55 protein-coding genes (2 of these 55 running past the window's edge) are annotated in these 56,533 nt (G+C 66.6%); 32 read left to right on the forward strand and 23 right to left on the reverse strand.

Features of this window, described 5'->3' with window-relative positions; genetic code table 11:
- From TV39_RS02230 to TV39_RS02275, 10 genes are all read left to right on the forward strand, one after another.
- Positions 1–732, forward strand: the 3' portion of a protein-coding gene (locus TV39_RS02230; RefSeq protein WP_043477723.1) for an ATP-binding cassette domain-containing protein. It extends 153 nt beyond the left edge of the window; 732 of the gene's 885 nt are visible here — the last part of the coding sequence; its start codon lies off the left edge, out of view; its stop codon occupies positions 730–732.
- Positions 733–811: 79 nt separating this feature from the next.
- Complete coding sequence (locus tag TV39_RS02235) at positions 812–1,672, forward strand: sugar phosphate isomerase/epimerase family protein (RefSeq protein WP_235347248.1); 861 nt, start codon at positions 812–814, stop codon at positions 1,670–1,672.
- A 31-nt stretch (positions 1,673–1,703) separates the two neighbouring features.
- A complete protein-coding gene (locus tag TV39_RS02240; RefSeq protein ID WP_043477729.1) occupies positions 1,704–2,870 on the forward strand; it encodes a Gfo/Idh/MocA family protein in 1,167 nt (388 codons plus the stop codon).
- A 137-nt stretch (positions 2,871–3,007) separates the two neighbouring features.
- A complete protein-coding gene (locus TV39_RS02245) occupies positions 3,008–4,069 on the forward strand; it encodes a LacI family DNA-binding transcriptional regulator (RefSeq protein WP_052500464.1) in 1,062 nt (353 codons plus the stop codon).
- Between the two features lie 162 nt (positions 4,070–4,231).
- Positions 4,232–5,638, forward strand: coding sequence for a glucuronate isomerase (gene uxaC / locus TV39_RS02250; RefSeq protein ID WP_043477732.1), 1,407 nt, complete (start codon positions 4,232–4,234; stop codon positions 5,636–5,638).
- Positions 5,635–7,065 (forward strand): mannitol dehydrogenase family protein, encoded by a 1,431-nt coding sequence (locus tag TV39_RS02255; RefSeq protein ID WP_235347249.1) that lies wholly within the window; start codon positions 5,635–5,637, stop codon positions 7,063–7,065. The genes uxaC and TV39_RS02255 overlap by 4 nt, the downstream gene beginning before the upstream one ends.
- Positions 7,066–7,318: 253 nt before the next feature.
- Entirely contained in the window at positions 7,319–8,782 is a 1,464-nt protein-coding gene (uidB, locus tag TV39_RS02260; RefSeq protein WP_043477734.1) for a glucuronide transporter, read from the forward strand.
- A 33-nt stretch (positions 8,783–8,815) separates the two neighbouring features.
- Positions 8,816–10,045, forward strand: coding sequence for a D-mannonate dehydratase ManD (manD, locus tag TV39_RS02265; protein ID WP_043477737.1), 1,230 nt, complete (start codon positions 8,816–8,818; stop codon positions 10,043–10,045).
- Between the two features lie 46 nt (positions 10,046–10,091).
- Positions 10,092–12,377, forward strand: a complete 2,286-nt coding sequence (locus TV39_RS02270) for a gluconokinase, GntK/IdnK-type (RefSeq protein WP_235347258.1) — start codon at positions 10,092–10,094, stop codon at positions 12,375–12,377.
- A gap of 133 nt (positions 12,378–12,510) precedes the next feature.
- Positions 12,511–13,785 (forward strand): FAD-dependent oxidoreductase, encoded by a 1,275-nt coding sequence (locus TV39_RS02275; RefSeq protein ID WP_043477743.1) that lies wholly within the window; start codon positions 12,511–12,513, stop codon positions 13,783–13,785.
- Here TV39_RS02275 and TV39_RS02280 read toward each other — a convergent pair.
- Genes TV39_RS02280 through acsA form a run of 6 tightly spaced genes read right to left on the reverse strand, consistent with a single transcriptional unit; the run spans position 13,764 to position 19,255 of the window.
- The gene (locus TV39_RS02280; protein WP_043477746.1) at positions 13,764–14,006 is read right to left on the reverse strand and encodes an acyl carrier protein; all 243 of its coding nucleotides are present in this window, start codon (positions 14,004–14,006) and stop codon (positions 13,764–13,766) included. The two genes, TV39_RS02275 and TV39_RS02280, sit on opposite strands and share 22 nt — an antisense overlap.
- Entirely contained in the window at positions 14,003–14,893 is an 891-nt protein-coding gene (locus tag TV39_RS22445; RefSeq protein WP_326941409.1) for a dihydrolipoamide acetyltransferase family protein, read from the reverse strand. The genes TV39_RS02280 and TV39_RS22445 overlap by 4 nt, the downstream gene beginning before the upstream one ends.
- The gene (locus TV39_RS22450; RefSeq protein ID WP_235347251.1) at positions 14,793–15,464 is read right to left on the reverse strand and encodes a biotin/lipoyl-containing protein; all 672 of its coding nucleotides are present in this window, start codon (positions 15,462–15,464) and stop codon (positions 14,793–14,795) included. Before TV39_RS22450 ends, TV39_RS22445 begins: the two co-directional genes overlap by 101 nt.
- Complete coding sequence (locus TV39_RS02290; protein WP_043477749.1) at positions 15,457–16,437, reverse strand: alpha-ketoacid dehydrogenase subunit beta; 981 nt, start codon at positions 16,435–16,437, stop codon at positions 15,457–15,459. Before TV39_RS02290 ends, TV39_RS22450 begins: the two co-directional genes overlap by 8 nt.
- On the reverse strand, positions 16,434–17,435 hold the full coding sequence (gene pdhA, locus TV39_RS02295; protein ID WP_200890929.1) for a pyruvate dehydrogenase (acetyl-transferring) E1 component subunit alpha: 1,002 nt from the start codon (positions 17,433–17,435) through the stop codon (positions 16,434–16,436). The genes TV39_RS02290 and pdhA overlap by 4 nt, the downstream gene beginning before the upstream one ends.
- On the reverse strand, positions 17,432–19,255 hold the full coding sequence (gene acsA / locus TV39_RS02300; RefSeq protein WP_043477752.1) for an acetate--CoA ligase: 1,824 nt from the start codon (positions 19,253–19,255) through the stop codon (positions 17,432–17,434). The genes pdhA and acsA overlap by 4 nt, the downstream gene beginning before the upstream one ends.
- A 136-nt stretch (positions 19,256–19,391) precedes the next feature.
- Between acsA and pyrE the strand changes: the two genes are divergently transcribed.
- From pyrE to TV39_RS02320, 4 genes are all read left to right on the forward strand, one after another.
- Positions 19,392–19,976 (forward strand): orotate phosphoribosyltransferase, encoded by a 585-nt coding sequence (gene pyrE, locus TV39_RS02305; protein ID WP_043477755.1) that lies wholly within the window; start codon positions 19,392–19,394, stop codon positions 19,974–19,976.
- Positions 19,977–20,107: 131 nt separating this feature from the next.
- Positions 20,108–20,926: a GAF and ANTAR domain-containing protein gene (locus TV39_RS02310; protein WP_043477758.1), complete on the forward strand. Its 819-nt coding sequence runs from the start codon at positions 20,108–20,110 to the stop codon at positions 20,924–20,926.
- 91 nt (positions 20,927–21,017) lie between these two features.
- Entirely contained in the window at positions 21,018–21,611 is a 594-nt protein-coding gene (locus TV39_RS02315; RefSeq protein WP_043477760.1) for a hypothetical protein, read from the forward strand.
- 50 nt (positions 21,612–21,661) lie between these two features.
- Positions 21,662–22,705 carry a thioesterase domain-containing protein gene (locus tag TV39_RS02320; protein WP_043477763.1) on the forward strand — a complete coding sequence of 348 codons (1,044 nt, stop codon included), beginning with the start codon at positions 21,662–21,664 and terminating at the stop codon, positions 22,703–22,705.
- A gap of 9 nt (positions 22,706–22,714) precedes the next feature.
- On the opposite strand, the gene TV39_RS02325 is transcribed toward TV39_RS02320, so the two are convergent.
- Positions 22,715–23,545 carry an HAD-IIA family hydrolase gene (locus TV39_RS02325; protein ID WP_011690383.1) on the reverse strand — a complete coding sequence of 277 codons (831 nt, stop codon included), beginning with the start codon at positions 23,543–23,545 and terminating at the stop codon, positions 22,715–22,717.
- Positions 23,546–23,814: 269 nt separating this feature from the next.
- On the opposite strand from TV39_RS02325, the gene TV39_RS02330 reads away from it, so the two are divergent.
- From TV39_RS02330 to TV39_RS02350, 5 genes are all read left to right on the forward strand, one after another.
- Positions 23,815–24,864 (forward strand): hypothetical protein, encoded by a 1,050-nt coding sequence (locus TV39_RS02330; protein WP_235347252.1) that lies wholly within the window; start codon positions 23,815–23,817, stop codon positions 24,862–24,864.
- Positions 24,865–24,873: 9 nt separating this feature from the next.
- Positions 24,874–25,545 (forward strand): TrmH family RNA methyltransferase, encoded by a 672-nt coding sequence (locus tag TV39_RS02335; RefSeq protein ID WP_043477769.1) that lies wholly within the window; start codon positions 24,874–24,876, stop codon positions 25,543–25,545.
- A gap of 134 nt (positions 25,546–25,679) precedes the next feature.
- The gene (locus TV39_RS02340; RefSeq protein ID WP_043477772.1) at positions 25,680–26,612 is read left to right on the forward strand and encodes a hypothetical protein; all 933 of its coding nucleotides are present in this window, start codon (positions 25,680–25,682) and stop codon (positions 26,610–26,612) included.
- A gap of 190 nt (positions 26,613–26,802) precedes the next feature.
- The gene (fbaA, locus tag TV39_RS02345) at positions 26,803–27,822 is read left to right on the forward strand and encodes a class II fructose-bisphosphate aldolase (protein WP_043477775.1); all 1,020 of its coding nucleotides are present in this window, start codon (positions 26,803–26,805) and stop codon (positions 27,820–27,822) included.
- A gap of 2 nt (positions 27,823–27,824) precedes the next feature.
- Entirely contained in the window at positions 27,825–28,247 is a 423-nt protein-coding gene (locus TV39_RS02350) for a DUF3151 domain-containing protein (RefSeq protein ID WP_043477778.1), read from the forward strand.
- 67 nt (positions 28,248–28,314) lie between these two features.
- On the opposite strand, the gene TV39_RS02355 is transcribed toward TV39_RS02350, so the two are convergent.
- Positions 28,315–28,947 (reverse strand): uracil-DNA glycosylase, encoded by a 633-nt coding sequence (locus tag TV39_RS02355; RefSeq protein ID WP_043477781.1) that lies wholly within the window; start codon positions 28,945–28,947, stop codon positions 28,315–28,317.
- A 220-nt stretch (positions 28,948–29,167) separates the two neighbouring features.
- The gene (locus tag TV39_RS02360) at positions 29,168–30,376 is read right to left on the reverse strand and encodes a cobalamin-independent methionine synthase II family protein (protein ID WP_043477962.1); all 1,209 of its coding nucleotides are present in this window, start codon (positions 30,374–30,376) and stop codon (positions 29,168–29,170) included.
- Between the two features lie 313 nt (positions 30,377–30,689).
- Here TV39_RS02360 and TV39_RS02365 point away from each other — a divergent pair, with 313 nt between their 5' ends.
- Positions 30,690–31,979: an adenylosuccinate synthase gene (locus tag TV39_RS02365; protein WP_043477785.1), complete on the forward strand. Its 1,290-nt coding sequence runs from the start codon at positions 30,690–30,692 to the stop codon at positions 31,977–31,979.
- Positions 31,980–32,067: 88 nt separating this feature from the next.
- Here the strand turns inward: TV39_RS02365 and TV39_RS02370 are convergent, their stop codons facing one another.
- Positions 32,068–32,259, reverse strand: coding sequence for a hypothetical protein (locus TV39_RS02370; RefSeq protein ID WP_043477787.1), 192 nt, complete (start codon positions 32,257–32,259; stop codon positions 32,068–32,070).
- Between the two features lie 256 nt (positions 32,260–32,515).
- On the opposite strand from TV39_RS02370, the gene TV39_RS02375 reads away from it, so the two are divergent.
- Positions 32,516–32,977, forward strand: a complete 462-nt coding sequence (locus tag TV39_RS02375; protein ID WP_160292476.1) for an Hpt domain-containing protein — start codon at positions 32,516–32,518, stop codon at positions 32,975–32,977.
- A 61-nt stretch (positions 32,978–33,038) separates the two neighbouring features.
- Here TV39_RS02375 and TV39_RS02380 read toward each other — a convergent pair whose 3' ends face one another.
- Genes TV39_RS02380 through TV39_RS02390 form a run of 3 tightly spaced genes read right to left on the reverse strand, consistent with a single transcriptional unit; the run spans position 33,039 to position 36,510 of the window.
- Complete coding sequence (locus TV39_RS02380) at positions 33,039–35,273, reverse strand: FtsX-like permease family protein (protein WP_043477794.1); 2,235 nt, start codon at positions 35,271–35,273, stop codon at positions 33,039–33,041.
- Positions 35,270–35,986: an ABC transporter ATP-binding protein gene (locus TV39_RS02385; RefSeq protein WP_043477797.1), complete on the reverse strand. Its 717-nt coding sequence runs from the start codon at positions 35,984–35,986 to the stop codon at positions 35,270–35,272. Before TV39_RS02385 ends, TV39_RS02380 begins: the two co-directional genes overlap by 4 nt.
- Positions 35,983–36,510, reverse strand: coding sequence for a PadR family transcriptional regulator (locus TV39_RS02390; protein WP_043477800.1), 528 nt, complete (start codon positions 36,508–36,510; stop codon positions 35,983–35,985). Before TV39_RS02390 ends, TV39_RS02385 begins: the two co-directional genes overlap by 4 nt.
- A gap of 443 nt (positions 36,511–36,953) precedes the next feature.
- On the opposite strand from TV39_RS02390, the gene TV39_RS02395 reads away from it, so the two are divergent.
- Complete coding sequence (locus TV39_RS02395) at positions 36,954–37,508, forward strand: RNA polymerase sigma factor (protein ID WP_011690396.1); 555 nt, start codon at positions 36,954–36,956, stop codon at positions 37,506–37,508.
- Complete coding sequence (locus TV39_RS21290; RefSeq protein WP_052500465.1) at positions 37,505–38,347, forward strand: hypothetical protein; 843 nt, start codon at positions 37,505–37,507, stop codon at positions 38,345–38,347. Before TV39_RS02395 ends, TV39_RS21290 begins: the two co-directional genes overlap by 4 nt.
- An 88-nt stretch (positions 38,348–38,435) precedes the next feature.
- On the opposite strand, the gene TV39_RS02405 is transcribed toward TV39_RS21290, so the two are convergent.
- The 4 genes from TV39_RS02405 to acs are packed head-to-tail and all read right to left on the reverse strand — an operon-like array spanning position 38,436 to position 43,690.
- Positions 38,436–38,933, reverse strand: coding sequence for a CoA-binding protein (locus tag TV39_RS02405; RefSeq protein ID WP_043477803.1), 498 nt, complete (start codon positions 38,931–38,933; stop codon positions 38,436–38,438).
- Positions 38,930–40,276, reverse strand: coding sequence for an O-acetylhomoserine aminocarboxypropyltransferase/cysteine synthase family protein (locus tag TV39_RS02410; RefSeq protein WP_043477805.1), 1,347 nt, complete (start codon positions 40,274–40,276; stop codon positions 38,930–38,932). The genes TV39_RS02405 and TV39_RS02410 overlap by 4 nt, the downstream gene beginning before the upstream one ends.
- On the reverse strand, positions 40,276–41,508 hold the full coding sequence (sfnG, locus tag TV39_RS02415; protein ID WP_043477808.1) for a dimethylsulfone monooxygenase SfnG: 1,233 nt from the start codon (positions 41,506–41,508) through the stop codon (positions 40,276–40,278). Before sfnG ends, TV39_RS02410 begins: the two co-directional genes overlap by 1 nt.
- Positions 41,509–41,518: 10 nt before the next feature.
- On the reverse strand, positions 41,519–43,690 hold the full coding sequence (acs, locus tag TV39_RS02420; protein WP_235347253.1) for an acetate--CoA ligase: 2,172 nt from the start codon (positions 43,688–43,690) through the stop codon (positions 41,519–41,521).
- A gap of 294 nt (positions 43,691–43,984) precedes the next feature.
- Here acs and TV39_RS02425 point away from each other — a divergent pair, with 294 nt between their 5' ends.
- The 7 genes from TV39_RS02425 to TV39_RS02455 all read left to right on the forward strand — a co-directional run bounded on the left by TV39_RS02425 (position 43,985) and on the right by TV39_RS02455 (position 47,833).
- Positions 43,985–44,410 (forward strand): CoA-binding protein, encoded by a 426-nt coding sequence (locus TV39_RS02425; RefSeq protein WP_043477811.1) that lies wholly within the window; start codon positions 43,985–43,987, stop codon positions 44,408–44,410.
- Positions 44,411–44,448: 38 nt separating this feature from the next.
- On the forward strand, positions 44,449–44,859 hold the full coding sequence (locus tag TV39_RS02430; protein WP_043477814.1) for an MmcQ/YjbR family DNA-binding protein: 411 nt from the start codon (positions 44,449–44,451) through the stop codon (positions 44,857–44,859).
- On the forward strand, positions 44,856–45,407 hold the full coding sequence (locus tag TV39_RS02435; RefSeq protein WP_043477817.1) for a DUF1990 family protein: 552 nt from the start codon (positions 44,856–44,858) through the stop codon (positions 45,405–45,407). The genes TV39_RS02430 and TV39_RS02435 overlap by 4 nt, the downstream gene beginning before the upstream one ends.
- Positions 45,408–45,421: 14 nt before the next feature.
- Entirely contained in the window at positions 45,422–46,072 is a 651-nt protein-coding gene (locus TV39_RS02440) for a hypothetical protein (RefSeq protein WP_043477820.1), read from the forward strand.
- A 4-nt stretch (positions 46,073–46,076) separates the two neighbouring features.
- Entirely contained in the window at positions 46,077–46,394 is a 318-nt protein-coding gene (locus TV39_RS02445) for a putative quinol monooxygenase (protein WP_043477823.1), read from the forward strand.
- An 86-nt stretch (positions 46,395–46,480) separates the two neighbouring features.
- On the forward strand, positions 46,481–46,774 hold the full coding sequence (locus TV39_RS02450; RefSeq protein ID WP_043477826.1) for a DUF503 domain-containing protein: 294 nt from the start codon (positions 46,481–46,483) through the stop codon (positions 46,772–46,774).
- A 117-nt stretch (positions 46,775–46,891) separates the two neighbouring features.
- Entirely contained in the window at positions 46,892–47,833 is a 942-nt protein-coding gene (locus tag TV39_RS02455; RefSeq protein WP_043477829.1) for a type IV toxin-antitoxin system AbiEi family antitoxin domain-containing protein, read from the forward strand.
- 69 nt (positions 47,834–47,902) lie between these two features.
- Here TV39_RS02455 and purL read toward each other — a convergent pair whose 3' ends face one another.
- From purL to purS, 3 genes are read right to left on the reverse strand one after another with little or no spacing between them, the layout of a single operon-like run.
- The gene (gene purL / locus TV39_RS02460) at positions 47,903–50,221 is read right to left on the reverse strand and encodes a phosphoribosylformylglycinamidine synthase subunit PurL (RefSeq protein WP_043477832.1); all 2,319 of its coding nucleotides are present in this window, start codon (positions 50,219–50,221) and stop codon (positions 47,903–47,905) included.
- On the reverse strand, positions 50,218–51,003 hold the full coding sequence (gene purQ, locus TV39_RS02465; protein WP_043477835.1) for a phosphoribosylformylglycinamidine synthase subunit PurQ: 786 nt from the start codon (positions 51,001–51,003) through the stop codon (positions 50,218–50,220). Before purQ ends, purL begins: the two co-directional genes overlap by 4 nt.
- A gap of 1 nt (position 51,004) precedes the next feature.
- Positions 51,005–51,256, reverse strand: a complete 252-nt coding sequence (purS, locus tag TV39_RS02470; protein ID WP_011690410.1) for a phosphoribosylformylglycinamidine synthase subunit PurS — start codon at positions 51,254–51,256, stop codon at positions 51,005–51,007.
- Between the two features lie 264 nt (positions 51,257–51,520).
- Between purS and TV39_RS21530 the strand changes: the two genes are divergently transcribed.
- Together TV39_RS21530 and TV39_RS02475 are read left to right on the forward strand one after the other, a co-directional pair.
- Complete coding sequence (locus tag TV39_RS21530; RefSeq protein ID WP_082049428.1) at positions 51,521–51,706, forward strand: hypothetical protein; 186 nt, start codon at positions 51,521–51,523, stop codon at positions 51,704–51,706.
- A 278-nt stretch (positions 51,707–51,984) separates the two neighbouring features.
- The gene (locus TV39_RS02475) at positions 51,985–55,119 is read left to right on the forward strand and encodes a S8 family serine peptidase (protein WP_052500466.1); all 3,135 of its coding nucleotides are present in this window, start codon (positions 51,985–51,987) and stop codon (positions 55,117–55,119) included.
- 92 nt (positions 55,120–55,211) lie between these two features.
- Here the strand turns inward: TV39_RS02475 and TV39_RS02480 are convergent, their stop codons facing one another.
- The 3 genes in view from TV39_RS02480 to TV39_RS02490 are tightly spaced (at most 4 nt apart) and all read right to left on the reverse strand, a layout consistent with a single transcriptional unit that may run on beyond the window.
- A complete protein-coding gene (locus TV39_RS02480) occupies positions 55,212–55,583 on the reverse strand; it encodes a hypothetical protein (RefSeq protein ID WP_043477842.1) in 372 nt (123 codons plus the stop codon).
- The gene (locus TV39_RS02485) at positions 55,583–56,521 is read right to left on the reverse strand and encodes a hypothetical protein (RefSeq protein WP_043477843.1); all 939 of its coding nucleotides are present in this window, start codon (positions 56,519–56,521) and stop codon (positions 55,583–55,585) included. The genes TV39_RS02480 and TV39_RS02485 overlap by 1 nt, the downstream gene beginning before the upstream one ends.
- Before the next feature lie 4 nt (positions 56,522–56,525).
- A protein-coding gene (locus tag TV39_RS02490; protein WP_043477844.1) for an SSI family serine proteinase inhibitor crosses the window boundary here: on the reverse strand, positions 56,526–56,533 show its 3' portion. 544 nt of this gene lie beyond the right edge of the window; 8 of the gene's 552 nt are visible here — the last part of the coding sequence; its start codon lies off the right edge, out of view — the gene reads right to left on this strand; it ends in the stop codon at positions 56,526–56,528.

A 56,533-nucleotide genomic window follows, 5' to 3' on the forward strand; every position in this document is an offset into this window, starting at 1 on the left:
GGGGAGTCCGGTTCCGGAAAGACCACGCTGGGGCGGGCCGTACTGGGCCTGGCCCCGGTGACCGGCGGCAAGATCATCTTCGAAGGCCAGGACATCAGCCACGCCACGCGCAAGCAGCGGCGGACCTTGAGCAGGGACCTCCAGGTGGTCTTCCAGGACCCGTATACCTCGCTCAACCCTGCACTGGAGATCGGCGATATCCTCGCCGAACCCCTCGGCGTGCAGGGCATGGAACAGGCGGCGGCGAAGAAACGGGTCAAGGAACTGCTCGACCAGGTGGGGCTGCCCTCGGACGCCATCCACCGCCTGCCGCGGGAGTTCAGCGGCGGCCAGCGCCAGCGCGTGGCGATCGCCCGGGCCCTTGCCCTCTCGCCCAAGCTGATCGTCTGCGACGAACCCGTCAGCGCACTGGATCTGTCCACCCAGGCGCGCGTCCTGGACCTGTTCCTGCAGATCCAGAAGGACACCGGAGTTTCCTACCTGTTCGTCTCCCACGACCTGGACGTCGTCCGGCACATCAGTCACCGCGTGGCCGTGATGTACCACGGCGAGATTGTGGAGCAGGGGCCGGCGGAGATCGTCACCCGGGACCCGGAACACCCCTACACCCAGCGTCTGCTGCTGGCGTCCCCGGTGCCCGATCCGGACCGGCAGGAGCAACGCCGCGCGGACCGCCACCGGCTCCTGGAGATCCAGCGGCAACAGACAGAACAGGCCGGCGCCCTCGCCTGACACCGGGCGTCGGCAAAGGTAACAGCAGCAAACCGGCAAAGCGGCCCCTCGAGGGGCCGGAACATTACGGAGGAACACAGTGGCCAAAATAGGCGTACAGGCGATGATGCTGAAAGGCAGCTTCAGCGAACTCGGGGCGTTTGAGACGCTCCGCAAGGTCAGCGCGATCGGTTACAACGCCGTCGAGATCTCCCAGATTCCGATGACTCCGGAGAACGTTGCGGAGCTGGACCGGTCCCGCAGTGAACTGGGCATGGACATTGCGGCGCTGTCCGTGGCGATGGAAACCCCCAAGGGCATGCCGGCCGATTCGCTCAAGGACCATTTCGACAAGGTCGTGGATGACGCCCGGCGGCTGGACACGAAGCTCCTGCGGATCGGCATGCTCCCGTTCCCTGCCATGAAATCGATCCACGCCCTGGTGGACTTCGCCAAGCAGGCCAACGAGTACGCCGAGCGGCTGCAGGAGCAGGGCATCGGTCTGTACTACCACAACCATCACATCGAGTTCGCGAAGTTCGACGGCAAGTACATGCTGGACGTCATCGCGGAGAACTCCCCGGCCATGGGCATGGAAATCGACGTCCACTGGGTGCAGCGCGGCGGCCTTGATCCGGTCCGGACGCTGGAGAAGTATGCAGGGCGCACGGCCATGGTCCACCTGAAGGACTACCGGATCGGCCAGATGCCGGAATCGTCCTTCACCCTCCTGGAATCGGGTGACTTCGCTGGCTTTATGGCGGAGTTCAGGAATGTGGTCCAGTTTGCCGAAGTGGGCGAAGGAAACCTGGACTTCCCCGCCATCATCCCGGCTGCGGAGGCCGCCGGCGCTCAGTACCTGCTGGTGGAGCAGGACGAACTCTACGGCCGCACGGTGTGGGACGCGCTACAGACGTCCTACGACAACCTGGCCGCCATGGGCCACTCGAACCTTTTCTAGACCACACCGACTGACTACGGAGAATCACCGCATGAGCAAGAAAGTACGCCTCGGCATCATCGGCCTGGGCCAGCAGGGCGGCGCCTACGCCAGGTTCATCACGGAGGGCATGGTCCCCAACATGGTGGTCGGCGCCATCTGTGACACCGACCCCGCGAAGAAGGAACTGGCCGCTTCCCAGTACCCGGACGCACCCTTCTACGACGACTACATCACCATGCTCGAAAGCGGCGATGTGGACGCGGTCGTCACCTGCGTGCCGCACTTCCTGCACCCCGAAATGGGCATTGAAACGCTCAAGCGCAACATCCACGCCCTGGTGGAGAAGCCGGCCGGCGTGTACACCAAGCAGGTCAGGGAGCTCAACGAGTTTGCCGCGGGCAAGCCGGAACTGTCCTTCGCCATCATGTTCAACCAGCGCAACAACCCGCTGTACCGGAAGCTGAAGGAGATCGTCGAGAACGGCGAAATCGGCGCCATCCGCCGCACCAACTGGATCATCACCAACTGGTGGCGCCCGCAGGGGTACTACAACTCCAGCGAATGGCGCGCCACGTGGGGCGGCGAGGGCGGCGGCGTGCTGGTCAACCAGGCACCGCACCAACTGGACCTGTGGCAGTGGATCTGCGGCGTGCCCAAGTCCGTCTACTCCAAGGTTGCCTACGGCTTCCGCCGCGACATCGCCGTGGAAGACGAGGTCACCGCCGTCGTCGACTATGGAAACGGTGCCACCGGCGTCTTCGTCACCGCCACGCACGACCTCGTGGGAACCGACCGCTTCGAAATCCTGGGAGACCAGGGCAAGATCGTCGTCGAAAATTCCAAGACCGCCACGGTGACCCGCCTGAAGAAGCCCGAGCGCGAACTCAGCGACGCCATGGACATGGACGATGTCCGCAAGCTCTTTATGGGCGAGCTGAACCCGGAGCAGTACTACAGCACCGAGGTCATCGAGTTCGAGTCCGTCTGGGGCGGGCAGCATGCCGGCGTCCTGGAGAACTTCGCAGCCAACATCCTGGACGGCACCCCGTTGCTGGCCCCGGGATCGGACGGCATCAACGGCGTCCGCCTGGCCAACGCCATCCACCTCTCCAGCTGGACCGGCACGGAAGTGGGCCTGGACTTCGACGAGGACGTGTTCCTGGCCGAGCTGAACAAGCGCATCGCGGACGAGGGCAAGTTCCCCGAGCGCTCCTAGCCCGAGCCTGCTGGCGGCCCGTTCCCGGCAACCGCTGGCCAACTCAGCCCAACCGGCTCGCAGTTAATGTCGTAATGAGCACTTTTCACGACATTAACTGCGACCCAGTTGGGTTCTTACCTCGTTAGGATGGGGCGGTGACTGAACCCAAGACGCCGGACGCTGCCGCACCGACAGGCCCGGCCAAGAAGCACCCCCGGGACGGAAAACCCCACGCCACCATTTACGACATTGCCAGGGTTGCCGGCGTCAATCCCTCCACGGTGTCCCGCGCGCTCAGCAAGCCGGGCCGGGTCAGCGCCAAGACGCAGAAGCTCATCGAGGACGCCGCCGCCGAGCTGAACTACCAGGTCAACCCGTTCGCCCGCGCCCTGCCCACAGGCCGCACCAACACCTTCGGCCTGATCGTCGCGGACATCACCAACCCCACCTTTTTCGACATCATCCGCGGGGCGCAGACCACCGCCACCGTGCGGGACTACACGCTGGTGCTGGCCGAGTCCGCAGAGTCCGGCGCCACCGAACTGACGGCAGCCCGCCGGATGATGGCCACCGTGGACGGCCTCATCCTGGCCAGCCCGCGGATGGACGACGACGACATCAGGGTCCTGGCCCGGGACAAGCCTGTGGTGGTCATCAACCGCGAAGTGGACGGCGTGCCCTGCGTGGTCCCGGACGTGCACAAGGGCATCAGCGAGGCGGTCCGCAGCCTGGCCGCCAACGGGCACACGAAAGTTGCCTTTGTTGCCGGGCCTCAGCAGTCCTGGATGTCCGCCCGCCGCTGGGAAGGCGTGCAGGCAGCCTGCGAATGGTCCCGGCTTGAGGCTGTGCGGCTGGAATCAACCAAACCCACGGTCGACGGCGGCAGGCAGGTGGCGCGCGACGTCCGCGCCAGCGGCGCCACGGCCGTGCTGACGTACAACGACCTCCTGGCCATCGGACTCATGCAGGAACTCCAGGCCGCGGGCATGGTGGTGCCGGACCAGATCAGCATCGTGGGCTTCGACGACATCTTCGGCGCCGACTTCACCACACCTCCGCTCACCACCGTCCGCTCGCCGCTGGGGGAGTGCGGCTCGGGCGCCGCCACCCTGCTGCTCGACCTGCTGCACGGCACGGGGGACCCGGCGGCTACGCTGCGCGTCGAAACGGAGCTGGTGCTGCGGGGCTCGAGCGGAAGGCTGCTGCCCGCCGGCTAGGTCCCGGGACGCAGAATCGGTCCGGGGACACCCGGATTCGCGCGTCCCCGGACCGAAACGGTGTCCTCAGCCTAAATCTAGGCCCCTAGCCACCCCGCAACCGGAGTGGCAATTTTTGGCAACCGGTTGACAAACGCCCACGGCAGGCCGGACCATTGATCTATGTCACAGTCGATTGCCGCCAACCCAGACCGGCTCCTGCCCGCGGATCCCGGAACGCGCAGCATTGCGCGCGACCTCCTGCAGCGCGTCCAGGACCTCCCCATCATTTCCCCGCACGGGCACGTTGACGCCGCAGTCATCGAGCACAACACACCCTTCCCGGACCCGGCAGCGCTGCTGGTCAGCCCGGACCACTACGTCACCCGCCTGATCCACGCCAGCGGCGTCCCGCTGGACCGGCTGCGCGGCTCCAACACCTCGGAGCCTGACTCCCGCGCCGTGTGGCACGAGTTCTGCAAGGCCTGGCCCCTGTTCGAAGGCACCGCTTCCGGCTACTGGCTCCGCACCCAGTTCGACAGCGTGTTCGGCCTCCGGCAGGAGATCAGCGCCGAAACCGCCGACGCCAGCTACGACGCGATTTCCGCCAAGCTGCTGGAGCCCGGTTTCCGGCCCCGCCAGCTCTTCAAGGACTTCAACATCGAGGTCCTGGCCACCACGGACGATCCCCTGGATACCTTGGCCAGCCACAAGGCAATTGCCCAGGACCCCACCTTCCACGGGCGCGTGCTGCCCACGTTCCGCCCGGACGCCTACCTCAACATCGCCCACCCCGCGTGGTCCGCGAACGTTGACCGGCTCATCGCGGCAGCGGGCGACGGCGCCACCGGCTATGCCGGGTACATCACCGCGCTGGAGAACCGGCGTCGTTATTTCGTGGAACACGGCGCCGTTTCCGCCGACCACGGAGTCCGCACTCCCGCCACGCTCAAGCTCGACGCCGGCGACGCGGCCAAGCTGTTCGACCGCGCCCGTTCGGGCCAGGCCACGGCGCAGGACCGCGAAGACTTCGAAGCCCACATGATGTACCAGATGGCCCGGATGTCCGTGGAGGACGGCCTGGTCATGACCATCCACCCGGGGTCCTACCGCAACCACCACGAGCCCACGTTCAACGCGTACGGCGCGGACACCGGCCACGACATCCCGTTCGCCGTGAACTACACCGAGGCCATCCGCCCGCTGCTGCAGGACTTCGGCACCGCCGAGGACTTCCACCTGGTGCTGTTCACCCTGGATGAGACCGTCTTCTCCCGTGAACTGGCGCCGCTGGCGGGCTTCTACCCGTCCGTGTACCTCGGCGCCCCGTGGTGGTTCCTCGACGCGCCGGACGCCATGCTGCGCTTCCGCTCCGCGGTCACCGAGACCGCCGGCTTCTCGCGCTCGTCCGGATTCATCGACGACACCCGCGCGTTCTGCTCCATCCCCGCGCGCCACGACGCCTCCCGCCGGATCGAGGCCTCCTTCCTGGCGCGCCTCGTCGCCGAGCACCGCGTCAGCGAGGACCGCGCACACGAACTGATCGTCGATATCGTGGACGGCTCGCCCCGGCGGGTGTTCAAGCTGTGAGCATCGAACTGCAACCGACGGCGGAACCGGCAGCGCACCTTCCGCGGCTGAGCCGCAGCCTGCGCCCGTCCGCCAAGGCGCCGGTAAGGATCGTCCACCTGGGGCTGGGCGCGTTCCACCGCTCACACCAGGCCTGGTACACCCAGCAGGCGGGCGACTCCGCGGACTGGGGAATCGCCGCCTTCACCGGCCGGCGCCCCGACGCAGCGTTGGCCCTGGCGGAACAGGACGGGCTGTACACCGTCGTGGAACGCGCCGACGCCGGCGACTCCTTCACGGTGGTGAGCAGCATCGTGGAGGCCGTGGATGGCGCGGACGTGCAGCGGCTGGCGGAGCTCCTTGCGGCTCCCGCCACCGCCGTCGTCACCCTGACCATCACCGAAGCCGCCTACCGGCTCGGCTCCGACGGGCAGCTTGACCGCACGGCGTCCGACGTCGTTGCCGACCTTGCGCTGCTGGCCTCCGGCAGCGGAAACCCGACGACGCCGCTGGGCCGGCTGGTGCTGGCCCTCGCCGCCCGCCGGGCAGCCGGGGGAGGACCGCTTGCCGTGGTTTGCTGCGACAACCTTTCCAAGAACGGCACCGTGGCCCGCAACGCGGTGGTGGGCATGGCCGGGGCCTGGGACGAAGGCCTGGCCGGCTGGATCGACGCCAACGTCAGCTTCGTCAGCACGTCCGTGGACCGCATCACGCCGCGAACCACGGATGCGGACATTGCGGCGGTTGAGGCCGCGTGCGGCTACCGGGACAATTCCCCCGTGGTGGCCGAGCCGTTCTCCAACTGGGTGCTCAGCGGGAATTTCCCCGCCGGGCGTCCCCGCTGGGAAGACGCCGGCGCAGTGTTCGTGGCCGGGATCGAACCCTACGAGAACCGGAAGCTGTGGCTCCTGAACGGCGCGCACTCCCTGCTGGCCTACGCGGGACAGCTCCGCGGGCACGCCACTGTGGCCCAGGCGCTGGCGGACCCGGCATGCCTGCAGGCTGTTGAAAGCTTCTGGGATGAGGCGGAGGCGAACCTTTCCGGCTCGGAAGGGGCAGCAGACCTGCAGATCCCGGCCTACCGGGCCGCCCTGCTGGCTCGCTTCAGCAACGCCCGGATTGCCCACCACCTGGCGCAAATCGCCATGGACGGCAGCACCAAGCTGCGGATGCGCGCCGTTCCCGTACTGCAGGCCGAACGTGCCGCGGGCAGGTCCGGGGCGGCGGCCGCGCTCATGTTTGCGGCCTGGATGGACTACAGCGCTGCCGCTGAGGCATTACAGGATCCCCTGGCTGACGAGGTGGCTGCTGCCAACCGGCTCAGCGGCACCGAGCGGATCCGTACCCTGCTGGCCCTGGTGGACCCGGGCCTGGCCGGGGATGACGCCGTTGTGGGCCTGATCGAAGACCTGTGCGGAACGTTCGGGGAGCGGGCTGTCTCCCTCTAGCGTCCTCCGCACACGCGCTACTGCCCGGCTCCCGGATCACGGGGGCCGGGCAGCGGTGTTTCAATGAACTTTCAACAAAAGTTATGGCAACCGCTTGCCATTTGATTGCCAAGTGATTAGGATTACAACAAGAGCTAGTGGCGGGATCCCGGGGCTTCGCACCCGCCGGACGCTCAGGACTTTCCAAGCACCAAGCATTTTCACAATTTTCTGCCGGCTCCACGGGGCGGGCACCGGGTAAAGGAGCCCAATAATGAAAAAGCTGAGCAAGCTAAGCATCGTCGGCTACGGCGCCGGCGATGCCGCCAACAACCTGGCCTTCACCACCGCCACCATGTTCCTCCTGGTCTACTACACGGACGTTGCAGGAATCTCGGCCGCCGCGGCAGGCACCCTTCTCCTGGTGGTCAGGATCTTTGATGCCTTCGCCGACGTTTTCGCCGGGCGCATGGTGGACCGCACCTTCAGCAAGCGTTTCGGGAAGTTCCGCCCGTTCATCATGTTCGGCTCCATCCCGCTGCTGCTCCTGAGCGTGGCAACGTTCTCCGTGCCGCAGCTGGGCGAATCCGGCACCCTGCTCTACGCCTATGTCACCTACGCGGCACTCGGCCTGGCCTATAGCCTGGTCAACATCCCCTATGGCTCGCTGGCCGGTGCCATGACCCAGGACCCGGGGGAGCGGGCCAAGCTTGGCTCCGCCCGCATGGTGGGCGGCCTGCTGGTGGGTTCGGCCCTTGGCATTTTCGTGGCACCGCTGATCAAGCCCGGCGCCGACCTGCAGGGAACGTTCACCACCATCACCCTGCTGTTCGTGGTGATCGGTGCGGCCCTCTACTTCTTCACCGTGATGACCGCCAAGGAACGCGTCCACCGCGCCGTCCCGAACGTCTCGGTCAGGCAGAGCATGGAAACCCTGAAGGGCAACAAGCCCCTCCTGATGCTGTGCATCAGCTCCTTCTTCTTCCTCTCCGGCTACCTGGCGCTGACCTCGGTGCAGCTCTACTACCTGCGCGATGTCCTGGGCCGCCTTGACCTGTACCCGGTGCTGTCCATCATCCAGCTGGCGGCCACCTTCGTGCTGGCCGGGTTCATGCCCAGGCTGGTCCGCACCATCGGCAAGAAGCGCGTCTACATCTACTCGTCAGTGCTCACCGTCATCGGCGGCGCCATCATCTTCTTCACCCCTGCCGGCCAGATCTGGATCGGTTTCTCCGGCCTCGTGATCAGCCTCGTGGGCGTCCTCGCCGTCAACATCGTGGTGTGGGCCCTGGAGGCCGACACCGTGGAATACGGCGAATGGAAGACCGGCGTCCGGACCGAGGGCATCACCTACGCCCTGTTCTCCTTCACCCGCAAGACCGGCCAGGCCGTAGGCGGCGCCCTCGCCGCCTACGCACTGGCACTGGGCGGCTACAAGTCCGGCGGTGCACAGACTGCCGACGCCCTCTTCGGAATCCAGCTCGCGGCCGGCGCCATACCCGCAGTGCTGACCATCCTCGCCGTCCTGGTCATGTCCAAGTACAAGCTCACGGACGCCATGCACGCCGAAATCCTCACCGAAATCCAGGCACGCCGCACCAGCGGCGAAGCCGCCGCCTCGGAGGCAGCTCCGGAATCAGCCTCGGAGGCAGCTCCGGACGCCGCCTCGGAGGCAGCTCCGGACGCCGCAGGCAAAACCGCTGCCGCCGCCAAGCCTCTCCCCACCTCCACCAACTAAGCCTCGCCCCAGCCCCGCTCGAAAGGAACAGCTGTGAAAATCATTGCCGCGGAAGTCTTCGTGACAAGCCCTTCCCGTAACTTCGTGACCCTCCGGATCACCACGGAGGACGGCGTGACCGGCATCGGTGACGCCACCCTGAACGGCCGCGAACTCGCCGTCGCCGCCTACCTCAAGGAGCACGTCGCCCAGCTGCTGATCGGCAAGGACCCGCACCGGATCGAGGACACCTGGCAGTTCCTGTACCGGTCCTCGTACTGGCGCCGCGGCCCGGTGACCATGGCAGCGATCGCCGCCGTGGACATGGCCCTCTGGGACATCAAGGGCAAAATGGCCGGCATGCCGGTCTACCAGCTCCTCGGCGGGGCTTCCCGCAACGGCCTGCGCGCTTACGGCCATGCCTCCGGCGCGGACATCCCCTCGCTGTTCGACTCCGTCCGCGAGCACCTGGAACTCGGCTACAAGTCGGTCCGCATCCAGACCGCCGTCCCCGGCATCAAGGCCGTTTACGGCGTGGCCGCCCAGGCCCAGGCCTCCGGTGAGCGCTACGACTACGAGCCCGCCGGCCGCGGCGCCTTCCCGGTGGAGGAGGACTGGGACACCCGCGCATACCTGCGGCACCTGCCCACCGTGTTCGAAGCCGTCCGGAACGAATTCGGCCCGGAACTGCCGCTGCTGCACGACGGCCACCACCGGATGACCCCGATCCAGGCCGCCAAGCTGGGCAAGGCCCTGGAACCGTACGACCTGTTCTGGCTCGAGGACTGCACCCCGGCTGAAAACCAGGAAGCGCTGCGCTGGGTCCGCCATCACACCACCACCCCGCTGGCCATCGGTGAAATCTTCAACACGGTGTACGACTACCAGACCATCATCAAGGAACAGCTGATCGACTACGTCCGGGCAGCCTCCACGCACTTCGGCGGCATTTCACCGCTGAAGAAGGTCATGGACTTCGCCGCGCAGTACCAGATCAAGTCCGGCTTCCACGGCCCCACCGACATCTCCCCGGTGGGCTTCGCCGCGCAGCTTCACGTGGGCCTGGCCATCCACAACTACGGCATCCAGGAATACATGCAGCACTCGGACAAGACCAACGAGGTCTTCGAACAGTCCATGACCTTCGTGGACGGCTACCTGCACCCGGGAGACAAGCCCGGCATCGGCGTCGAATTCAACGAGGAAGCCGCGGCCGCGTTCCCGTACCAGCAGGCCTACCTGCCCTACAACCGCCTCGTCGACGGCACAGTCCATGACTGGTGAGGCACGGCTCGTGACAACGCAAGATAAACGACACCGCATCATCGTCATGGGGGTCTCCGGCTGCGGCAAGACCACCATCGGCGACCTCGTGGCCCGCGAACTGGGCGTACCGTTCCTCGACGGCGACTCCCTCCACCCGGTGGAGAACGTCGCCAAGATGGCTGCCGGCACGCCCCTCACCGACGAGGACCGCTGGCCCTGGCTGGCCACCGTGGGCGCCGAGCTCGCCAACGCCGGCGACGGCGGCATGGTGCTTGCATGCTCCGCCCTGCGGCGCAGCTACCGCGACGCCATCCGGGAGCAGGCACCGGACACCGTGTTCCTGCACCTGCACGGCAGCAAAGAGGTGCTGAGGGCACGGACTGAAGGGCGGACCGGCCACTTCATGCCGCCCGCCCTCCTCGATTCGCAGCTCGCCACCCTGGAACCGCTCGACGCCGACGAAGCCGGCGTCGTGGTGGACATCGCCGCCCCGGTTGACCAGGTGGTGACCGAAGCGCTGGCGGGCCTCGCCCTCCTGAACGCTGCCGCCGTCGCCGGTTCCACGGCAGCGGGCACCCGCGAAGGTGCCGCCGGCACCCAGCCGCGGCAGTTCGACGTCGACCTCCAGGCCGCGCCGTTCAACCTCGACGACGCAGCGGTTCAGTGGGTGAACAGCACCCTCGAGTCGATGAGCCTCGAGGAAAAGATCGGACAGCTGTTCATCAACCACAACAACGACTACTCCCCGGAGTACCTCGACGGTGTGCTGGAGAACTACTACGTGGGCGGCATGCGCTACCGGCCCGGCCCCTCGGCCGCGGTGCAGGAACACATCCGCTACGCGCAGTCCAAGACCCGCATCCCGCTGCTGGTGGCCTCCAACCCGGAAATGGGGGGAGCCGGAAGCTGCGACGACGGGACGTTCGTGTCCACGCACCTGCAGGCCGGTTCGCACCCGGACAAGGCCATCGCCCGGCAGATGGGCCAGGTGGCCGGCGTCGAAACCGCGGCGCTGGGCTGCAACTGGGCCTTCGCGCCGATCGTGGACATCCACTACAACTGGCGGAACACGGTCATCTCCACCCGGGCCTTCGGCAACACCCCGGAGATCGTGGTGGAGCGCGCCAAGGAGTACTTCGACGGCATCAGCGAGTCACCCACCGCCTGCGCCATGAAGCACTTCCCCGGCGACGGCATGGACGAGCGCGACCAGCACGTGGTCACGTCCTACAACACCCTTGGCTACGAGGAGTGGAACCGGACCTACGGGCACGTGTACCGCGAAATGATCGGCCACGGCGTGCAGTCCATCATGATCGGCCACATCGGCGCACCGGAACTGTCCCGGCACTTCCGCCCGGGCCTCGCGGACAAGGACATCAAGCCTGCCACGCTGGCGCCGGAACTGCTGCAGGACCTGCTCCGCGGCGAGCTGGGCTTCAACGGGCTGATCCTCACGGACGCCTCGCAGATGATCGGGCTGACCCAGGCCATGAAGCGCAAGGACCTGGTGCCGGCCACCATCGCCGCCGGCTGCGACATGTTCCTGTTCTTCCGCAACCCGGCGGAGGACTTCCAGTACATGCTGGACGGCTACAAGTCCGGCGTCATCACCGAGCAGCGGCTGCAAGACGCGCTGCGCCGGATCCTGGGACTGAAAGCCTCCCTGGGCCTCCACCGGAAGGCACGCCACGAGCTGGTCCCGCCGGCGGACGCGCTCGCCGTGATCGGTTGCGACGCCCACCGGGCCATTGCGGCAGAGATCGCGGACAAGACCGTCACCCTGGTCAAGGACACTGCCGGCAACCTGCCCATCACGCCGGAGACGCACAAGCGGATCCGCCTGTACGGCATTTCCGGCGGCTCGGACTTCACCAGGGCTGACCCGCTGGCCTACCTGGACACCGTCAAGGCGGAGCTGGAGAATGCCGGCTTCGAGGTGCACCTGTTCAAGACGGCGGACCAGCGCGAGGCGGCAGGGGAGACCGGCGTGAACTTCATGTCGGTCATCTCGGAGGAAGCCACCGGCGACTACGCGGACAAGTACGACGCCGCCTTCGTGTTCGCCAACGTGAAGGGCTTCGCCCAGGAGGCAGCCATCCGGATCAAGTGGTCCACCCCGATGGCCGCGGAGATCCCGTGGTATGTCACCGAGGTCCCCACCGTGTTCGTCTCGCTCAACCAGCCCAACCACCTGATTGATGTGCCGATGGTGAAGACTGCCATCCACGCCCACGCAGGCTCGCCCGAGGCCATTCGGGCGACCATCGAAAAGATCATGGGGAGGTCTGAATTCCAGGGGACGTTCAACGAGAACGTCTTCTGCGATTCCTTTGACACCCGGCTCTGACCCGGTAACGGCCGGGGGACACTGAAACGGCCCGGGGACACACGAATCCGTGTGTCTCCAGGCCGTTTCGGTGTCCGGGGACCTTTTGCGCGACCCATTCCCTGTGGCGGCGCGTCCGGCGTAGCGTGGGTGCATGGAGCGAACGGGGTGCGTGGTTGTCGGCGGAGGGCCGGCGGGGATGATGCTGGGCCTCCTGCTGGCCCGGGCCGGGGTGGAAGTTACGGTCCTCGAAAAGCACGGCGACTTCCTCCGGGATTTCCGCGGCGACACCGTGCACGCGTCCACCATCAGGCTGATCGACGAACTGGGGCTGGGCGACGGGTTCCGGAAGCTTCCGCAGAGCAAGCTGAACAACGTCGCCTTTCCCATCCCGGGCGCCGGACTGGTCACCCTGGGCGATTTCTCGTCCCTGAAACCCCCGTACAACTACATCGCCATGATGCCGCAGTGGGACTTCCTGAACTTCCTCGCCTCCGAGGCCGCCCGCGAACCCACGTTCACGCTCCTGATGGAGCATGAAGCCACCTCGTTAATGTTCGACGGCGGGCGGGTCACCGGCGTCCGCTACCGGACGCGTGGGAACGGCGGGGTGCAGGGTGGGATGCGGGGCATTGACGGGGCGCTCCAGGCGGACCTCGTGGTGGCCACGGACGGGCGCCATTCCGTGCTGCGCCGGGCCGCCGGCCTGCAGCCGAAGGAGTATCCGGTTCCCTTCGACACCTGGTGGTTCAAGCTCCCGCGCCACGCTTCGGAACAGGGCGCGGTGGCGGGCATCGTCCCGGCGTTCCGGGACCGCGAAGCCATGATTGCCCTGTTCCGCGACGACTACTACCAGATGGGCTACCTCGGCCCCAAGGGAGCAGACGCCAGGATCCGGGCCGAAGGGGTGGAGCGGTTCAGGGAGCGGGTCGCCGCCTTGCGTCCTGACCTGGCGGACCGCGTGGACTCCATCCGTTCGCTCGACGACCTCCACTGGCTGGACGTGCGGCTGGACCGGCTGCGGCGCTGGTACGTGGACGGGCTGCTGTGCATCGGCGACGCCGCCCATGCCATGTCCCCGGCGGGCGGCGTGGGCATCAACCTGGCCATCCAGGATGCCGTGGCGGCGGCCGCGCGGCTGGCACCGGCCTTGCTCCGGGGGCAGGTGCCGGTGAAGGACCTTGCCGCGGTGGAACGGCGGCGCCGGATGCCTACCGTCGTTGTCCAGACCGTCCAGCGCGTGATGCACCGGGCAGTGTTCGTTCCGCTGTTCGCCGGGAAGCGGTCCGGGGCTCCGCCGGTCCTGCTGTTCTTTGTCCGGCATGCCCCGGTGGTGCGGCGGCTGATGCCGCGGCTCATCGCTTTCGGCCCCAGGCCGGAACACGCGCCGCCGTTTGCCCGCCGTGGTCAGCCGCGGGCGGCGAGGTAATCGATCAGGCCCTTGACGGTGGCTACCGCGGCGTAGTCGCGTTCCGGAATGTCCACGCCGGTGCCCTCGTTGATGGTCTCGACGAGCCGGAGGAAATCCAGCGAATCGAGTTCGAGGTCCTGCCGCAGCCGGGAGCCTTCGTCGAGGCCGTCAAAGTCGACGTCCGGCGCAACCTGGCTGATGGCCGTGTGCACGGCCTGCCGTGCCTCCTGCTCGTTCATAGCTCCTCCGGTTTTTGCAGCAGTTCGTCGATGCGGGCCAGGAAGCGGCCGCCCCGGAGCCCGTCGCTGACCCGGTGGTCGGCGGACAGGGTGGCGGTGACAGCGGGCCGCACGCCCAGCATGCCGTCGTGCGCCCAGGGCTGCTCCACCACTTTGCCCAGGCCCACCATGGCCACCTGCGGCGGGTAGATGACGCCGTAAACGGCCTCCACGCCGAGGTCGCCCAGGTTGGTGACCGTGATGGTGGGATCGGCCATTTCCGCGCGCTGCAGCCGCCCGGCACGCGCCCGGCTGACCAGGTCCCGCAGCTGCTGCATCAGCACGTCCACGGCCAGGGTGTCGGCGTCGTGGATGGCGGGCGCCACCAGTCCGCCGTGCCGCAGGGCCACGGCAACGCCGAGGTGCACGGAGCTGCTCGGCCGGAACGGTCCGTCGGTGAAGAAGCCGTTGATTTCCGGGACTTCCCGGGCGGCCACGGCCGTTGCCTTCAACAGCAGGGCCGACGGAACCAGCCGCGAGGCCACCGGCCGCTGTTCGTTGACCTGTTGCATCCACCCGATGGCGGCGCGTAGGTCCAGCGTGGTGCTGACGTAATAGTGCGGGATGGACTGCTTGGACCGGGTCATCAGCGAACCGATGGCCCGCCGGAGGCTGGACAGGCGGTCCTGCGCGTCCGACGGCGGTGCCTCCTTCGGGTGCGGCACCTCCACCCCGGGAAGAATGGCTTCTTCCGGCGGCTCTTCAGCGGGAACGGGCGCCGCGCGTCCGCTGACGGCACGCTGGACGTCAGCCTCGGTGACGGCGCCGTCGGGTCCCGTCCCGGGCACGGTGCCGATGTCGACGCCGAGCTGGTCCGCGAGCCGCCGCGCCCGCGGCGAGGACCGGATCCTGGTGCCAGGGGGGCGCAGGGGCGGTGCGCTGAGCCGCCGGAGCTGCCGGTTCTGCCGGGGCTGAACGGACAGCCGGGGCCGGCGCCGGCCGGGCGGCCGCAGCACGTTCCACGTCGGCGCGGGTGACGGCGCCGTGCTTTCCGGTCCCGCGGATCCCTGCAGTTTCCACGCCAAGCTGGTGTGCCAGGTGCCGGACCGGGGGAGGAACCTGGGCCGCGGCCGCGCCTTCGGGCTCTGCGGCAGCGGCGGTGACGGCTGCTTCTGCCGGGGCGGCTGCCGCCTTCGCTTGCGCACCAGCGAGCCGACCTCCTGCCTGGCCGGCGCCGTCGTCGGGAGTCTGGGTGATCCGGGCCAGGGGAGTGCCGATGGGAACAGTGGTGCCAATATCCACCAGCAGTTCGGCCACCACGCCCTCTTCGAAGGACTCAACGTCCATTACGGTCTTGTCCGTGTCCACAACGGCCACCACATCGCCGCGGTGCACGTAGTCTCCCGGTTTGACGAGCCACTCCACCATCTTGCCGTGCTCCATGTCCGCGCCAAGGGACGGCATCCTGAAATCACCCACGCGCCCCTACCGCCTCCCGGGCCGCAGCAACAATGCGTTCCACCGTGGGCAGCGCCGCCAGTTCCAGGTGTTTGGCGTAGGGCAGCGGCGCCTCCGCGCTGCACACCCGGCCTACGGGGGCGTCCAAGTCGAAGAACGAATTTTCGGTGATCCGTGCGCTCAGCTCGGCGGAGATGCTGCCGCTCCGCCAGCCTTCGTCCACCACAACGGCGCGGTGGGTCTTGGCGACGCTCCCCAGGATGGCGGCGTCGTCGAGCGGGCGCAGGACGCGCAAATCGAGCACCTCGGCATCGATGCCCTCCGCTGCCAACCGGGCGGCGGCGTCGAGCACTGCCGGCAGCGTTCCGCCGTACGTGATGAGCGAAATGTCCTGGCCGGCGCGGCGGACCGCAGCGGTGCTGATATCCACGGGGCCGGCGTCGTCAGCGAGCTCCCCGGCCACGTTGTAGAGGGTTCCGTGCTCGAAGATGAGCACCGGATCCGGGTCTTCCAGGGCGGTCCACAGCATCCCGCGGGCGTCCTCAAGGGTTGCGGGGGTGAGGATGCGCAGGCCCGGGATGTGCGCGTACCACCCTTCCAGGCTGTGCGAGTGCTGGGCTCCCAGCTGGCGGCCGGCGCCCGTGGTCATCCGGATGACCAGCGGCACGTTGAACTGCCCGCCGGACATGTGCAGCAGGGTGGCCGCATTGTTCACCAGCTGATCCAGCGCCAGCAGGCTGAAATTCACGGTCATGATCTCCACTATCGGCCGCATCCCGCCCAGGGCTGCCCCGATGCCTGCGCCCACGAAGCCGGCTTCGGACAGCGGAGTGTCCCGGATCCTTTCCGGACCGAACTCCTCGAACAAGCCAAGGCTCACGGCGAAGCAGCCGCCGTAGGCGCCAACGTCCTCACCCATGAGGAACACCCGCTCATCGCGCTGGATGGCATCCCGGATGGCTGCCCGCATGGCTTCGCGGTAGGTGGTCTTCATTCCGCGCCCCGCTCGCTGTAGACGAACCGGGTCAGGTCTTCCAGCGGCTCCGGGGTGCCGGCCTCGGCGAATTCCACCGCGGCTTTTACTTCGTCCTCCACCTCCCGCTGGATGGCCTTCCAGTCCTTTCCCGACAACTGCCCGGTGGCTTCCAACGCGGTCCGCAGCGTGTCGATGGGATCGCGCTCCATCCAGCGGGAGACCTCCTTCTTGTCCCGGTAGCGTTCGGGATCGAACATGGAGTGGGCCCTGAAACGGTAGGTCCGCAGCTCGAGGAAATGCGGTCCGCCGCCGGCCCGGACGGCGTCCACCGCGCGGCGGGCTGCCTCTTCGACGGCGAGCACATCCATTCCGTCCGCGGACCACGACGCGATCTCGTAGCCGGCGGCCTTAAGGGCAATGTCGGTCTGCGATTCGGAACGTGCCAGCGCGGTGCCCATGGCATACAGGTTGTTTTCGCAGCAGAACAGCACCGGCAGCTGCCAGAGCGCGGCGAGGTTCAGGCTTTCGTGGAATGCGCCCTCGGCCACGGCGCCTTCGCCGAAGAAGCAGACGGTCACGCGGGAGCGCCCGGACATTTTGTCGGCGAGAGCCAGGCCCACGGCCAGCGGCAGTCCGCCCGCCACGATCGCGTTGCCGCCGAAGAAGCGGGTGGCAGCGTCGAACAGGTGCATCGAGCCGCCGCGGCCGCGGCAGCAGCCCTCCACATAGCCGTACATTTCAGCCAGGATGGCTCCGGCGGGCACGCCGCGCAGCAGCGCGTGGCCGTGCTCCCGGTACGTGGCCACCACGGCGTCGTCCGGAGCCAGGGTGCTCATGACACCTGCGGCCACCGCTTCCTCGCCGATGTAGACGTGCAGGAATCCGCGGATCTTGGCCGCGCTGTAGAGTTCCACGCATTGTTCCTCGAGTCGCCGCACCCGAAGCATCTGGTGGAGCAGGTGGCGGGCATGGTCGGAGTCCGCTTTTCCAGTGCCGCGCGCTGCTGTGCCGGTCACGCGGGCGCTCCGGGATAGCGGCCGGGAGGCGACTCGATGGTGGAGGTGTCCCCCTCGGGGAGGCCGAGCTCGCGGGCCTTCAGGAGCCGCCGGAGGATCTTGCCGCTCCGGGTCTTCGGCAGGGCATCGGTGAAGTCCAGCAACCTGGGAGCCACCGCAGGGCCCAGCCGTTTGCGGGCGAAACCGATGATGTCCAGCTTGAGTGCCTCCGAGGGCTGCCACCCGGTGCGGAGTTCCACGAATGCCTTGACCACTTCGCCGGCGACGGGATCCGGGACGCCGATCACCCCGGCCTCGGCCACGGCCTCGTGCTCCATGAGCGAGCTCTCCACCTCGAACGGGCCGATCAGGTGGCCCGAGGATTTGATGACGTCGTCGCCCCTGCCCACAAACCAGAAATACCCGTCGGCGTCCATCTTCGCGAGGTCCCCGGTGAGGTACCAGCCGCCGGCAAAGCAGCGCCGGTACCGCTCGTCTTCGTGGAGGTAGCCGCGGAACATCGACGGCCAGCCCGGACGGAGGGCCAGTTCGCCCACCCCTTCCGGTTCGGTCACGAGGACAGCCTCGCCGTTCCTGAGTACCGCTTTGCCGTCCGGGTCCCGGGCCACAATCGCGGCCTCAACGCCGGGAAGGGGCCGCCCCATGGAACCGGGCCGGATCTCCATGGCGGGGTAGTTCGAAATCATGATGCCGCCGGTTTCGGTCTGCCACCAGTTGTCATGGACGGGCTGGCCGAAGGCCTCCTGGCCCCACACCACCACTTCGGGGTTGAGCGGTTCGCCGACGCTGGCCACAAACCGCAGCGCGGACAAATCGTGCCCTGCCGCGTGGTCCGCCCCGGCCTTCATCAGCATGCGCAGTGCGGTGGGGGCCGTGTACCAGACGGTGACGTGCTGCTCGGCGAGGATCCGGTACCACCTGTCCGCGTCCATCTCCTCTTCGTCCACAATGGTGGTCACGCCGTGGGTGAGGGGAGCAATCACGCCGTAGGAGGTGCCGGTGACCCAGCCGGGATCCGCGGTGCACCAGTAAACGTCGTCCGGGTGCAGGTCCAGCGCGAAGAAGCCGGTGGCGTGGTGCGCCGTGACGGCGTCGTGCACGTGGATGGCCCCTTTGGGGGTGCCGGTGGTGCCGCTGGTGAAGTGCAGCAGGGCCATTTCTTCGGCACGGGTGGACACGGTCTCCAGCGGCTGCGCGTCCCGCATAAGTTCGGCCAGATCCAGGGTTCCGGGGTCCGGCAGGCCCTCGGCATCAATGAGCAGCACGTGTTCCAGCTCCGGCAGCTCGTCGCGGATCTGGGCAACCTTCCGCCGGTACAGTGCCCGGGTGGTGATCAGGGCGCGGCCGGATCCCAGGTGGAGTCGCTGACGGACAGGCTCGGGGCCGAAGGCGGAAAACAGGGGGCAGAAGACGCTGGCATTCTTAAGCGTTCCCAGTACCGCGACATACAGTTCCGGACTGCGGCCCATGAGCGAAAAGACCCGTTCCCCGCGGCCGATTCCCAGCCCGTGCAGGACGCCGGCAAACCGTCCGGTCTGTTCCGCCAGCTCTGCGTAACTCAGGGACCGGGCGGTACCGTCGGCGCGGATGAAACGCAGCGCCTCGTGGCCTGCCCGTTCTCCGGCGGCGTGGCGGTCCACGGCCTCGTACGCGATGTTGACGCCGCCATCGGGCAGGCCGGCCAGGGCATGCCGGGCTTCGTCCCAGGAAAAAGCGGCGCGGCTGGCGTCGTAGTCCACCATGTTCGGGCGGACGGCGAGGCCGCGGAGGTCCTTGGGGATTGCGGGCCAGCGGGTCGATGGAGCGGTTCCGGCCGTCATGGTTCAATCGGACTCCTCGCCGGGGAAGCTGCATAGAGTAGAAAGTCCCGTGGGTTTCCGGTCCGCCCGCCAGTCTGTCCCCCCAGCGACGTGGGCACGGGCCGGCACGCACCGCGGAGCCACTAAACTGGAGCCCATGACTGCTCCCAGCTTCCCTGCAGCTGACGCTGCTGCCGCCCGTGCCCGCCTGCTTGAACTGATCAAGGAACTCGCCGTGGTCCGCGGCAAGGTGATCCTGTCCAGCGGAGCCGAAGCCGACTACTACATTGACCTCCGCCGCATCACGCTGCACCACGAGGCCTCCAAGCTGGTGGGCCAGGTCATGCTGTCGCTGATGGACGACGCCGGGATCGACTTTGAGTGCGCCGGCGGACTCACCATGGGGGCGGACCCGGTGGGCACCGCCGTGATGCATGCCGCAGTCGACGCCGGCCGGCCCGTGGACGCCTTCGTGGTCCGCAAGGCGCAGAAGTCCTACGGTATGGGCCGCCAGGTTGAGGGCCCCTCGGTGGAGGGCCGGAAGGTCCTGGTCCTGGAGGACACCTCCACCACCGGCGGGTCCGCGCTGACCGCCGTCGAGGGCGTCCGCAATGCTGGCGGCAACGTCGTCGCCGTCGCCGTGATTGTGGACCGCGACACCGGCGCCAAGGAAAAGATCGAAGCCGAAGCCGGCGTCCCCTACCTGTTCGCCTTCGGAAAAGATGAACTCGGCCTGAACTAGCGAGCAGTTACCGGCGGCGCCTGCCGGGGGAACAATTCAGCCGGAAGCAAACCCCGCTTGGACGGCCAAGAGGCGTGACCTTACAATTTGCGTAGCTCAATTTCAAGTCACGCACCTGGAGAGAACGCGCCATGCTCCCGTCGAACCCGGCACCCACCACCGTCGACCAGATCCAGAACCTCATCCTGGAGAGTGCCGATTTCGAGGACTTCCTCAACGAACTGGCGCGCTTCTCCGCGCACCAGATGGCGGGCGACGGCGACGATGCACTCTGCGGCATCACCCTGCTCCGGGACCGCAAGGCCGCCACCATCGGCTGGAGCAGCGACTCCGCCCGTGAAGTGGACGAGATCCAGTACCGGCTGTCGCAGGGACCGTGCCTGACCGCCGCGCAGGAGGAACGGGAAGTCCACGTCCCGGACCTCTTCGAAGAAGACCGGTGGGGTCCCGATTATGCCAACGCCGTCGCCTCGCACGGGCTGCGTTCGGTGCTGTCGCTTCCCTTTAGCCTCCAGGGGGAAGCCAAGGCAGCGCTGAACCTCTACTCGGATGTCCCGCGCAAGTTTGACGAAAAAGCAGCGGCCCGCGCCCGCGAGTACACCCGTGAAATCTCGCAGGCGCTCCGACTGGCTGTCCGTTTTTCGTTGCACACGGACAGTGCCACCAACCTCCGTGCCACGCTGGAATCCCGGACCACCATCGACATCGCCATCGGAATTGTGATGGCGCAGAACCGCTGCAGCCAGGAGGCGGCAGTGCAAATCCTGACCGACGCGTCCAGCAACAGCAACGTCAAGCTGCGGGACATCGCGAAGTCGCTGGTGGATTCGGTCGGCGGGGCAGGCACCCGCACGCACTTCGAGGAGCCGGGACAGGGCCAGGACCGCGGCCAGGGGCGCGCGACGGCCCGGAACCAGGACCGCCGCGAAGACCGAAGCCAGGCTGGATAGCCGCCAAGTGCAGGCTTGTGGCGCCGCCCCGCGGGGGATACGCTAGCCAAGGTTGAGCCGTCGGCCATAGACACCCTTTTTTGGAGTACCTATGGACCGCAATCTTCATGCCCTCGTTAAGCTGGACGTCGCAGCCGATGTTGTTCGGATCGAGGTCCGGGGCAGCCTCAACCAGGAATCCCGCCCCGCCCTTGTGCACGTCATCCGGCGCATCCGCCGCATGGGAATTACCGCCCACATCCGCGTGGATCTCTCGCAGGCCGCGTTCGTGGAATCGCCTGCGTTGGTGGGGCTTCGCAACGACCTCAACGCGATCGGCGGCGGCGCCTCCGACGGCGACACCTCGACCGTTTCCGGCGTGTCCCTCGAATTCATGCCGCGGCGGGAGTCCCTTTCTCCCGAGGCCGGATCGGCCCTGCAGACAATTGAAATCAGCGGCGAATTCGCCGCCTCCATCGACCCCTCGGGATGCGGGCCGCTGGCCCAGTACTCCGACGACGAACTCCTGGCAGCCAGCGATTCCATCTTCGGCCTCCTGGACGATCCCGCCGCGATTGCCGGAACGGAGCTGCTGGCGCAGTATGACGCGATCGGGATGGAAATCTCACGGCGGGAGAGCGCCGAAGCCGGCCGGAAGCACTCAGCAGACGGCCTGTCGGCGCGTCCGGCGGAGCCCGTGATCTAGCTGGTTTCGCGGGTTTCATATCCGGGTTCCGCTGTGGCTACGGTAGAGGTGTGCCGCGTGTCCAGGAGCCACCACAGCCTGAGGGCGGCCCCGGTTCAGCCGAGGGCCGCCTCCTCAAGCATGCTGCCGAACTCAAGAGGTTTTCCCGGCGCAATTTCCTGACAGGGACGGGGGCGGCGGCGGTGCTGGCCGCAGACATGTTCTTCACCCGGCACGTCCAGGCGGAGCGCCGCACCAACAGGATCCTGACTGTCCGCGATGACTTCGCGGAGAGTTACTACCCGAACGCCAGCTGGATTTTGTTTCCCGGTTACAAGACCAGCTGGGAAGAGGCGCAGTGGATCCTCAACTCGCTGCGCGGTGCCCTGCGCCAGCGCGGCCAGCTGGCCGCCGTCGGGTATTCCAACGAGGGGCTGGACATTGACGAGATCGTGATCGCAGTGATCGAACACGTGCGGGCGAAGCAGCTGACCAGCCTGTACTTCTACGGCCACAGCTTCGGCGGCATGGTGGCCACCCAGGTGGCGGCCCGCCTGCGTGAACTGCACGGCGTGGAGGTGGAGTTCATCCTCTTGGACTCCAGTCCGTACAGCAAGTTCGACGTCCTGGACCAGAGCTGGTTCGAGGGCGTGGTGGTCCTCTACGAGGGCGGCTTCCGGGTGCCCACCGTGCTGCGCGGCGGGTATGAGCTGGGTGAACGCATCATGCACAAGGACGAACGGTCCTGGCGCCAGGTGCTGGACCAGAGCCTGGAGCAGTTGTCACCGATCGCCCCGTCCAGCGTGCTGATCCAGTCCGAATCCGCCTACATCTACCACTTTGACGCCACCCGGTTCGCCGGCAAGCTGGGCGGCACCCGGATGGCCTTCATCGGCAACCCACGTGACGGCACCGTGAAGTACGAGACGGCCCGCCAGTCGTGGGCGCAGACGTTTGCGGCCAACATGGTGTCCACCGACCGCCGCACGGATGATGCACTGCCGGCGCATGCCAGCCCGCAGTGGAACCCGTTCGTCTACCGGCCCATCATCGAGGAACTGCAGGATGAGATCTTCCCGCTGCCTTCCGGCGGCCCCAGGATGACTGTGTTCTGAACCTGCGGCCTAGATCTGGCTCTTGAGGTCGGCTACCGAGTTCAGGATCTGGTTGGGACGGAACGGGTACGCGGCGATGTCGTCCTTGTGCGTGATGCCGCTGAGGACCAGCACCGTGTGCAGGCCAGCCTCCATGCCGGCGATGATGTCAGTGTCCATCCGGTCGCCGATCATGGCAGTGGTCTCGGAGTGGGCATCGATCTGGTTCATGGCCGAACGGAACATCATGGGGTTCGGCTTGCCCACAATGTAGGGCTCACGGCCGGTGGCCTTGGTGATCAGGGCCGCGATGGCGCCGGTGGCGGGCATGGGGCCGTCCTTGGACGGGCCCGTGGCGTCAGGGTTGGTGGCGATGAAGCGGGCACCGGCAAGGATCAGCCGGATGGCCATGGTGATGGCCTCGAACGAGTAGGTGCGCGTTTCGCCGAGCACCACAAAGTCCGGGTTCTGGTCGGTGAGGATGAAGCCGGCCTCGTGCAGCGCCGTCGTCAGTCCCGCCTCGCCGATGGTGTAGGCGCGGTTCCCGGAGTCCGAACCGCGCACCTGGTCCTTGAGGAACTGGGCGGTGGCCAGGGCCGAGGTCCAGATGTTCTCCTCGGGGATCTCCAGGCCGGAGGAGCGCAGGCGCGCAGCCAGGTCGCGGGGCGTGAAGATGGAGTTGTTGGTGAGTACCAGGAAGCGCTTGGAAGTGTCCACCCAGCGCTGGATCAGTTCCGCTGCGCCGGGAATCGGCTGGTTCTCGTGGACCAGGACACCGTCCATGTCAGTCAGCCAGCACTCGATCTCCTGGCCGCTCCGGTAAACCGCTGCCGATGAACGTACTTCGTCTGACTCTGCCATGCTGATCCTCCAACGCTGATGTGCCGGTTTCCGGGTCCCAGTCTGTCATTTTTCGGGCGCAGGAACATCCGGGGCCCGCAGAATGACGGACAGCCGGGGCGTTCCTTTCCGTTAGGCTCGAAGCTGGCACCTGTGTGCCAGCGGCCACGGATCGGGGGATATCCGCGGCGGTTTGTTGTGCCGGCGTGCGCCGGCAGATCCCCGCCGCCGGATATCAGCAGGCATCCAGGAAACCCCGGGATGCCCGCCAGCACCTGAAAGGGCCCACCATGAGCAACAACTACAGTGCACCGCCGCCCCGGGACAACCGGGCAGGCGAGACCGGCGAGTACCCGGAGGTCCCCCGCCCGCCGCAGCCGCACCAAGCTCCTCCGTACCCGCCACAGCAGTTCCAGCCCCAGCCCTACCCTCCACAGCCGCCTTACGCGGGCCAGCCCCAGCCCTACCCTGAACAGCGCAACAACAAGAACCTGGTCATCGTGCTCGCCGCCGTTGGCGCCGCCGTGATCGTTGCGCTGGTCGCCGTGTTCGTCTGGGTCATCCCGGCGTTCAGCAAACCGCAGGCGCAGGACAACCCCCTGCCGGCGGCAACGTCCTCCGACGCGGCGTCATCGGAAGCGGCCGAGGAGAGCGCCGCCCCTGCGGAATCCGCGGCGCCGTCGGCTGATCCGGGTACGGACGGCATGCCCGCCGGGGCCTTCCCGCTTCCGGCCGGATGGGAGGACCTTCAGGGTCCCGCCAACATTCCGGCCGCCGAGGACCCGCTGTACAACCGGTTTGTCACCGGGGAATCCTCGTTCTCCTACCTGTCCGCTTGGAGCAGCGACGACACGTTCGGGATCACCAAGGACCCCTCCACCGGCGCCCCCATGCAGCAAATCGCCAAGGGCACTGAAGAGCGCGACGGGGACGGCATCTCCACGGCCTTCTCGTTCTTCGCCGAAGCAGAGGAAGGCAAGTACGGCAAGGAACCTGAAAAGGTGCAGGCCGCGATCAAGGATATTGAGGCCAAACTCAAGGCCATCCCCGCCGCTGAACTGCCGCAGCACCTGGTCGGCCACAAGTGTGCCAGTAATTTTGAGGCGTCGACGCCGGAAATCCGGGAGTTCCGCCGCGCGGCCGCCGTCGTGGTCGGGTTCACCTGCACCAACGCCGGGGGAGACGCCATCCGGGCCGTCAACCTGTTTACCGTCACCCCGTGGGGCACGCCGCAGATGATGGGGGTCAGCGGGCACGAGAGCTACTGGGCCGCCAACCCGGAGGCGCTGGAGAAGATCGGCAACTCGTACCGGGCGAACCGCTGGAAGCTGGACGGCTAAAGTTGAGGCGTGACTGAACCCCGGACCCCAGCCCTGCCCGTTTCCCCGCCCGAGGAGGAACCGGAACCCAAGGCGGAGGTCGGCGTCGGGCCCTGGGAAGGTGAGCTCCCTGAAGGCGGGCACTGGGACCCGGACCTGCTCGCCGACGGGGACCGGCGCAACGTGGTGGACAAGTACCGGTACTGGAAGCACGAGGCCATCGTGGCGGACCTTGACTCCAAGCGCCACGACTTCCACATCGCGATCGAAAACTGGCAGCACGACCTCAACATCGGCACCGTGGTCCGCACGGCCAACGCCTTCCTCGCCAAGGAAGTCCACATCATCGGACGACGCCGGTGGAACCGCCGCGGAGCCATGGTCACCGACCGCTACCAGCACGTCCGCCACCACCCCACGGTGGAGGACTTCGTGGCATGGGCGCAGGGGGAGGGGCTGGCGATCATCGGGATCGACATCTTCCCCGATTCCGTGCCCCTGGAAACCTATGACCTCCCGAAAAACTGCGTCCTGGTGTTCGGCCAGGAAGGCCCGGGGCTGACCCCGGAGGTCCATGAGGCCGCCCTGGATACGCTGTCGATCGAACAGTTCGGCTCCACCCGGTCCATCAACGCGGCGTCGGCTGCGGCCATCGCCATGCACGCCTGGATCCGCCGGCACGTGTTCAGCCAGCACGTCTAACTCCCTCGCCGAGATGGCACTTCACGGCAGTGCCGGCGTCGAACATTGCCGCGAACTGCCATCTCGGTGCTGTTCAGGACGGCTGCCTGTGGATAACCCTCCCCGGCGGGCCCGCCATCGGGAAGAATTTGGGGATGCACAGGGCCCCGCTTCCCGAACACCTGACGGCCGGCTCGTTCTCCCTTCGCATGTCGGACAAGGCCGGCGTCAGCAGGACGCGCACGGAAGCCAAGGACCTGGCCACAGTTTCCAGGGGGATCCGTGTCCACCTCGGATCCGATGCCAAGGGTGCCGCGGCGTTGCGGGCCTACACCGAACTGGACGACTCTTCTGCCCTGACCCACGTGTCCGCCGCCCGTGTCTGGCGCGTGGTCTTGGCATGGCGGCTGGAGGATGACTGGCGGGTCCACCTGTCCCGTCGGCCCGGATTCAGCATGCCCCGCCGGGTCAACGTGGTGGGGCACCTGTTGAATTTCCTCCCCGGCGAGCTCGTGGAGTACGACGGCGTCCGCCTCACCTCGCCTGCCAGGACCTGGCTGGACTTGGCTTCCATGGCCGGCGTGGATGAACTTGTCATCGCAGGGGATTCCTTGGTCTGCTTCCACGGCCCGGAGTTCCCGGCGCCCCGCGAACCACTGTGTACCGAGGCGGAGTTGCGGAACATGGTTGCAGACCATCCCGGCGCCAGGGGAATCCGGTCGGCGAGGGCTGCCCTGGAGTTGATCCGCGTCGGGGCCGACTCGCAGCCTGAAACCATGATGCGTCTGGCCTTGGTCAGGGCGGGGCTGCCCGAACCGGAACTGAACCACGTGCTGTGGGGCGTGCACGGCGCCCCGGTGCTGTGGCCCGATGCGGCGTACGTAGAGTGGCGTATCTCGATCCAGTACGACGGCGCCGGCCATGGCGGTGCCGAGCAATACCGGAGGGATATCCGCCGCGAATCCCTGACGCGCGAGCACGGCTGGCTCGAGGTCCGCGTGTCCAAAGACGACCTCACAGGGGACCATCCCGCCGTCGTACGTAAAGTCCGTGCCGCGCTGGAAAGCCGTGGCTGGCACCCGAGATGACATTTCGCGGCAGTGGTGGCGCGAAACACTGCCGCGAAGTGCCACCTCGGGCGGGCGCAGGGCAAAGTGTTACCCGGCCAGTGACCCGAAACACTGCCCCCGCGCAGAAATGGCTAGGATGGGTGCTAGCCGACGAGGTTCACTCCAGGGTCAACACAACCCGTAGACGAAATTCACTTTAGGAGTCAGCATGCCCATTGCAACCCCAGAGATCTACTCCGAGATGATCGACCGCGCAAAGGCGGGCGGCTTCGCTTTCCCGGCCGTCAACGTCACGTCCTCGCAGACGCTGAACGCTGCCCTGCGCGGCTTCGCCGAAGCAGAGTCGGACGGTATCGTCCAGGTGTCCACCGGCGGCGCTGCCTACTGGTCCGGCGCGTCCACCAAGGACATGGTTGCCGGCTCGCTCGGCTTCGCCGCATTCGCCCGCGAGGTCGCCAAGAACTACGGCGTCAACATCGCGCTGCACACCGACCACTGCCCCAAGGACAAGCTGGACGGCTTTGTCCTGCCGCTGCTGGCGGCCTCCGAGGCCGAGGTCAAGGCCGGACGCAACCCGCTCTTCAACTCGCACATGTGGGACGGCTCCGCGGAGACCCTGCAGGAAAACCTGCGCATCGCCCGTGAACTGCTGGAGCGCACCGCTGCCGCCAGGATGATCCTTGAGGTGGAGATCGGCACGGTGGGCGGCGAGGAAGACGGCGTCGAGAACGCCATCAACGACAAGCTCTACACCACGGTGGAAGACGCCCTGGCCACCATCGATGCCCTCGGTGCCGGCGAGAACGGCCGCTACATCACCGCCCTGACCTTCGGCAACGTGCACGGCGTGTACAAGCCCGGCGGCGTGAAGCTGCGCCCGGAAATCCTCAAGGACATCCAGGCCCAGGTCGGCGCCAAGATCGGCAAGGAAAACCCGTTCGACCTCGTCTTCCACGGCGGCTCCGGTTCCTCGGACCAGGAAATCGCGGATGCCGTTTCCTACGGAACCATCAAGATGAACATCGACACCGACACCCAGTACGCCTACACGCGTCCCGTGGCGGACCACATGTTCAAGAACTACGACGGCGTGCTGAAGGTTGACGGCGAAGTGGGCAACAAGAAGACCTACGACCCGCGCGTCTGGGGCGCCTCCGCTGAAGCCGGACTGGCTGCCCGCGTTGTTGAAGCAACCAAGCAGCTCGGCTCGGCCGGAAAGACGTTCTAATCATGTCCGACGAGTTCCGCAGGAACCTCATGGGCCCCGAGCCCACGCTCCTGCCCGCGGAGTCCGAGATCTACCAGCACCTGGCCCTCGGCCAGGAGGCGGTGGACCTTGTGGCGAAGCACCCCACGTCCTCGCTCCTGTGGGCGATCCTCGCGGAGGAAGCCTGGGATGAGGGCAGGGTCATCGAGTCCTACGCATACGCCCGCGTTGGCTACCACCGCGGCCTGGACTCGCTGCGGCGCAACGGTTGGCGCGGCGTGGGACCCATCCCGTGGGAACACGAGCCCAACCGCGGCTTCCTCCGCGCGCTGTACGCGCTGGGCCGTGCGTCCTCGGCCATCGGCGAGGCGGAGGAGCCGGAACGCATTGAGAAGTTCCTCAATGACTCCGACCCCACCGCCAGGGCGGCCATCGAAGGCAAATAACCGGGTTAACGACGGCGGCTCCCCACCTTTCCGGGTGGGGAGCCGCCGTCGTCTGTGCTTCAGGCTGTTAGTTCGCCTTGGTGAGGCCGGTACGGGCCATGGCGTCGGCGTACGCAACGTGCATTTCGTCGAGGTACTGCTGCTGGCGGGCCTCGGTTCCGGCGAAGGCGCGGCCGCTCAGTGAGCGGACCTTGTAGGTCTTCAGGCCCCGGCGCCACAGCAGCGGCACCTCGGTCTTGAGCAGCAGCTGGGCGAGGCGGTTGGCCTCAGTGCCGTGGGCCACGATCACGGAGGCGCGGGGCACCAGCGCAAGGAACTTCAGGAGCGGCTTGAGGCCTGCCGAAATCTGGTCCGGGGTGAACTTGCCGTTGGGCTCGCCGGGGATGTGCCACGGGTGGACGTTCCAGGGCATGACGAATTCGGGGCGGAGGCCCAGTTTCCACTGCACGCCGAGCATGCGGGTGGCCGCTTCGGTGTCGCCGGCGGTGATGAAGCCGGATTCGTCGGCGGTGCCGATGTTGGAGTACAGGCTGATGATGCGGCACTCGTCGACGTCGTGCATCGGGTCCACATAGGGGACCACGGTGTCCGGCTTGAGGCTCTGGAAGGTGTCGCACAGCTCATTGACAACTGCGACGTTGGGTTCGTAACGGCGGCTCAGAAGCTGCTCGCGGAAAGATTCAGTAGCCAGGGCTGTCATGTATTGCTGTGTCTCCTGCGGGGATCGGTGACGCTGCCGCACCGGATACGGGCATGCCAATTACGGGCACGCCGGATACGGTGTGGTTTGAAAATGTGGTGAGTGGACCGATTCCTGATCGATCTTTATCAGTCTATCAAGCCCAGCGAAATGCCGGGCCTGCCGTTGCTGGCAGGCCCGGCACACGGGGCCTCAAGGTTCGGGAAAAGTCCCTAGGACGTCACCATAGCCGCTTGGTGGCGCGGCGTGCGCCTTCGCCCAGGGACTCCAGCTTGGCCAGGGCGATCTGCGGGTGGACGCGGCCGCCCAGGCCGCAGTCAGTGGAGGCGATGACGTTCTCGCGCCCCACGAGGTCGGCGAACCGGACGATCCTGTCCGCAACGAGGTCGGGGTGCTCCACCACGTTGGTGGCGTGCGAGACGACGCCCGGGATGATGATCTTGCCCTCGGGGAGCTTGGTGTCCTCCCAGACCCGCCACTCATGTTCGTGCCGCACGTTGGCAGCTTCGAAGGAGTAGGCTCCGGCGTTGACCTGGAGCACTGAATCGATAATGTCCGCGAAGGGGATGTCGGTGGTGTGCGGGCCGTGCCAGGAGCCCCAGCAGACGTGCAGCCGGATCTGGTCCTGGGGGAGGTCCCGCAGCGCCCAGTTGGTGGCCTCGATACGAAGCTGGATGAACTTCAGGTAGTCCTCCAGGCTTGGCTCGGGGTTGATCTGGTCCCAGCTTTCGGCCAGGGACGGATCATCCAGCTGGACGGTGAGTCCGGCGTCGATGATTGCCTTGTACTCCTCGCGCATGGCGTCGGCGCAGGCGTAGACGAGCTCTTCGTCGGATGCGTAGTACTCGTTGGCCACGCGGGCGCAGGATCCGGGGGAGAGGGACGCCACGAAGCCCTCGGCCAGCCCGGCAGCGGCCAGGCCCTTCTTCAGGTTGGTGATGTCCGAGGCCACCAGGTCCTGGCCGGTGTATGTCAGCGGGCCGGCGATTTTGGGCTGGGCGACGCTCTTGCGGTGGGCCAGGATCCCGGACGAAGGGTCGTTGTAGGCGTCGTTGAACTTCTGCCGGTCCCGCCGGTCCGGAAACGATGTCAGCACGATGTTGCCGGGTGAGGAACGGTGCACCTCGGCGTCGGCCCAGCGGTCAACGTTGGTGGGCTCCAGGCCGCCGAGCCGGGAGAAGGAGTAGTTCCACCAGGCGCCGTAGTCCACGGAGCTGGCCATGGCGTGGCCGTACTCCCCGTCGTTGGGGATGTCGATGCCCAGGTCCTTCTGCCGCTGGACCACGTCCACCACGGAGGTTTCCAGGAGCTCCAGGAATTCCGGGGTGATACCGCCGGATTCCTTGGCCTCGTTGGCAGCTATCAGTTCCGGAGTGCGGGGCAACGAGCCTGCATGGGTGACGCGGATGTGGTCGGTGTTCAAAGGCACTGCGGTGGTCCTCTCCAACGGTCCTGGTACTAGCTGCTCACTTAATTCCATCCGGGGAAGTTTCCGCAAATCGCTGCCACGCTGTGAACCGGGTGTGAAGCCGCTCCGGTGGAGGGCGAAAGCGGTGCTTGTCACTCGTATCGGCTAAACTTGGGTGGTAAGAGCCCCGGAACTCTTGCGTTGTGCGTGGCGGTCAGTTGGCCGGACAGGCGCGGCAGTGGAATTCGGGGCATTCTCATGAACGGCGCTGTCCCTGGCGGGTCACTTCGGTGAACCGGCTGCGGTCCGGCCCGAACGAATGGGGGAGGATCCCATGCCAGCAATCGTGATCGTCGGAGCCCAATGGGGCGACGAAGGCAAAGGTAAGGCCACTGACCTGCTTGGCGGCCGCGTCGACTACGTGGTCAAGCCGAACGGCGGCAACAACGCCGGGCACACCGTCGTCGTGGGCGGTGAGAAGTATGAGCTCAAGCTCCTTCCTGCCGGTATCCTGAGCCCGAACGCAGTCCCGATCATCGGCAATGGCTGCGTGGTGAACCTTGAAGCCCTGTTCCAGGAAATCGACGGCCTTGAGGCCCGCGGTGCGGACACCTCCAAGCTCCGCGTCTCCGCCAACGCCCACCTCGTGGCGCCCTACCACCAGGTGCTGGACAAGGTCACGGAGCGGTTCCTGGGCAGCCGCGCCATCGGGACCACGGGCCGCGGCATCGGCCCGGCGTACATGGACAAGGTGGCCCGTCTGGGCATCCGCGTCCAGGACGTCTTCGACGAGTCCATCCTCCGCCAGAAGGTGGAAGGCTCGCTGCGCCAGAAGAACGAACTCCTCGTCAAGGTGTACAACCGCCGTGACATCGAGGTGGAGGAGATCGTCAGCTACTTCCTCTCCTTCGCCGAACGCCTGCGCCCGCTGGTCATCGACAGCACGTTCGTCCTGAACAAGGCACTGGATGAGGGCAAGGTGGTCCTCATGGAGGGCGGCCAGGCCACCTTCCTGGATGTGGACCACGGCACCTACCCGTTCGTCACCTCCTCCAACCCGACCGCCGGCGGCGCCTCGGTGGGCTCCGGCATCGGCCCCACCCGGATCTCGCGCTCCATCGGCATCATCAAGGCGTACACCACCCGTGTGGGCGCCGGGCCGTTCCCCACGGAACTGTTCGACGACATGGGCATGTACCTGCAGAAGACCGGCGGCGAGTTCGGCGTCAACACCGGCCGCCCGCGCCGCTGCGGCTGGTACGACGCCGTGCTGGCGCGCCACGCCTCCCGCGTCAACGGCTTCACGGACTACTTCGTCACCAAGCTGGACGTGCTGACGGGCATCGAGCAGATCCCGGTGTGCGTGGCCTACGATGTGGACGGCGTCCGGCACGACGAAATGCCGATGACCCAGACCGAGTTCCACCACGCCAAGCCGATCTTCGAGTACTTCGAGGGCTGGACCGAGGACATCACCGGTGCGCGCACCCTGGAGGACCTCCCGGAGAACGCCAAGAACTACGTGCTGGCCCTTGAGAAGCTGTCCGGCACGCGCTTCTCGGCGATCGGCGTCGGTCCGGACCGCGACCAGACCATCGTGGTCAACGACCTGATTCTTGACTGACACCTACTGACGTCCGACGGCGGCGGGTCACCCGGAAAGGTGGCCCGCCGCCGTCGTCGTTAGTGGAGTATGTCCGTGTGGTTACCGGCTAGCCGGGGGACTGCCTGCTGCGGGTCTGCAGCAGGTGCTGCTGCAGTTTCGCTTCGGCATCGCGGCGGCGGCGTGCCTGTTCGCGCATGGCCCGCGTCGCGGCGGAACCCTGCGAACCGATCAGTCCGGTCACATGTTTGGGGGTCGCTGCCGGACCGGCGGCAGGGACGGCCATCACTTCCTCGCTCATGCCCGTATCCTGACACTCCCGCCTGCCGCACGTAAGCCCTGGCGCTGGAGCGTTACAGGATCGGGACCTGCGTGGCGACCCCGCGCGGGATACGTAGCGATGCTCATGATGCAGGTGATACCGGGTGTGATTCGGGTACCGGACACTCGTGACCCGGCGGATCCGCTGTCCCTATCTTGGTTTCACCGGCACTGCGCTGGGAGTGGGGTTTCCCACAGGCAAGTCGTCGGACCGCTAACGGGAGGGGATGGACGTCATGGGTCTCAGCTTGAAGTCAACGAAGAACAAGACCGTGCCGGAGCCAGGGCTGCCGGAGCGCTCCGCCGTCCTGGAACAGGGACCGCGCCGGTACCGTGCCCGCGTTAACCGGGCGCCGGTCCTCGACCCCCTGCGCGTGCAGGAGCTCGCCGGGAACATCCACTCGCAAAGCCGGCTGCTTGAATTCCTGAATCTCTTCCTGGTGCTGCTCCCTTCCAGGGTAAACAACGTTGTCGGAGCACTGGACGGCGGCGACCTTGAGGCGGCGAGTGCGGCAGCCCAAAGCCTTGCCTCGTCTGCCGCCATGGCGGGGGCCAGCCGGCTGGAGCTGGTTGCGTTGCTCGTCGATTCTGATCTCCGTATCGGCCGGATGGACCGGGCACGCGAGACGGGGCAGCGCCTCGGACCGGACGCAGCAGAGCTGGCATCAGCCCTTTCCCGCCTGCTGACGGGACGCTGACCGGCCGCTAACGGCCAACGCCCGGACCGGCCAACGCCCTGACCCGTCAGGGCCGCGGATCCTATTCGAAGCGGGTCGCCGTTATCGCCGTGTGGCCCCGGACCAGGCTGAACGTTGCGGTCACTGCGCCGAGGGCAAGGAACAGGCTGAGGCCAAGGGCTATGAAGTAGTCGGGCGCCGGCCAGGTTACCCGGTAGGCGTCGTCGATTCCCGTAACCATCAACCAGGCCACGAGGAACCCGAGTCCGATCGAGAGCAGCAGCACGGTGACAAGTGGGACGGCCGCCTCACGCGCGATGATCCGGCGCAGGACGGAGACTGGCATTCCCATCAGCCGCATCAGGCCGAGAACCCTCTTCCGGTCCAGGACGGCGGCGGCGGTGGCGACGGCCAGGGACAGCCCCGCGATGGCGACCGCCACGAACATACCCAGGTAGGCGAGCACGGCCAGGCCCTGGATAAGCCGGGTGCCGGACTGCAGCTGGACGTCCATCGGGGCGGTGACCGGGATAGCCGTGACACCCGAACTGTTCAGCGCTGTACGGGCGCGATCCATGGCCGTGGGAGTCCCGTCGGTGCCGACCACAACCACCACTGGAACCAGCCCGTCCAGCTGTGCGGCCGGCGCAGGTGTCAGTGCCAGAGGCTGCGTTGTCCAGTAGCGGAGGAATGACGCATCGACCACGACGGTGTCCGCATGGGGGACATCCACGAAGCCCAGCCCTGGGGCGTCCACGGCAGGAAGGTAGATGTCCGGGCCGGCAGCCGTCTCGGTGAGCGCCGCTGGACCATAGCCGACGGCGGCACTCCGGATTCCGGGAAGTTCCTTGATTTTGCGTGCGACGTCCGAGACCTGAACCTGGGTCTGTCCGGCGGCAACCGTTGCATGGAGGCTGGTGGGCTGGAGCAGACCGGGGCGGGCCGGCGGTGCCTCTGTTGTTTGGACGATGCTGGATGCTCCTGCGAAGACCGAGACGACGAAGACCGCGACAACGAGCCCCGAAACAGAGCGGAAGGTGGCCACCGGGGTGTTGCGGATCCGGCTGGCGGCAATGACTGCCGATGCGGTCCGCGCCAGGCGCAGCCCCATCATGCTGACCAGCAAGGTCAGCCAGGGGCCGATCACCACAATTCCCACGAGAACCAGCCCAAAACCGCCGATGAGCAGCAGTGTTTCAATCCACGGCAGGTTCAACTCCGCGCCCGGGATGATGACGACTGCCGCGATCATGGCGGCGAGCCCGGTCAGCAGCGGCACGGTTCGCCGCATGGTGGGTGCTTTTTCGTGGACTGCGCGGGTCACCCCCAGGGGACCGACGTCCGCCCGGGCGGTACGGTAGCCCGCCACCGCGGAGGAAGCCGCCACCACGGCGGTGACGACGGCGGTGGCAGCCATCCAGCCCGGGGCCAGGTCAGCTTCGAACATCCTGGTGCCATTGACCGGTATTTGCGCGGCAAGGGGCCTCAACAGCACGGCCAAAACAACGCCCAGCACCGCACCGGCCAGGCTTGGGACAGCGGTTTCGGCGGCGGCAATGCGTGAGACCACGTGCGGCGATGCGCCGATGAGCCGCAGGGTGGCGAAGCGCTCCCGGCGCTCGGCTGCGCCCAGGCCTGTGACAATGCTGATCAGCAGCAGCACGGGGAAGAACACCGCAAGGGCGCCGATGACCAGCACCGTGCTGTAGGCGGTTGCGCTGCCTCCGTAGGGATCGGCAGTGAACCCGGAAACGAGGGACGCCCGTCCACTGCGGCGGAGTTCGGCTTCCGTGGCGCCCGCGACCACCACCAGGGAATCCGGGCCGGGCAGGGCGGCATCGCCGATCGGGCCGGCGAACTCGCCGAAACGTTCGCCAAGCTGATCCGGGGGTGTTGACTCGATCAGCTGCTGGAGGGCCGGGGAAGCGTAATACTGGCCCGGCTTCGGCGGGCTGCCGATCCCCGGGATCGTGACGGTGGTCCGGCTCAGGGCCGCGACGTCGCGGCGGTTGATCAGCTGGTCGCGGAACACTTCCACCGGGTTCGCCGTCATAAGCATCGTGTCCGCCGTCAAAGGCACGGGTGTTGCCGGGGCCGAAGAGGCCGGATCGCCCGTCATGAGGGGAACGGCCACGGAGGGCTGGCCGGCTTCCCGCAACCAGGCACCTCGGTCATCGCGTGCGCTGAGGCCGTTGGCGCCACCCCAGAGCAACAGCAGCAGGCATACTCCGACGGCGACCCCTCCCGCGATGCCGGCCAGCCTTCCGTAGGCGGACCGGCTGCCGGCGACTGCCAGCCGGAGCAACCCGGGATTCATGGGGACACCCGGTAGCCTGCGCCGATTGCGCCGTCGCGCACGATGACCTCCCGGTCGGCGTACGCGGCGGTGCGTGCGTCGTGGGTGATGATGACGACTGTCGTTCCCGCTTCCCGGACGAGTTCGAGCATGAGTGTCAGAACGTTTTCGGCGGCGAGGGAATCCAGGGAACCCGTGGGCTCATCGGCGAACAAAACGGCAGGGGAGCTCACCAAAGCCCGGGCAACGGCGACGCGCTGGGCCTGCCCGCCCGACAGTTCGCCGGGCAGCTTGGCGCCCAGCCCGTTGAGTCCGAGGCGGTCCAGCAGGTCGGTTGACCGTCGCGCGGCCTCCGAGCGCTTGGTCCCGCCCAGGAGCAGGGGGAGGCTGACGTTGTCCATTGCCGTGAGCTCCGGCAGGAGCTGGCCGAACTGGAAGACGAATCCGAAGTCGGTCAGCCGCAGTTTGGCCCTTTTAGGTTCAGCGAGGGCATTGATTTCCAGCGGCGTCTGCCGTTTTGGCGGAGTGTAGGTCACTGTGCCGCTGTTCGGCACGAGGACGCCTGCCAGGCAGTGCAGCAGCGTTGACTTGCCGGATCCCGAGGGGCCCATCACGGCGAGCACTTCGCCGCGATGAACGTCGAGGTCGATCCCGCGCAGTGCCCGGGTCTGCCCGAAGGAGTGGTGCAGCCCGCGGGCGCTGAGGACGGGTGAAGCGGCGCCAATCGTACTCATGCGCTCAGGAGCTCCTTCTTGAGTTGGGTCAGGCGGGCGCTGGTGAGTTCTATCCAGCGAAGGTCGGCTTCGATGTGAAACAGGCCGTGGTCGCACATCAGCACATGCAACAGGTCCGAGTCCTGCTTGAGGCGGGTGAGTTGACGCATGCGGGCCATGTGTTCCGCCCGCTGTACGTCGAGCAAGCGGTCGGCGTCGTCGTCGGTGAGCAAAGCGATCACGGTCTTGGCAAAGAGGTTGCTTTGCAGGGTCTCCGAGGGAACGTCGGGAGTGAAAAGCCACTCACGGACCGTGTCCTGGCCAGCCACGGTGATCTCGTACTTCTTGCGGTCCGGGCCGCCGCCGGTTTCCTCGCCCAGGGCGCGGATCAGCTCGTCACGGACCATGCGGGCCAGTGTGGAATAGACCTGGCCGAAGGCCAACGCCTTTCCGGTTCCGAAGTAGCGGTCATAGGAGTGCTTCAGGTCGTAGCCGTAGCTCGCTTGGCGGCTCAGGAGACCCAGCAGCGTGAGGGAGTTGTTCACGCTTCAATCTATACACTGAGTGAATAGTGGATGCCGACACCGCGTCCTGCCCGCCTGACCGTGTCGTCGGAACGCTGGCGGCGTCGGGGAGGGCTGGGCCGCTGAAAAGTTTCTTTAAAGTTTTTGGGATTTCGCGTAACCCCCGGCGGCCCCGCGACGATTACCAGTATGAAAGCGCCGGGTTCGAAGTTGTCCCCCATCAGGTTCGTACCCGGCGCTTGACTGCAAACAGAGAGCCGGGCTGGAACTGCCCCCATCATGTTCCAGCCCGGCCCTTTTGTGTCCGAAGCCGGTTCAGCAGCAAGCCGGCCCAGGAGTGCGCGGTTTCCGGCGGCTTTCCTTGGGTTACCCGGGGTAAAGTTACGGAGCGGGACACAGCCCGGCCGCCACATCATGGCCATAGAATGATGTAGCCATCTCCCTTGAACGAAAGCCATCCGTCCGTGACCGAAGCACTGACCGACGCCTCATTGATGGCCCTCAAGGGCCGCGATGGCGAGTTGTTCAACCTGGTCTATCGGAGTTATGCGTCGCAGGTACTGGGATACCTGACCGCCCGGGGCGTCGAGGACCCGGAGGCCACCATGCAGGACGTCTTCCTGGCGGTCCTGCCCCGGATAGCCACTATCAGCGGCGGTGCCAGCGGGCTTCGGACGTTCCTGTTCTCGGTGGCCCATGCGCGGATGGTTGACGATCACCGAAGGCAAAGCCGGACGCCCCCGAAGCAGCCTTTCGAACCCGATCTTGACCGGCGGGAAGCCGCCTCGGCTGAAGCCGGGGCAATGCTGCTGGTGGCGCCGGGGGAGGTGCTGGAACTGCTTGACGTGCTGGGAGAGGACCAGAAGGAGGTCCTGACCCTCCGGATCATCGCAGATCTCACCGTTGAGCAAGTGGCCGAAATCATGGGGAAAAGCGCCGGAGCCGTAAAACAGCTTCAGCGACGTGCTTTGGACAGACTCCGTGAACATTCGGCCGTAAAGGACTACGTGGCGCCATGACAACCAGGGATGAGGTTTCTGCCGGGACCGTTGACGGGCTTCTGCTCGACAGTGGCCACACGGACGTGCCCGAGCTGAGGGCCGCCCTTTTGTCCATAGCCTCGCTGGCGCAGATGCAGGTTCCTGGTCCGGGCCCTGAGCTTGCCGCCATGCTGGCCGGGCCCCGGGATGAACTGACCCGGAAGCGGTGGCTGCGCCGGCACCGCCCCACGCTGGTGGGCTTTGCAGTCCTGGCCGGCATGGGCCTCGGAGTCAGCGGTGTTGCCGCAACCAGCCAGGGAGCAGCAGAGGGTTCCGGGCTGTGGTCCATCCAAGAGCTGACGACGGACTGGGCCCCGGACTGGAAGCTTCCCGTCGGACCGGGTGCGTCGAACCAGGGCGGGCCCATGGCGTGGAAGTCGCCGCTCTTCCTGCAGCGTGACCAGGCGGCTCCGCCAGGTGCAGGCGAGCCCGCAGACCCGGTGACACCGTTCGAAGACCGAGAGCCCTCGGACGACGAGGTGCCGGCGACAGCCCCCGGTTCGCCGGCCGCTCCGGCCGCCAAAGCTCCCGACCGGGCTCCCGGAGCGGATGCCGCCAACGACCAGACCGGGAAGCCGGGCGGCGGGACGCCCGGCGGCAACGGGGGCGAAGCCGCCTCGGAGGAACATTCCAGGCCGGTCGCCCCGCAAAAGACCGACGCGCCCTCCGAAAAGGCCGCCACCGAGCCGGAAGCAGACAGCACCGGGCACCGCGGCAACAACCCTCAGAAGGGCGAATCCGGGGCGGCCTCAGTGGACTCGGCGCTGGGTTCCGCCGTCGAACCTGTCAACCGCTGGCTGAAGAAGTTCCGGCCGTAGCCCGGGCCGCCCCCACCAAGCGCGAACGGACACTTGAGGCCCCGCAAGGCGGGGCCTCAAGTGTCCGTTCGGGCTGAACAGGCTTTGGCTAGGCCAGGACCTGCCGCTTGGAGGAGATAACCCCCGTGTCGAAGCCGGCGAGGTGGAGTCCGCCGTGGAAGCGTGCGTGCTCGATCTTGACGCAGCGGTCCATGACGACGTCGAGCCCGGCAGCTTCCGCTTCCTTCGCCACGTCCTCATGCCACGAACCAAGCTGCAGCCACAGCGTCTTGGCGCCGGCCTCGATGGCCTCGTCCAGGACGCCGGGAAGGTCGTCGTGCTTGCGGAAGACGTCCACGATGTCGGGGCTCTCCGGCAGGTCGGCAAGCGACGCATAGGTGGGCTGGCCCAGGATTTCCTTGACCACCGGGTTCACGAAGTACACCTTATAGCGGGTGGAGGACTGCAAGTAGGTGGCCACGAAATAGCTGGCCCGGGAGGGCTTGTCCGAGGCGCCCACAATGGCGATGGACTTCGCCTGGCGGAGTAGGGCCAGCCGCTCCGGCGCGGTAGGACCCTCCCAGGTCCTGGTTTCTGCAGCGCTCATGCGTTTGCTCCGATCGTGCAGGTTTCGACAGTGACGGTTTCGACAGGCTCAACCACCGACGAAGACGCTGCATCCAGGGCCTGGTCGAGGTCCCACAGAATGTCCTCAATGTCCTCGAGCCCGACGGAAATCCTGACCAGGTCTTCCGGCACGCCCGCGGACTCGAGCTGGGCCGGGCTCAGCTGCTGGTGGGTGGTGGAGCCGGGGTGGATCACAAGGGTACGCGAATCGCCGACGTTGGCCAGGTGCGAGGCCAGCTGGAGCGCCTCGATGAACTTCTGCCCGGCCGCGCGGCCGCCCTTGACGCCGAAGGAGAACACCGAGCCCGGACCCAGGGGCAGGTACTTCTGCGCCCGCTCGAAGTGCGGGTGGGACGGCAGCCCGGAGAAGTTCACGTAGGCCACGCGCTCGTCCGCTTCAAGCCATTCGGCCACGGCCTGGGCGTTCTTCAGGTGTTCGTCCAGGCGCTGCGGAAGGGTTTCCACGCCCTGCAGCAGCTGGAACGCGGACTGCGGAGAGAGCGCGGGTCCGATGTCGCGCAGCTGCTCGCAGCGGAGCTTGGTCAGGAACCCGTACTCGCCGAAGTTGCCCCACCAGGAGACGTTGCCGTAGGAGGCCACCGGTTCGGTCATGGTGGGGAACTTGCCGTTGCCCCAGTTGAAGCGGCCGCTTTCGACGATGACGCCGCCGAGGGTGGTGCCGTGCCCGCCGAGGAACTTGGTGGCCGAGTGGATCACGATGTCCGCCCCGTGTTCGATCGGCCGCACGAGGTACGGCGTGCTCAAGGTGGCATCGACCACGAGGGGGATGCCGGCGTCGTGCGCCACCTTTGCCAGCCCCTCCAGGTCCTGCACCTCCGACGACGGGTTGGCCACCACCTCCACGAAGATCGCCTTGGTGTTGTCGCGGACTGCGGCGGCGTAGTCCGCCGGGTCAGTGCCGGGAACGAACGTGGTGTCCACCCCGAAGCGGCGCAGCGTGACATCGAGCTGGGTCACCGTGCCGCCGTAGAGCTGGGAGGCCGCGACGATATGGTCGCCGGACTGGGTGAGCGCGGCGAACGTGATGAACTCCGCGGCCATGCCGGATGACGTGGCAACGGCGCCGATGCCGCCCTCCAGGGACGCGATCCGCTCCTCGAATGCGGCCACCGTGGGGTTGCCGATCCGGGAGTAGATGTTGCCGTACTTCTGCAGCGCGAAGAGGTTGGCGGCATCCTGGGTGTCCTTGAACACGAAGGAGGTGGTCTGGTAGATCGGCACGGCGCGGGCGCCGTGCTCGGCGTCGGGGGTGCCGCCGGCGTGCAGGGCGCGGGTGCGGAAGCCGAACTTGCGGTCAGCCATCAGACGGCCACCAGCCCGGTGGTGGAGCTTGCCGAAGCCACAGGGGTGCCGGACAGGTCCAGTTCCGTGCCGTTCCTGCGGGCGAGGTCCGCTTCGAGTTCGCGGACGATCGGCAGGATGTCCTGGCCGAACGCGGCAACTTCCTCCTGGAAGTGCAGGTAGCCGGTGAGAAAAAGGTTCACGCCGATCTTCTTGTATTCCACGATCCGCTCCGCGATCTGTTCCGGCGTGCCGATCAGCTGGGTCTTGAAGCCGTCGTTGTACTGGACCAGGTCCTCGAAGCTCGAGTCGGCCCACATGCCCTTGCCGTCCTTCGTGGACGCCCCGGCCTCCTGGACCGCTTCGCGGAAGCCCTCGACGGCGGGCTTGTGCGCCTTCTCCACGATCTCACGGAGGGTGTCCCGGGCTTCCTTCTCGGAATCGCGGGCGATCACGAAGCCGTTGAGGCCAAACCGCGGGGCGGACAAAGCGGAGGGCAAAGCGGCCGGGAGCGAGCCATCCGTGCCGCGCCCACTTTCTCCTGCGGCAGCAACCACCCCCGCGATGTTCTCCTTGAAGCCCTCCAGGTCCTTCCCGTTGGAGAAGTACCAGTCGGCCACGCGGCCGGCGGTGGCCTGCGCCGCGGTGGAGTTGCCGCCGAAGAAGATCTCGGGGTGCGCGCGGCCCGGAACAGCAACCGGGGCCGGGTTCAGGGTGAAGTCGGTGATGTTGTAGTACTTGCCGGACTGGCTGTACTCCTGCTCGGTCCACAGGCCGCGGAGGACCCTGATGAACTCCTCGGTGCGGACGTAGCGTTCGTCGTGCTCCAGCCATTCCAGGCCGAAGTTGGTGAACTCGTTCTTGAGCCAGCCGGAGACGATGTTGACGGCGGCACGGCCGTTGGAGATGTGGTCCGCGGTGATGATGTACTTGGCCAGCACGCCCGGGTGCCACATTCCCGGGTGGACGGCCGAAATGACCTTCAGCCGCTCCGTGGCCGCCAGCAGCGCCAGGCTGAAGGACGTGGCCTCGTGCTGCTTGTCCGCACCGTAGGAAGCTGCGTACCGGGTCTGCGTCAGGGCGTATTCGAAGCCTGAATCCTCGGCGATCCGGGCCAGCTTCTTGTTGTAGTCGAAGTCCCAGCTCGTCCGCTGTTCGATGGTGGAGACCACCAGGCCGCCGGAAACGTTCGGCACCCAGTAGGCAAACTTGAGCGGCTCGGAAAGACGGGCAACGCTGCTGATGTCGTTCATGATTGTTCCTTTACTTCTGTCCGTTGAGGGTGGACTGCTTCTGCCCAATGAGGGGGGCGGTGTAGCCATCCAAGGCTTCCTGAATGCCGGCGATTGCCGGTTCGTTCTGCAGTGAAGTGGTGTCGCCGAGGGTGGTTCCCTCGAAAAGCTGGGTGAGCAGCCGGCGCATGATCTTGCCGCTCCGCGTCTTGGGCACGTCGGGAACCACGACGACGTCGCGCGGCTTGGCGATCGGACCGATCTCCTTCGCGACGTGGTTCCGTAGTTCCTCGGTGGTTGAGCCCGTCGAAACCCCGCCCTTCAGCACCACGAACGCGACGATGGCGTGGCCGGTCTTGGGGTCAGCCACCGGGCAGACACCGGCTTCCACCACGTCCGGGTGGGAGACGAGGGCCGATTCGATTTCGATCGTCGAGAGCAGGTGTCCGGAGACGTTGAGGGTGTCATCCACCCGCCCCAGGATCCAGATGTCGCCGTCGTCGTCGTATTTGGCGCCGTCCCCGGCCAGGAACCAGCCCTGCGCCGCGTATTTGCGCCAGTATGAATCGAAGTAGCGCTGCGGGTTGCCCCAGACGGTGCGGGCAATCGCGGGTCCGGGGGTGTCCACCACGATGAATCCCTGGACGCCCGGCGGCACGGTGTTGCCGGCGTCGTCCACGATCCGGGTGCTGACGCCGGGCAGGGGGCGGGCCGCGCAGCCCGGCTTGAACTCGGTGTCCGTCGGTGCGGGGGAGAGGATGGTGGCGCCCGTCTCGGACTGCCACCACGTGTCCACCACCGGCGCGGTGCCGGCGCCGACGTTCTGCCGCAGCCAGCGCCAGGCCTCCGGGTTCACCGCTTCGCCCACGGTGCCGAGCATCCGGATGGAGGAGAGGTCGTAGCTGTCCGGTACTCCGTCCGGGAACCAGCCCATGAGCGAGCGCACCAGGGTGGGAGCGGTGTAGTACTGCGTCACGCCGTAGCGCTCGATGATCTCGAAGTGCCGGCCCGGATGCGGCGTGTTCGGCGTGCCCTCGAAGATCACCTGCGTGACGCCGTTGGAGAGCGGACCGTAGATCTCGTAGGTGTGCGCGGTGACCCAGGCCAGGTCCGCGGTGCACCAGTGCACGTCCTGGTCCCGGAGCGCCGGGTCAGGATTGCTGAACAGGTGCTCGAAGCTCCAGGACGCCTGCGTCAGGTAGCCGCCCGAAGTGTGCACCAGGCCCTTGGGCTTCCCCGTGGTTCCGGAGGTGTACATGATGAAGAGGGGAGTCTCGGCGTCGAACGCTTCCGGTTCGTGCACGTCGGAGGCCTGCCCGACGGCGTCGTGCCACCAGACGTCGCGGCCTTCAGTCATGGGGACCGTCGCCAGCTGGTCCGCAGGGGTGGTGCGGTTGACCACCAGGACGTGCTCGACGGCGTTTTCCCCGGCAACGGCGGCATCTGCGTTGTCCTTGACCGGGACTGCCACGCCCCGGCGGAACTGTCCGTCCGTGGTGACCAGGAGCTTGGCCCGGGTGTCCTCCACCCGGAATTTCAGCGCCTCGGCGGAAAACCCGCCGAACACCAGGGAGTGGATGGCGCCGATGCGGGCCACCGCGAGGGTGATGATGACTGTTTCGGGGATGACCGGCAGGTAGATGACCACCCGGTCGCCCTTGGTGATGCCCAGTGCGAGCAGGGCATTGGCGGCCTTGGACACTTCGCGCTGCAGTTCGGCGTAAGTGATGGCGCGCCGGTCGCCCGGCTCGCCCTCGAAGTGCAGCGCCACCTTGTCTCCGCGGCCGGCGGCAACGTGGCGGTCCGCGCAGTTGTAGGCGACGTTGAGCTTGCCGCCCTCGAACCAGGTGATGTCCGGTCCGGTGCCGGCGTCGAGGTCAGCCGCCACGCGCCGGTGCGCGGTGTGCCAGGGCTTGCCGCTGCGGGCGCCGGCGTCGGGCTCTGCCCAGTCGAGGCGGAGGGCCTGTTCTTCCCAGAAGGCAACGTTGGTGGTACTGCGGTGACGCGCCGGTCCGTCAATGGGGACGCCGTGCACTGCGCCGTCCGTGGGCTCGGTCAGGGACCATCCCGAAGAGCCACGAGAGGAGCCGGGCGCGTCACGCAGCCCTGCTTCGTTCGCCGTCGCGTCCGAAGTGGTTTGTGGGGTTGCCTCGGACGGAATCCGGGCAAGGGTGGGCAGGGCGGAAGAAATCTCTGGGGTCATTGCAGCACTCCATCGGTCCTGGCAGTAGCACCCTTAGTTCCTCTGGTTCCATCAGAAAGCGGAGGAATGGCTTCGTGGGAATGGTCGTCTCACGTCACCGGGGGTTGCTGCGGCTTCATCGATCCAGGTCTCTCGGCCGCTCGGGATGGTCACTACCTACTAGAACCGAAATGCACGATTTCACAAAATCCGCGCCTTCCGCGCTGTAATATTCGTTCATTGCCGGAGGTTTTCTCGCAGTTCATTCATTTATTCGGGGATTATCCCGAAATGCCGCAGGAGTAAGGTAGATGCATGGCCCACGTTAACGATCCGGCAGTCATTGACCGACTCATGCGAACCAAAGGCACGTGGGCAATCGTCGGCCTCACAACCAACGAGTGGCGCTCGGCGTATGACGTCTCCTTATATATCCGCGACCGGATGGGCATGGAAATCATTCCGGTCAATCTCCCCGGTGATGACGTGCACGGGGAGAAGGGATACCGCTCCCTGGCGGACATCCCTGCGGAAAAGCACCCGATCGACGTCGTGGACTGCTTCGTGAACTCCCACAAGGTGGGGCCCGTCATAGACCAGGCCATCGCCATGGGAGCCAAGGCAGTGTGGTTGCAGCTTGGCGTGTTCGACGACGCCGCCGTGGAGCGCGCGAAGGCCGCCGGACTGGACGTGGTGGTCAACTCGTGCCCTGCCCGCGAAGGGTGGCGCGTGGGCATCTAGCCCCTGCGGGATGCGGTGCAGCCGGATAGGCTCGTGCTATGGACGTCCACACCCTCCGGAAGATCTGCCTGAGCTTCCCCGGCGCCTTCGAGGACTTTCCGTTCGGCCCGGAAACCTCCGTCTTCAAGGTGAGGGCGGCCGTGACGGGCGGGTCTCGGCACGAAGCCAAAATGTTTGCCGCGTCCGCGATGGATCCGGCTGACTGGTCGGTGAGCCTCAAGTGCGAGCCTGCGCTGGCCGAACAGCTCCGGGCCATCCATCCGGAAATCACCGGCGCCTGGCACATGAACAAGACGCACTGGAACGGGGTCCGGCTGGACGGAACGCTGCCGGATGACATGATCCGGGACATGGTGGAGGACTCCTACGACCTGGTGGTGGCCATGCTAAGCCGGAAGCAGCGTGAACAGCTGGGATGGGCCGGGCTCGCCAGGGAAGAAGGAACATGAAACGTAACCGCCGCCTTGCCCGAGGCACCCTGAATTACCCGGGTATTGGTACCACCGAACACGGACGGACGCCGGATGGCGTCCCCTGCGTGGTGACCCAGGCCTACCTCGGCGAGGGGGCGGCACTGTACCGGAGGGTGGCCCACGGGATCCTGGCCTGGCGGCTGCAGAAACGGTCCGGGCTTCGGGTCCGCGCCGACTCCGACGTCGTGGTGCCCGGCGCCCGCGTGGTGAGCGGATTCGGCGTAGGACCTTTCCGGATCAACGCGCCCTGCGAGGTGGTATGGGTACGCCGGCCGGTGCCCGGCGACGGGCCGCAAAGCGCAGGTTTCGGTTACGGGACCCTGCCCGGCCATCCGGTGCGGGGCGAGGAAGCCTTTGAAGTGGAACTGGACAACCGGGGGAGGGTATTCCTGAAGATCACTGCCTTCAGCCGGCCCGCCAACTGGTTTTACGCGGCGGGCAGCGCCGTCACAGCACGCGCACAAAGACACGTCACTTCCCGATACATTGGGAGTGCGCACGAACTGGCCGCAGGTGAAAGCTGATCAGGAGCAGGTGGATGCTGGAACAGAAAACCCTTGACCAATTGTGGAACTTCGATGATCCCGCCGGATCGGAATCCCGTTTCCGCACGGCAGCGGAAGACGAAAAATACGACGCCGACGAGCAGGCCGAGCTCGCCACCCAGGTGGGGCGGGCCATCGGGCTGCAGGGCCGCTACGAGGAAGCCGATGCCCTGCTGGACGCGATCGACGCCGATGAGCCCACCGTGGCCGTCCGCGTGCTCCTGGAACGGGGCCGCCTGCTGAACTCCAGCGGGCACGCCGCGATGGCCGTGCCGCTGTTTGAACAGGCCGCCGAACTGGCAGACCACCTCAGTGAGGAATTCCTCGCCGTCGACGCGCTGCACATGCTGGCCATCGCCGATCCGGAGCACGCCGAGTCCTGGACCCGCAGCGCCCTCGAGTATGCTTCCACGGTGCATGATCCGCGGACCAGGCGCTGGATGGTCTCGTTGCACAACAACCTGGGCTGGACGCTGCACCAGGCCGGGCGCTTCACCGAAGCATTGGTGGAGTTCCAGCTGGCCGAGCAGTGGGCGGAACGCGTCGGAACTCCCCAGCAGCAGGAATGGGCCCGTGAAGCGATTGAGGAGTGCCAGCAATCCCTCGCGGCCGGGCCCGGCATAGAAAAACAACGAAAGGCATAACCCCGTGATCTTCATTGTCGTCAAGTTCAAGGTCAAGCCGGACTGGTCGGAAAAGTGGCTGGGCCTGGTGGAGGACTTCACCACAGCGACCCGGCAGGAGCCCGGCAACCTGTGGTTCGACTGGTCCCGCAGCGTGGAGGACCCCAACGAGTTTGTCCTCGTGGAAGCCTTCAAGGACGATGCCGCCGGCGACCACGTCAACAGCGCACACTTCCAGAAGGCCATGGCTGATATGCCGCAGGCCCTCGCCGAGACGCCGCGCATCATCAGCCGCCAGCTCGACGGCGACGGCTGGGACCGCATGGGCGAACTCACCATCTGATCCTGTCCACCCCCCGTCGATTGCTCCGTAACGGCCCTTTTGAGCCCTCAAAACGGCGGTTACGGAGCAATCGATAGGCTTATGGCATGTGGATCGGATGGATTGAGTTCGACATCCTTCTGGGCGATGTGCACAGCCTCAAGGAGAAGCGATCCGTGGTGCGGCCGCTGCTCGCGGAGCTGAAGCGGCGCTTCGAGGTTTCCGTGGCCGAAGTGGGGGACCACGAACAATACCGGCGGACGCAGCTGGGCGCGGGCCTCGTGGCAGCCGACCGGGCGCACCTCGTGGAGGTGCTCACCGCCGTCGAACGCTTCGTGGCCAACCGCCCCGAAATGGAACTCCTCAGCGCCCGTCAGCGGGAGCTCCGCAGCGACGACTGATTCATCGATTGCTCCGTACGGGCCCTTCTGGGACCCCAGAACGGCCGTTACGGAGCAATCGATGGGATCTTGTGGATAACTTCTGCACGTCCATCGCCGCTCTGGTCTGATGAACCAATGAAGACCGCACGCCAGTTGCCGCATGGACTCCAAGCCCGACCCTTCACCGTTGCCGAGGCGGCGCGGGCAGGAGTATCACCCAAACGGCTGCGGCACGGATCGTTGACGCGCCTCGGCAAGGGGATCCGGGCGGAAAGCCCGACGGCGGAGCTCCCCTTGTGTATCAGGGTGCGGCCCTTCATTGAGGTCAACGAGCGATGCGCCGCATCGCACCTCACGGCGGCGGAACTCCTCGTGCTGCCGCGACGTCAGCAGAAGGGATCGCAGGATATGTTTCATGTCATCAGGCCTGAGGGCGAGGCGCACCTGAACCGACCGCATGTCATCGTGCACCGGATGAAGCTGTTCAGCGACGAGGTCACCACAGTCGACGGGATTTCCGTGACCACTCCGGAGCGGACCTGGCTGGACATGGCAGAAATGCTGTCGGTGGATGAGCTTGTGACCATGGGGGACAGCTGTGTTCGGATTCCGCGGGCAGCCTTTGAGGACCGGGACACGCCGCTATGCAGCGTGGCTGACCTTCAGCGGATGATTGACAGGCACAAGGGAAAGCGCGGATTGCGCAGGGCAAAGGAAGCCATAAAACTCATCAGGGTGGGCTCCGACTCGCCGCAGGAGACGCTCCTTCGGTTGGCAGTGGTCAGGGCTGGGCTGCCGGAACCAGAGCTGAACGTGCCCATCATCGGCGACGATGGTCGCCACCATCATGAGCCGGACCTTTCGTACCCGAAGTACAAAGTCGGAATCGAGTACGAGGGCGAGCATCACGGTGAGGAAGGCCAGGTGGTCCGGGATATCGCCCGTTCCGAGCGCTACGTGGCCCTTGGCTGGACCGAAGTCCGGATCTCCAACCGCCACATGGTCAACAAAGCGAAGCCGGCAGTATCCAAAATACGTACCGCGCTAGTCCAAGCCGGTTGGCGGCCCGGGCGTTAAGCAACGATTGCTCCGTAACTGCCGTTCTGAGGGTTCAAAAGGGCGGTTACGGAGCAATCGATGAGGGGCCTAGTCGAAGTACTTCGGCAGGGTGGCCTCGTGCGCTTCGCGGAGGGCGGCGAGGGACAGGGTGTCCACGCCGTTGATCTCCAGCTGGCCGCTCGCTGCGTCCACCACACCGATGCGGGTGTGGGCAAAGCCGCGGGCGGTGCACATGTCCGTGAACCGGACTTCCTCGGAACGCGGCACGCCAACAATGGCGCGGCCCTGTGTCTCGGAGAACAGCGCAGTAAACAGATCCACGCCGTCACGGTCCATGACGTCCTGCAGGGCAATCCGGGCACCCACACCGTAGCGCAGCGCGGACTCCACGAGCGCTGCCGCGAGGCCGCCCTCGGAGAGGTCGTGCGCGGAGTCCACCATGCCGTCGCGGGAGGCGTTGATCAGGATTTCGCCCAGGGCGCGTTCGGCGGCGAGGTCAACCTTCGGCGGCTGTCCGCCCAGGTGGCCGCGCAGGTTGGCCCATTCGGATCCGTCCAGCTCGGCCGCCGTCGTGCCCAACAGGTAGATGGCCTGGCCATCTTCCTTCCAGCCCGACGGCGTGCGGCGGGCGACGTCGTCGAGCTTGCCCAGCACTGCCACCACCGGGGAGGGATGGATCGGGGTGGTCCCGGTCTGGTTGTACAGCGAGACGTTGCCGCCGGTGACCGGGATGCCCAGCACCATGCAGGCGTCGGACAGGCCGCGGATGGCCTCGGCCAGCTGCCACATGACGTCGGGGTCCTCGGGGGAGCCGAAGTTCAGGCAGTCGCTGACGGCCATCGGTACGGCGCCGGAGGTGGCCACGTTGCGGTAGGCCTCGGCCAGGGCGAGCTGTGCGCCGTGGTACGGATCGAGGTAGGTGTAGCGGCCGTTGGCGTCAGTGGCCAGGGCTACGCCCAGGCCGGTTTCCTCATCCACGCGGACCACGCCGGCGTCGTCCGGGAACGCCATGGCGGTGTTGCCGCCGACGTAGCGGTCGTACTGGTTGGTGATCCAGGACTTGTCGCACATGTTCGGCGAAGCCACGAGTTCGGTGACGGCTGCGGCCAGTTCCGCCGGGGCGGAAGGACGGCCTGCGTCCTGCACGGATCCGGTGAAGGCGTCGGCCTGAACGGCGTCCTGCCATTCCGGGCGGGCATACGGGCGGTCGTAGACCGGGCCGTCGTGGGCCACGGTGCGCGGGTCGACGTCGACGATGACTTCGCCTTCCCACGTGATGATCAGGCGGCCGGTGTCGGTCACCTCGCCCAGCCAGGAGTACTCCACGGCCCACTTGTCCATGACGGCCTCGAAGGCGGCCACGTTCTCGGGGGTCACCACTGCCATCATGCGTTCCTGCGACTCGGACATCAGGATTTCGCCCGGGGTCAGGGTGGGGTCGCGCAGCAGCACCGAGGTCAGCTCGACTTCCATGCCGCCGTCGCCGTTCGAGGCGAGCTCGGACGTGGCGCAGGAAATGCCTGCCGCTCCGAGGTCCTGGATGCCCTCAACCAGGGAGCCCTTGAACAGCTCGAGGCAGCACTCGATGAGGACCTTCTCGGCGAAGGGGTCGCCCACCTGGACGGCGGGGCGCTTGGACGGCTTGGTGTCGTCGAAGGACTCGGAGGCCAGCACAGAGGCGCCGCCGATGCCGTCGCCGCCGGTGCGGGCGCCGAACAGCACCACCTTGTTGCCCTTGCCGGAGGCATTGGCGAGGCGGATGTCCTCGTGGCGCATAACGCCGACGGCCAGCGCGTTGACCAGCGGGTTGCCCTGGTACACGGAGTCGAACACCATTTCGCCGCCGATGTTGGGCAGGCCGAGGGAGTTTCCGTAGCCGCCGATACCGGCAACGGCACCGTGCATCACGCGGGCGGTGTCCGGGTGGTCGATGGCGCCGAACCGCAGCGGGTCCATCACGGCCACCGGGCGGGCGCCCATGGAGATGATGTCGCGGACAATGCCGCCGATGCCGGTGGCAGCGCCCTGGTAGGGCTCCACGAACGACGGCGAGTTGTGCGACTCGATCTTGAACGTCACGGCCCAGCCGTCGCCCAGGTTGGTGACGCCGGCGTTCTCGCCGATGCCCACCAGCATGTCCTTCTTCATCTCGTCCGTCACCTTTTCGCCGAACTGGCGCAGGTGGTTCTTTGAGGACTTGTAGGAGCAGTGCTCGCTCCACATCACGGAGTACATGGCGAGCTCGGCGCCGGTGGGCCGGCGGCCCAGGACCTTGACCACTTCGTCGAACTCGTTCTGCTTCAGGCCCAGTTCGGCCCAGGGGAGTTCGACGTCGGGGGTCTTGGCCGCGTTCTCGACGGTGTCGATGTTGAACTTCTTGTTGACGGTTTCAGCTGAGGTACTCACTTTGCGCCTCCCACAATCTTGTTCAATACGGAGGTGAAGAAACCGAGGCCATCGGTATCGGACCCGCCGTTTCCGGCGGAGCCGGACAACCCCGTCTCGGGGCCGAAGCCGGCCTCCACGGCATGCTCGGGGTGCGGCATGAGGCCCACCACGTTGCCGGCGGCGTTGGAGATGCCGGCGATGTCGCGGCGGGAGCCGTTCGGGTTGAAGCCCACGTAGCGGAACACCACGCGGCCTTCAGCCTCAAGGGCGTCCAGGACCTTCTCATCTGCGATGTACTGGCCGTCCTGATTCTTCAGCGGCACGGTGATTTCCTGGCCGGCGGCGTAGTCGCTGGTCCAGGCGGTGCTGTTGTTTTCCACGCGCAGGACCTGGTCGCGGCACATGAACTTCAGGTGGTCGTTCTTGATCATCGAGCCGGGCAGCAGGTGCGACTCCGTGAGGATCTGGAAGCCGTTGCAGATGCCAAGCACGGGAAGCTTGGCGTCGGAGTTGGCGGCGTCGATGATCCGGGACATCAGCGGTGCGAAGCGTGCGATGGCGCCGGCACGGAGGTAGTCGCCGTAGGAGAAACCGCCGGGAATCACGACGGCGTCGACGTCACCGAGGGTGGTGTCCGCGTGCCAGAGTTCCACCGGGGTGGCGCCTGCCAGGCGGACCGCCCGGGCGGCGTCGCGGTCGTCCAGTGTGCCGGGGAAGGTGACGACGCCGATGCGGGCGCCGGCGAGCCGCGGGTTGGCCGTCACGGCCACCGCCTCGCCAATCAGGGGGAGTTCAGTCATCTCAGGCCTCGACGACCTCGACGTTGACTACGTCCTCGATGACGGGGTTGGACAGCAGGGTTTCTGCGGCGTTCCGGGCCTGGGCCAGGATTTCCTCGGTCACCTCGCCGTCGACAGTGAGTTCAAAGCGCTTGCCCTGGCGGACAGAGCTAAAGGCAGTGAAGCCCAGCCGGGGGAGTGCACCCACGATGGCCTTCCCCTGCGGGTCCAGAATCTCGGGCTTGGGCATGACGTCGACAACGATCCGGGGCATCCGGTAACTCCTGTGCGTGAGCGTTGGGTAAGGGCGCAGCGGAGTGGTGCCGTCTCACGCTGGTCTGCTGCTGTGTTTACAGCCACTGCGGACTCCAAACATAAGACAGCGGGAACGAGCGCTCCGCGAGCTTGCTAGCCCATTCTACCGGGCGGAATGCGTCAACCCGCATTCGCGGGTTGACTGTGAAATGGGGCACTCGCCGGAGGATGAAGCACGACGCCGGCTCTGGTGGTGCGCCGGCACGCTCAGTAGGATTGCGGCATGGCTCAGAAACCCAAATCCGTACTTCTTCCGGTCATGGCTGCCGCAGTCTTCGCGGGCCTGGGTCGAATGGTGATGCAAAAGATCAAAGCAGACCGTGCTGCCCGGGACACGAATGTGGCCGGACCCATAGATGAGAAAACCCGCGCCTGGATCAGCGAGGTTGTTCGAACTCCGCGCCAATGACATCACCCCGCGTGACCTGAACACGTGACCTGACTGGATGACCTGAACAGAAGGCGGCTTCCCCTGCGGAAGCCGCCTTTTGTCGTCTCTGGCCGGAGCCTCGAGTGACAAAAGTACAACGACTGTTGTGTCCTATGTCATATCCGGCTCTCACTCTGTACTGTTTGACTCGGCTGGTCTCGCCGGATGACAGGAACTGTCATCGGGCTGCCTATTTCCAGCTGACCGAGACCGGCCGCACCGCCGGACCCGTACCTCATGAAAGGTTTCAGTCGCTCGTGAAATCAAAAGGAACAAGCCTTGTCCGGGGCGGGGGGCTCCGGAAGGCTGCAGCGTTGGCTGTAGGCCTCCCGCTGCTTCTCTCCTCCATCGCAGCGGGTCCCGCTACCGCGGCCCCTGCCAAACCCGGCGGGGTTGAACAGGCCAAAAACGTCAACCCGACAGACTACAAGGACGGCCGTTACATCGTGGTCCTCGCCGAGAAGGCCGCTGCTGCCTACGACGGCGGGACGGCGGGCATAGGGGCAACCAAGCCGCAGCAGGGCCGCAAGCTCGATGCCGGCAGCCAGAACTACAAGGCCTACGACGCACACCTCCGCAAGGCCCAGCGGGACGTCGCCTCCAAGCAGGGCGTCACCCCGACCAAGCAGTTCACGGGCGCGCTCAACGGCTTCGTGGCCGAGCTCACCGCGGCGCAGGCAGCCGGGCTTGCCAAGGACAGCAACGTACTCGTGGTGTCACCGGACGTGGAGAACACCCCGGACTACACCACCACCGACTTCCTGAAGCTCACGGGCAGCGACGGCGCCTGGGCAAAGCAGTTCGGCGGCGAATCCGGTGCGGGCAAGGGCGTGGTGGTCGGCGTGATCGACTCCGGCTACGCCCCGGACAACCCGTTCCTGCAGGGGGACCCGGTGCAGCCGCTCACGGGCAAGGCCCAAGTGGGTGTCCCTTATCTCACGGCGGACGGCAAGATCGCCATGCTCAAGGCGGACGGCACCACCTTCCAGGGCGAATGCCAGAAGGGCATCGAATCCGGTGTTTCCTTCGACGGAACCCTCTGCAACTCCAAGGTGGTCAGCGCCCGCTACTTCGCCGACTCCTTCCTGCAATACGTGGCGCCGGAACACCGCGCCGCCGAGGAACTGATCTCCCCGGTGGACGTGGGAAGCCACGGCACGCACACGGCCACCACCGCCGCCGGAAACGCCAACGTGGAACAGGTGATTGACGGCGCCAGCTTCGGCAAGAGCTCCGGCGTTGCCCCGGCCGCCAAGGTCTCCGTCTACAAGGTCTGCTGGGAAGACGACAACCCCACTACGGGCGGCTGCTACTCGTCCGCCTCGGTTGAAGCTGTTGACGCGGCCATCAAGGACGGCGTGGACGTCCTCAACTACTCCATCTCCGGCAACACCAACAGCACCACGGATCCCGTTGCGCTGGCGTTCCTGAACGCAGCGGCTGCCGGCGTATTCGTGTCGGCTTCGGCAGGAAACTCCGGCCCCACCGTGTCCACCGTGAACCACGCCTCGCCGTGGCTGACCACCGTGGCAGCCGCAACCTTCCCCAGCGACCTGCTGGGCACGGTGAAGGTATCCGACGGCAGCCTGTACCGGGGCGCTTCGATCATGAAGTCCGAAGTCAAGGACGCCGCCGTGGTGGTGGCCGCGGACGCAGCTGCCCCCGCTGCGCCGACCCCTGCGAACCTTTGCGGCCCGGGAACGCTGGACGCTGCCAAGGTCACCGGCAAGGTGGTGGTCTGTGACCGCGGCGTTGTGGACCGCACGGCCAAGAGCCTTGAGGTGAAGGCAAAGGGCGGCGTGGGCATGATCCTGGTCAACCTGTCCTCCAGCTCCGAAGATGCAGACAACCACGTGCTGCCCACCGTCCACGTCAACGCGCCCAAGAGCCTGGAACTGAAGTCCAGGCTCGCTGCCAATCCGGCGCTCACGGTGAGCCTCGTCAAGGGCGACCTCACCGGCGAACCGCTGCCGCCGGCGCCGCAGGTGGCCGGATTCTCCTCCCGTGGCCCGAGCCTGGCCTCCGGCGGTGACCTCCTGAAGCCGGATATCTCTGCTCCCGGCGTGAACGTCCTCGCGGGCGTCTCCACCATCGGCAACAACGGCGCCCAGTTCGGCTTCATGTCCGGCACCTCCATGGCTGCCCCGCACATTGCAGGGTTCGGAGCCCTGGTTCTCAGCAGGCAGCCCGCGTGGTCGCCTGCCATGGTCAAGTCCGCCATGATGACCACCGCCTACCCGCTGGTCAACGCTGACGGTACGCAGAACCGGAACCCGTTCGAAGGCGGGGCAGGGCATATTGACGCCACGCGGGTGCTGGATCCGGGACTCGTGTACAACTCGGACATCAAGCAGTGGCTGGCCTTCCTGAACGGCCAGGGCGTGGAGACCGGCGCACCGCAGGCCGGCAGCATTGCCGCGCGCGACCTCAACCTCCCGTCCATTGCCCTGGGCAGCCTGGTGGGTGAGATCCAGGTCAAGCGTCAGCTCACGGCGCTGGTTCCGGGTATGTACCGGCCCTCGGTGGACCTGCCCGGCGTCAGCGTCCACGTGGAGCCGCAGATGCTGAACTTCGCCAAGGCCGGTCAGACGCGCGAGGTCACCATCACCATCAAGAACGTCAGTGCTCCGGTGGGCAAATTCACCACGGGAACGCTGACCTGGAAGGGGCCGCGCACGGTCAGTTCGCCCATCGCGGTCCGCCCGGTAGACGCCCAGATTGCACCTTCGTTCTCCTTCAGCTCAGCCACGGGCACGGGCAGCGGAACCATGGACCTGGTCTCCGGCTCGGATTCGCCCATCGCAGTGGGTGTGGAAGGGCTTGCGCCCCTGTCCGAGACGGCCGTCACCAAAACACCCGGCGCGTACGCAGCAAAGAATGACGAACACAACGCACTCGTCAAAGTGGAGGTGCCCGCCGGTGCGACCTTCGCTCGGCTCGGCATCCAGGCTGAAACGGACGACGTCGACTGGGACATGGTGGTTTACGCGCCCAACGGAAGCGGCGGCCTCGCCGCAACCCAGGTGGCCACGGCATCTGCCAGCGAGTTCCTGAACCTGGAATCGCCCCGTGCCGGCACGTATTACATCGTGGCGAATCTGTACTCCACCCCGGAGAACGGACCCGCTTCCGCACACATCCAGGCCGTCTCGTTCCTCGGCAATTCCGGGAACCTTACTGTCAGCCCGAATCCGATCGTTGCCCCCAACGGCACGGCCACCACGGCCACAGCCAACTGGACCGGCCTGGCATCGGGATCCTACCTGGGCCGGCTGAGCCTGGGCGGAAACGGGATCAAGACGTGGATCAACGTCAAGGTGGGCAGCGACACGGCGCCCGCACCTGCCGGTGCCTCGGCGGTCACGCCCGTTGACGCCGTTCCGGGAACCTAGCCCGGAACGCCCCCGCTAAGTAAGCAGCGTCATCAGGAACGTCCCGGCAGCCGCAAGGCTCCCGGGACGTTCCCGCGTTTGTGGCTTGCCCGTCAGATCTGGCCGGTGGATCCTGGCGTGCCGCCGAACAACGGAGCCAGGGAGCGCCACCGCGCAATCTCGCAGCCGTCGGTCAGGCTGAAGCGGCTGTGGACGGGGCGGCCGTGGAACGTCCCCGTAACTACGGCCACCTGCGGGCCGCCATACTGCTGGGTGCACATCATGTCCTTCCGCCGCGGAACGAAGAAGACCTCGTGGCCGAAACGCTCGACGGCGGCCAGCGCCGCAGCGGGGTCCGGCAGGGTTGACCCTTTCAGGGCGGCAGCCTGCGGTGTTATCCCGTGGCGCACAATGAGGCGGAACTCGTGCTCCGGGGCGCCCGGCGCCTCGGTCAACCGGACGGTCAGGTCCACGTCGGCGGGCATCAGTCCCGGACCTCATCGATCAATGGCGCCAGGGCATCGAGCAGCCGCCTCCGCAGCTCCTGAGCCTCCGCGGCGAACGCCCGCTGGTGTTCCACGTACTCGGCCTTGCCGGCGGCTGTTTCGATCGGGATGGGCGGGTAACCCCACTCCTCGAGGTCGTACGGAGAGGCCTGCATGTCCATGGCGCGGACCCGCCAGGACAGTTCGAAGCAGTCCATGACGAGCTCGCTGGGCAGGGCCGGCGCCAGCTTGTAGGCCCATTTGTAGAGGTCCATGTTGGCATGCAGGCATCCTGGCTGCTCCATGGCGCGCTGGTTGTCCCGGCTCGGAGTAAGTTCGTTCAGGGGTGCCGCATCCGGCGTGTAGAAGCGGAAGGCGTCAAAGTGCGAGCACCGGATCCGGTTGTCCTCCACCACACGGTCGGTGCCCTCTGATCCGAGGCGCAGCTGCAGGTATTCGTGGCGCAGCTCAAACTTGTCCTGGTGGTACACCATCGCCCACTCGTGCAGGCCGAAACAGCCGAACTGGGCAGGCCGCGATGCCGTGGCGCGCAGGATTATTTCGGCGAACTGCAGTGCCTCCCTGCGCTCGGCCGCGAATGCGACGAGGTCAACGGTGGCGGCGGTGGTCCCGGGCGGCAGACCGGCAGCGGCGAGGTCGCCGTCGTCGAGCATCCTGTAGTACTTCCACTGGGAGCGGGCCGCGGCCTCAGGCCCGGTAAGGACCACGCTGGCGCCGGGGTGCCAGCGCAGGAGCTGGCCTGGTTTTTGGGTGTAGTACGTGAAGAGGAAATCCTCAACAGGGTGTTTCCTGCCAGCGGAGCGGCGGGCAAGGTAGGGGTCGGCGTAACGCCGGACCCGGGCCTGGTGGGCTGCTTCGTGCTGTTTCCAGGTGTCCGCCGGCAGCATCGTTTGCGGGCCGCGCTTCAGAATCTGCATCAGCCTAGGAGG

Origin of the sequence: Arthrobacter sp. SPG23 (assembly GCF_000876655.1) — a bacterium.
GTDB lineage: Bacteria > Actinomycetota > Actinomycetes > Actinomycetales > Micrococcaceae > Arthrobacter.

What these genes read in the sequence shown, in the direction of transcription:
- TV39_RS02240 (WP_043477729.1), top strand. Translation starts at nt 1,704, where the DNA reads ATGAGCAAGAAAGTACGCCTCGGCATCATCGGCCTGGGCCAGCAGGGC.
- uxaC (WP_043477732.1), top strand. Translation starts at nt 4,232, where the DNA reads ATGTCACAGTCGATTGCCGCCAACCCAGACCGGCTCCTGCCCGCGGAT.
- uidB (WP_043477734.1), top strand. Translation starts at nt 7,319, where the DNA reads ATGAAAAAGCTGAGCAAGCTAAGCATCGTCGGCTACGGCGCCGGCGAT.
- TV39_RS02270 (WP_235347258.1), top strand. Translation starts at nt 10,092, where the DNA reads ATGGGGGTCTCCGGCTGCGGCAAGACCACCATCGGCGACCTCGTGGCC.
- TV39_RS02275 (WP_043477743.1), top strand. Translation starts at nt 12,511, where the DNA reads ATGGAGCGAACGGGGTGCGTGGTTGTCGGCGGAGGGCCGGCGGGGATG.
- TV39_RS02280 (WP_043477746.1), bottom strand. Translation starts at nt 14,006, where the DNA reads ATGAACGAGCAGGAGGCACGGCAGGCCGTGCACACGGCCATCAGCCAG.
- TV39_RS02290 (WP_043477749.1), bottom strand. Translation starts at nt 16,437, where the DNA reads ATGAAGACCACCTACCGCGAAGCCATGCGGGCAGCCATCCGGGATGCC.
- acsA (WP_043477752.1), bottom strand. Translation starts at nt 19,255, where the DNA reads ATGACGGCCGGAACCGCTCCATCGACCCGCTGGCCCGCAATCCCCAAG.
- pyrE (WP_043477755.1), top strand. Translation starts at nt 19,392, where the DNA reads ATGACTGCTCCCAGCTTCCCTGCAGCTGACGCTGCTGCCGCCCGTGCC.
- TV39_RS02310 (WP_043477758.1), top strand. Translation starts at nt 20,108, where the DNA reads ATGCTCCCGTCGAACCCGGCACCCACCACCGTCGACCAGATCCAGAAC.
- TV39_RS02315 (WP_043477760.1), top strand. Translation starts at nt 21,018, where the DNA reads ATGGACCGCAATCTTCATGCCCTCGTTAAGCTGGACGTCGCAGCCGAT.
- TV39_RS02325 (WP_011690383.1), bottom strand. Translation starts at nt 23,545, where the DNA reads ATGGCAGAGTCAGACGAAGTACGTTCATCGGCAGCGGTTTACCGGAGC.
- TV39_RS02330 (WP_235347252.1), top strand. Translation starts at nt 23,815, where the DNA reads ATGAGCAACAACTACAGTGCACCGCCGCCCCGGGACAACCGGGCAGGC.
- TV39_RS02340 (WP_043477772.1), top strand. Translation starts at nt 25,680, where the DNA reads ATGCACAGGGCCCCGCTTCCCGAACACCTGACGGCCGGCTCGTTCTCC.
- fbaA (WP_043477775.1), top strand. Translation starts at nt 26,803, where the DNA reads ATGCCCATTGCAACCCCAGAGATCTACTCCGAGATGATCGACCGCGCA.
- TV39_RS02350 (WP_043477778.1), top strand. Translation starts at nt 27,825, where the DNA reads ATGTCCGACGAGTTCCGCAGGAACCTCATGGGCCCCGAGCCCACGCTC.
- TV39_RS02355 (WP_043477781.1), bottom strand. Translation starts at nt 28,947, where the DNA reads ATGACAGCCCTGGCTACTGAATCTTTCCGCGAGCAGCTTCTGAGCCGC.
- TV39_RS02365 (WP_043477785.1), top strand. Translation starts at nt 30,690, where the DNA reads ATGCCAGCAATCGTGATCGTCGGAGCCCAATGGGGCGACGAAGGCAAA.
- TV39_RS02370 (WP_043477787.1), bottom strand. Translation starts at nt 32,259, where the DNA reads ATGAGCGAGGAAGTGATGGCCGTCCCTGCCGCCGGTCCGGCAGCGACC.
- TV39_RS02375 (WP_160292476.1), top strand. Translation starts at nt 32,516, where the DNA reads ATGGGTCTCAGCTTGAAGTCAACGAAGAACAAGACCGTGCCGGAGCCA.
- TV39_RS02380 (WP_043477794.1), bottom strand. Translation starts at nt 35,273, where the DNA reads ATGAATCCCGGGTTGCTCCGGCTGGCAGTCGCCGGCAGCCGGTCCGCC.
- TV39_RS02385 (WP_043477797.1), bottom strand. Translation starts at nt 35,986, where the DNA reads ATGAGTACGATTGGCGCCGCTTCACCCGTCCTCAGCGCCCGCGGGCTG.
- TV39_RS21290 (WP_052500465.1), top strand. Translation starts at nt 37,505, where the DNA reads ATGACAACCAGGGATGAGGTTTCTGCCGGGACCGTTGACGGGCTTCTG.
- TV39_RS02405 (WP_043477803.1), bottom strand. Translation starts at nt 38,933, where the DNA reads ATGAGCGCTGCAGAAACCAGGACCTGGGAGGGTCCTACCGCGCCGGAG.
- TV39_RS02410 (WP_043477805.1), bottom strand. Translation starts at nt 40,276, where the DNA reads ATGGCTGACCGCAAGTTCGGCTTCCGCACCCGCGCCCTGCACGCCGGC.
- sfnG (WP_043477808.1), bottom strand. Translation starts at nt 41,508, where the DNA reads ATGAACGACATCAGCAGCGTTGCCCGTCTTTCCGAGCCGCTCAAGTTT.
- acs (WP_235347253.1), bottom strand. Translation starts at nt 43,690, where the DNA reads ATGACCCCAGAGATTTCTTCCGCCCTGCCCACCCTTGCCCGGATTCCG.
- TV39_RS02425 (WP_043477811.1), top strand. Translation starts at nt 43,985, where the DNA reads ATGGCCCACGTTAACGATCCGGCAGTCATTGACCGACTCATGCGAACC.
- TV39_RS02430 (WP_043477814.1), top strand. Translation starts at nt 44,449, where the DNA reads ATGGACGTCCACACCCTCCGGAAGATCTGCCTGAGCTTCCCCGGCGCC.
- TV39_RS02435 (WP_043477817.1), top strand. Translation starts at nt 44,856, where the DNA reads ATGAAACGTAACCGCCGCCTTGCCCGAGGCACCCTGAATTACCCGGGT.
- TV39_RS02440 (WP_043477820.1), top strand. Translation starts at nt 45,422, where the DNA reads ATGCTGGAACAGAAAACCCTTGACCAATTGTGGAACTTCGATGATCCC.
- TV39_RS02450 (WP_043477826.1), top strand. Translation starts at nt 46,481, where the DNA reads ATGTGGATCGGATGGATTGAGTTCGACATCCTTCTGGGCGATGTGCAC.
- TV39_RS02455 (WP_043477829.1), top strand. Translation starts at nt 46,892, where the DNA reads ATGAAGACCGCACGCCAGTTGCCGCATGGACTCCAAGCCCGACCCTTC.
- purQ (WP_043477835.1), bottom strand. Translation starts at nt 51,003, where the DNA reads ATGACTGAACTCCCCCTGATTGGCGAGGCGGTGGCCGTGACGGCCAAC.
- purS (WP_011690410.1), bottom strand. Translation starts at nt 51,256, where the DNA reads ATGCCCCGGATCGTTGTCGACGTCATGCCCAAGCCCGAGATTCTGGAC.
- TV39_RS21530 (WP_082049428.1), top strand. Translation starts at nt 51,521, where the DNA reads ATGGCTCAGAAACCCAAATCCGTACTTCTTCCGGTCATGGCTGCCGCA.
- TV39_RS02480 (WP_043477842.1), bottom strand. Translation starts at nt 55,583, where the DNA reads ATGCCCGCCGACGTGGACCTGACCGTCCGGTTGACCGAGGCGCCGGGC.
- TV39_RS02485 (WP_043477843.1), bottom strand. Translation starts at nt 56,521, where the DNA reads ATGCAGATTCTGAAGCGCGGCCCGCAAACGATGCTGCCGGCGGACACC.